Raw genomic sequence first — 56524 nt, forward strand, 5'->3', positions numbered from 1 at the left:
CCGAGACCCGGCAGGCCTCCAGCACCCCTCGGGCGCCGGAGGCGAAACGCAGCAGGCAGCCCACGTAGTCCTCGTTCTCGACCGGGCCACGCTCGCCGCCGGGGGCGAGGGCGTGACCGGCGGTGGCACCGGCCGGCCGCGCCCGCTCGGGGACGAAGACCGCGGTGTCGGCGGTGAGGGAGGCGATGTCGCCGAGCAGGAAGCGGGCCAGGTCGGCGCCGTGCGAGGCCAGGTCGCCGAGCACTCCGCTGCCCCCGCGCGCCCGCTCGTACCGCCAGGTCAGGGCGCCGTCCGGGTGGGCCGCGTAATCGCTGAACAGCCGGATGCGCACGTGGGTGACCGTGCCGATCCCGCCGGTGGCGATCAGGTCGCGGGCTGCTTCCACGGCGGGCGCGTTGCGGTAGTTGAAGCCGACCGCGCCCTGGACGCCCGCCTTCGCGACCGCGTCCGCGACGGCGCGGGCGTCCTCGGCGGTCAGCCCCACCGGTTTCTCGATCCAGATGTGCTTTCCGGCCTCGGCCATCGCCACGCCGATCTCCCGGTGCAGGAAGTTCGGCGCGGTGATGCTGACCGCCCGGACGCGCGGGTCGGCGGCCACCTCGCGCCAGTCGCGGGTGGCGGAGGCGAACCCGAACCGCTCGGCGGCCTCCTCGGCCCGCCCCGGTACCTCCTCGGCGACCGCGACCAGCCGCGGGCGCAGCGGAAGCCGCGGGTAGTGGTGCGGGAGCCGGGCGTAGGCCTGGGTGTGCACCCGGCCCATCCAGCCGAACCCGACGACGGCGACACCGAGCGCATCCACCATGACAGCCCCTCGTTGGACCGGTCCATCTCCTGTCCCGGTCACCATGTCCGGACATGGATCGGCTGTCAAGCAGGTCTCTCGCGTCCCCGGTGAGCCGCCCGGCGGCCTTTGACAGCCGGAACGGTCCATGGAACGGTCCATCCATGAGACCTCCGACGATCCGCGACGTGGCCGAGCGCGCGGGAGTGTCGAAGTCGCTGGTCTCCCTGGTGCTGCGCGGCTCCGGCCCGGTACGCGCCGAGAAGCGGGACGCCGTCCTGCGGGCCGTGGACGAGCTGGGCTACCGGCCCAACGCCGCCGCCCGCAGCCTGAGCGAGCAGCGCACCCGCACGGTCGGCGTCCTCCTGGACGACCTGCGCAACCCCTGGTTCGTGGACCTCCTGGACGGTCTGAACTCGCTGCTGCACACCGCCGGGCTGCACATGCTCCTCGCCGACGCCCGCCTGAACCGGCGGCTGGGTCACGACCTCGCCGAGCCCTTCCTGGACCTCGGCGTCGACGGGCTGGTGGTGGTCGGCACGGTCCCGGACGCGGGCGCGCTCGGCAGCCTGGCGCGGCGCGTGCCCGTCGTCGTGGCGGGCGCCCATGAGCACCGGGCGCCCGGCGTGGACGTCGTGGCCGGGGACGACGAACGGGGTGCCCGGCTCGCCACCGAGCATCTGCTCGGCCTCGGCCACCGCAGGATCGCGCACCTCGCGGGCCACGGCGCCGTCGGCGCGCTGCGCAGGCGGGGCTTCGAGGCGGCGATGCGGGCCCACGGCGCCGCGCCCTTCGTCGAGCCCGGCGACCTCACCGAGGAGGGCGGGTACCGGGGGACCGTCCGGCTGCTCGGCCGCGCCGACCGGCCGACGGCGCTCTTCTGCGTCAACGACATGGCCGCGATCGGCGCGCTCTCGGCGGCCGCGGAACTGGGCCTGCGGGTGCCGCGCGACCTGTCGGTGACCGGCTACGACAACACCGGCATCTCCCGGCTGCGCCACCTCTGGCTGACCACCGTGGACACCGCCCCGCACGAGATGGGCCGGCGTGCCGCACGCTGCCTGCTGGACCGCTTCGAGCGGCCGGACGGCGAGGGGCGCGTGCACCTCGCCGTACCGACGCTGGAGGTCCGGGGCACGACCGGGGAGCCGGCCGGCGGCCTCACAGATTGATCGCGTACGCCTTGCGCAGGGTCTCGTGCACGGTCCACGTCGTACGGTCGCCCGCGCGCAGCACCGCCATGTCGCCCGGGCCCACCGTCAGCGTGGGGCCGCCCTCGACCTCGATCGTCGCCGACCCGCTGATCACCACGAACAGCTCGTCCGCCTCGGTGTCCGTGACCACGCCGGGGGTGATCTGCCAGATCCCGCGGATCTGCCTGCCGTCCGGGGACTCCCAGACCACCTTGCCGGTCACCTCCGGGGTCCCGGAGACGATCTGCTCCGGGTCGAGGGGGTCGGGTTCGAGATCGGCGTCGGGGATGTGGAGCGCGAAGCTGTGCGTCATGGGCCGACCCTAGCGAGCGGCCGCACCCCGCCGCCGTGGACAGTGTGTGCGGCATCGGGCCTGGTCGGAGGACACTTCGTCGGGCGCCCGGACTGGCAGCCGGGCGGGGAGCGGGTGATCGTGGGGAGCATGTCCGACAGCACGGCGCCCGGCACGGCACCGCCCCGGCACCACGGCACGCGCGAGATCGTCCTGTTCGGCGGGGTGTACGGCGCCGTCCTCGCCAGCTCGATGGTCGCGGCGCTCACCCAGTACGGGCACACCTCCGCCGAGGTCCGCGGCTACGACGCCGCCTGGGTCCTGGTGACCGCCTGCGCCTCCGCCCTCGCCCACGGATACGCCCACTACATCGCCGAGCGGGGCCCTCACCGCCGCTGGGACGTCCTGCGCGCCCTGCGCGAGGAGTGGCCGCTCGTGGCGGCCGTGCTGCCGACGGTCCTGCTGCTCGCGGGCGCGTGGTGGAAGTGGTGGCCCGCCAACGGCGTCGAGTACGCGGCGTTCGTCCTCAACATCCTCATCCTTTTCGTGCTCGGCCTGGTCACGGCGCGCTGGGCGGCGCGCAGCTGGCCCGGCGCGGTACTCGTCGGCCTCGGGGACGCGCTGCTCGGGCTGATCGTGGTGGTGGCCAACGCGCTGATCAAGTAGGCCACCGACGGGCACGCCCGGCGTGAGCGGATCCGGGCCGCCCGGCTCAGCGGCCGGTGCGCACCCCGTCCAGGGCGATGGCGAGGACCCGGTCGCGCTGGGCGTCGTCGTCGAACGCCGTCGCCATGATCCCGGCGACCATCCGGAGCAGATCGCCGAAGTCCATGTCCGTCCGCGCCACGCCCGCCCGCTGCGCACGCTCCAGCAGCGGGCCGCCGGCGGCGTACATGGAGTCGCGGCAGGCCGTGAAGATGTCCGACTCGTTGTTCAGGGCCTCGCGCACCGCCCGCTTGGTGACCATGTAGCCGGCGAACCGGTCCAGCCAGGCGGTCAGCGCCTCCCAGGGGGCACCGCCGGCGAGTTCGACAGCGGCCCGGCACAGGGTGTTCACCTCGTCCGCGTAGACGCTCTCGAAGAGGTCCCGGCGGGTGGGGAAGTTCCGGTACAGGGTGCCGATGCCGACGCCCGCGCGGCGGGCGACGTCCTCCAGCGAGGCGTCCGAGCCGTGCTCGGCGAACGCCTCGCGGGCGGCGGCGAGCAGGGCGTCGTAGTTGCGTGCCGCGTCCTTGCGGTGCGGCCGGCGGGTCGCCACGATCTCGCCGACGGGGAACGGCGTGGCCGTCACTTCTGCCTCCCGGGGGTGGGCTCGAAACGGAGGTTGGCCTCCGTATCTTGAACCGGAGGAATACCTCCGTTACAGTGGAGGGGTACCTCCACTTTAGCAGTGCGGAGGTGGCTCCGCCGTGGACGGACGCGTCCCGGCGCCTGCCCGCCGCACCCCTTCCGTACGGGCCCGCGCGGCCCGCCGTCAGACCTTCGCACCCTCCGCGTCACGCATTCCGGAGAGGCTCCTTCATGCCCCGCACGTCCACCCGCCTCACCTTCGCGGTCCTCGCGACCGGTGCCGGCGTGTTCTCCATGCTCCAGTCGCTGATCGCGCCGGCCCTGCCGACCGTCCAGCACGCCCTGCACACCTCACAGTCCACCGCCACCTGGGTGATGACGGCCTACCTGCTGTCCGCCTCGGTCTTCACCCCGATCCTCGGCCGGGTCGGCGACCTCGCCGGCAAGAAGCGCACCCTCGTCGCGGTCCTGGTGACGGTCCTCGCGGGCTGTCTCGTCGCCGCGCTGGCCCCGAACATCGGCGTCCTCATCGTCGCCCGTATCGTCCAGGGCGTCGGCGGCGCCCTGTTCCCGCTCTCCTTCGGCATCATCCGGGACGAGTTCGCCGCCGCCGCGGTCCCCGGCAGCATCAGCAACCTCTCCGCGGTGATCGCCGCGGGCGGTGGCGTCGGCATCGTGGCCGCCGGCCCGATCGTCTCCGCGCTCGACTACCGGTGGCTGTTCTGGATACCCGTCGCGATCGTGGCCGCGACCGTCCTGATCGCCGCGCGCTACGTCCCCGAGTCCCCCAAGCGGGCCGAGGGGAAGGTCAGTTGGGCCGGTGCCGGACTGCTCTCCGGCTGGCTGGTGGCCCTGCTGCTGCCGCTGAGCCAGGCCACGCGGTGGGGCTGGGGCTCGCCCGAGGTGCTCGGCCTGTTCGCCGCCGCCGTCGTCCTGTTCGCCCTGTGGCTCACGGCCGAGGCCCGCTCCCGCAGTCCGCTGATCGACCTGCGCGTGATGCGGCTGCCCGCCGTGTGGACCACCAACACGGCCGCCCTGCTCTTCGGCGCGGGCATGTACGCGATCTGGTCCTTCCTGCCCGGCTTCGTCCAGACGCCCTCCGCGGCAGGCTACGGCTTCGGCGCGAGCGTCACCAAGTCCGGACTGCTCATGCTGCCGATGCTCGTCGCGATGTTCCTCTCCGGTGTCCTCTCCGGCCGCCTGGAGCCCCGCGTGGGCGCGAAGGCCCTGCTCACCGCGGGTGCCGCGCTCGGCGCGGTGGCCTGCGGCCTGCTCACCCTCCGGCACGACGAGCAGTGGCAGATCGCCGTCGTGGCGGGCCTGTTCGGGCTCGGTATCGGGCTGGCCTTCGCCTCGATGGCCAACCTGGTGGTGGGCAGCGTCCCGCCGGAGCAGACCGGCGCCGCGACCGGCATGAACGCCAACATCCGCACCATCGGCGGCTCCATCGGCGCCGCGCTCACCAGCGTCCTGGTGACCGGCCGGCTCCAGCCCTCCGGCCTGCCGTACGAGTCCGGCTACACCCACGCCTGGGCCCTGCTGTCCGTCCTGCTGCTGGCCGCGGCCGGCGCCGCCCTCCTCGTCCCGGTCCGCCGCCCCGGCCGCACCGTGCACACCGCCCCTGCCGAGTCGACACGCGCACCGGCCCAGGTGCGGTAGGGTTGACCTGCGTGATCACACGGGACACACCGTGTGGGACCGCGGCGGGACGTGGCGCAGCTTGGTAGCGCACTTGACTGGGGGTCAAGGGGTCGCAGGTTCAAATCCTGTCGTCCCGACCAGCTTCATCGCGGGTCGAAGGCCGTTTCCTCATGGACGAGGAGACGGCCTTCCGTCATTCCCCGGCCGTGACGGCCGTCGCCGTCTCGTGGCGACGGCGGCGGGCCGCCATCACCGCGTGGACGAGGATGCCGGCGAACAGGAACAGCGCGCCCTGGTAGACCGCCGCGTAACCGGCGCCCGCCATCAGCCAGATGGAGAAGACCGCGGCCACCGCGGTGATCGCGGAGTCCCGCAGCAGCCGGCCCCGGTCGACCGGGCGGTCGCCGGACACGAGGTGGAACAGCTGCGCGGCCGTCGCCAGCAGGTACGGCACGGTCGCCGTGAACGTGGTGACGAGCACCAGGACCTCGAAGACCTTCCCCGAGCCCGACAGGTAGTTGTACGCGGTGAGCAGGGAGGACAGGACGACCGTGACACCGACGCCCACCGTCGGCACGCCGCGCCGGCGCCGCGCGAAGGCGGCCGGGAACAGACCGTCCTTGGCGGCGGCGTAGGGGGTCTGGGCGCTCAGCAGCGTCCAGCCGTTCAGGCAGCCGGTCATGGAGACCAGCGCGGCCAGCGCGACCGCCGTACCGCCCCAGGTGCCGCCGACCATCGTGTTCACGGCGTCCGAGAACGGCGCCGTGGAGTTCACCAGACGGTCGTGCGCGACCGTGCCGAAGACGGAGAGCGTGCCCAGCAGGTAGACCAGCGCGGCACCCGCGGTGCCGATGACGGTGGCGCGCCCCACGTTCCGGCGGGCGTTCTCGACCTCGCCCGCGCTGACGGCGGCCGACTCCACACCGAGGTAGGAGAAGAGCAGCAGGGCCGCCGAGGCGGACACCGCGCCGATCGCGCCGTGCCCGCTGGAGTTGAACGGCCCGAGCCGGGAGGGGTCGAAGAAGAACAGCCCACCCACGGCGACGAGCAGCAGCGGCACGAACTTCAGCACCGTGGACGCCAGTTGCACGGCGCCGACGTAGCGGGTGCCGGCGAAGTTGGCGAGTGCGGGCAGCCACTGCAGCGCGAGGGCGGCCAGGCACGCGGTCCAGGCGTGGCCGCCCACCGGGATCAGCACGTCGAGGTAGCCGACGGCGGCGACGGCGAGGGCGGCGTTGGACACCCAGGTGGTGATCCAGTACGACCACGCGGCGAGGAAGCCGGCGAAGTCGCCGAAGGCCTCACGGGCGTACACGTACGGGCCGCCGGTGCGGGGGTCGCGCGCGGCGAGCCGGCCGAACACCAGGGCCAGCGCGACGGCGCCGACGGTGAGGACGCCGAAGGCGACCAGGCTGACCGTGCCGTAGGGGGCGATGGAGGCGGGGAGCAGGAAGATGCCGCCGCCGATGATGTTGCCCATCACCAGAGCGGTGGCGACGGGCAGGCCGAACCGGCGGGCGTGGCGGCCGGTGTCGCCGTGCGGGTCCCCGGCGGGGACCGCGGGGGTCTCCGTCGAGGCCGGAGCCGAGACGGTTCCGGTGCTGTGCATGGGTGGTGCGCCTCTCATGGAACTGACGTTCCCGGGATCGCCGGGACCGGCCCATGGTCGGGGATGCCCCGATCTGGCGCAAAATCGCCGTTCCTTGTCCCGTCGGGGCCGCCGGATCGCGCAAATAGCGTCGTACGGCGGCCTCGGCGCCGTGAGATGTCCGGCAGACGGAAAGGGCCGCGCCGGGGATCAGTCGGCCGACGCCCAGAGGCCGCGGACATGTCCCAGATGTCGGGTCATGACCTCGCGCACGGCCTCCCCGTCGTGCTCCAGCAGCGCGTCGAGGAGTTCCAGGTGCTCCTCGGCCGAGGCCAGCAGCCGGCCCGCCTCCACCAGGGCGGTGAGCCCGTACAGACGTGATCGTTTGCGCAGGTCGGCGACGACCTCCACGAGGTGGGCGTTGCCCGCGAGCGCCAGCAGACCGAGGTGGAAGCGGGTGTCCGCCTCGACGTAGGCGATCAGGTCGCCCGCCACGGCGGCGGCGACGATCTCCCGGGCCGCGGGCCGCAGGGCCTCCAGGGAGACGCGGTCCGCCGTGCGGGCGAGCTCGACCACGGTGGGGATCTCGATCAGCGCGCGGATGTGCGTGTACTCGTCGAGCTGCCTGTCGGAGACGGCGGTGACCCGGAAGCCCTTGTTGGGCACGGTGTCGACCAGGCCCTCCTTGGCCAGGTCCAGCATCGCCTCCCGCACCGGCGTCGCGGAGACGCCGAAGCGGGCGGCGAGCGACGGCGCCGAGTAGACCTCGCCGGGCCGCAGCTCGCCCGCGACCAGCGCGGCGCGCAGCGCGTCGGCCACCCGCTCGCGAAAGCTGCTCCGCCGACCGCCGAGCCGGGGGAGCGCGGGCAGGTCGGCGGCCGTCGCATCCTGTGCCATGTCACGCATCACCGGGGTGAGTCTAGAGGACGAACCCCTCGGGGAAGGGGTCGGTGGGATCCAGCAGGTACTGGGCGGTGCCGGTGATCCACGCGCGGCCGGTGAAGCTGGGCAGCACGGCCGGGATCCCGGCCACCTCCGTCGTGCCGAGCAGCCGCCCGGTGAAGTGCGTGCCGATGAACGACTCGTTCACGAACTCGGTGTGCAGGGGGAGTTCACCGCGCGCGTGCAGTTGCGCCATGCGCGCGCTGGTCCCCGTACCGCACGGGGAGCGGTCGAACCAGCCCGGATGGATGGCCATCGCGTGGCGGGAGCGCCGGGCGGTGGCGCCGGGTGCCAGGAGGTGGACGTGGTGGCAGCCGCGGATGGAGGGGTCCTCGGGGTGCACCGGTTCCGCCTCCGCGTTGACGGCACTCATCAGGGACAGGCCGGCGGCGAGGATGTCGTCCTTGCGGGAGCGGTCGAAGGGCAGCCCGAAGGCGTCGAGGGGGAGGATCGCGTAGAAGTTGCCGCCGTACGCGAGGTCGTAGGTGACCGTGCGGCCGTCGGGCAGGGTGATCTCGCGGTCCAGGGCGACGGCGTACGACGGCACGTTCCGCAGGGTCACGTCCCGCGCGGCGCCGTCCTGAACGGTCACCTCGGCCACCACCACCCCCGCCGGGGTGTCGAGCCGGATGGTGGTCACCGGCTCCACCACCTCCACCATGCCGGTCTCCACCAGCACGGTGGCCACCCCGATCGTGCCGTGCCCGCACATCGGCAGATAGCCGGAGACCTCGACGTAGATCACGCCCCAGTCGCAGTCGGGGCGGCTCGGCGGCTGGAGGATCGCGCCGCTCATCGCGGAGTGGCCGCGCGGCTCGTTCATCAGCAACCGCTTGACGTGGTCGCGGTGTTCACGGAAGTACAGCCGCCGCTCGTTCATCGTCGCACCGGGTACGGTGCCGATCCCGCCGGTGATCACGCGGGTCGGCATGCCCTCGGTGTGCGAGTCGACGGCGTGCAGGACGAGTGTGCTGCGCACTGACCGGTCTCCTTGTCAGACGAGCCCCGCGGCGACGGCCTTCTCGGTGGCCGCCCGGACCGCGGCCTGCTGCTCCGGCGCCAACGGTACGCGCGGCGGGCGCACCGGGCCGCCGTACCGCCCGACGACGTCCATGGACAGTTTGATCGCCTGCACGAACTCCACCCGCGAGTCCCAGCGCAGCAGCGGGTGCAGCTGCCGGTAGAGGGGGAGCGCGGTGGTCGGGTCACCGGACACCGCGGCACGGTACAGCTCCGCCGAGGCGTGGGGGAGCGCGTTGGGGTAGCCGGCCACCCAGCCCCTGGCGCCCGCCACGGCCAGCTCCAGCAGGACGTCGTCGGCGCCGACCAGCAGGTCGAGCTCCGGGGCGAGTTCGGCGATGCGGTAGGCCCGGCGGACGTCGCCCGAGAACTCCTTGACCGCGTGGACGTGCCCCTCGGCGTGCAGCCGGGCGAGGAGTTCGGGCACCAGGTCGACCTTGGTGTCGACCGGATTGTTGTACGCCACCACCGGCAGGCCCGTCCGGGCGACCTCCGCGTAGTGGGCGAGCACGGACCGCTCGTCGGCCCGGTAGGCGTTGGGCGGCAGCAGCATCAGCGACGCGCATCCGGCCTCGGCGGCCTGCTCGGCCCAGCGGCGGGCCTCGGCGGAGCCGTACGCGGCGACGCCCGGCATCACCCGGTCACCGCCGATCGCGGCCACGGCGGTCTCCACCACCCGGGCCCGTTCCTCCGGGGTGAGCACCTGGTACTCGCCGAGCGAGCCGTTCGGTACGACGCCGTCGCAGCCGTTGGCGACCAGCCAGGCGCAGTGCTCGGCGTAGCGGTCGTGGTCGACGGAGAGGTCGTCGCGCAGGGGGAGCGCGGTGGCCACGAGGATGCCGTGCCAGGGGCGGTGCCGGGTCTGCGTCATGCGTCGTCTCCCATTCGTAGGGTGTGACATACCACTGAGGGTCGGGGTCGTTCCTGCGACGGCCGGGGGTGTCAGTCCGGGTCGGGCAGCGCGGCCAGGACGCCGAGCGGTACCGGCCGCGCGAACGGCCGGCGTCCCGGCGTGAGCGGGCAGCCGGTCAGGGCGGCCACCGCGGGCGCGCACATCCGGCCCTGGCACCAGCCCATTCCGGCCCGGGTCAGCAGCTTCACGGTGCGCGGGTCCGAGGCGCCGAGGGTGTCCGCGGCCGTACGGACCTCCCGGGCGGTGACCTCCTCGCAGCGGCACACGACCGTGTCGTCCGGGACCTCCCCGGCCCAGCCCGCCGGCGGTGCGTACACGGCGTCGAGGGCGGCGGCGAACGACCGCAGCCGGCTCCTGGCCCGGGCGGCGGCCCAGCGGCGCGGGTCGGGGACCGTGCCGTGCAGCCGGGCCGCGACCGAGCGGCCGGCGACATGGCCCTCGGCGAGCGCGAGGGCCGCTCCGCCGACGCCGGTGGTCTCACCGGCGGCCCAGACTCCGGGCACGTCGGTGCGCTGCTCGTCGTCGACCCGTACGTCCGTGCCGGACAGGGTGCAGCCGAGGGTCTCCGCGAGGTCGGTGTGCGGCAGCAGGCCGTGACCGACGGCGAGGGTGTCGCAGGGGATGCGACGGGCACTGTCCGGCCTGGTCCGCCCGTCCCGGCCGAGCGCGGCCACGGTGACCGCCTCCAGCCGGCCGGTTCCGTGCGCCTCGACCACCGTGTGCCGGGGCAGCACCCGCACGCCGTGCAGCAGCAGCCGGGCCGCGTACCCGGCGCCCTCGGCGAGCTTCGCGGGCTGTGCGGCCAGGGCGGGCGCCCGGCGCAGCAGGGACCCGGGGGCGGCGGACTCGGCCAGCGCGGCCACGCGGGCGCCCGCCGCGGCGAGCCCGGTGGCCACGGGGAGCAGCAGCGGGCCGGTTCCGGCGACGACCGCCGTCCGGCCGGGCAGTACGAGGCCGCCCTTGAGCATGGCCTGCGCGCCGCCCGCCGTGACGACCCCGGGCAGTGTCCAGCCGGGGAACGGCAGCACGCGTTCACAGCTTCCGGTGGCGAGCAGGACGGCGTCGGCGCGGACGGTGATCCCCTCGTCCTGATCCGGGCCCAGCAGCGCGTGCACGGTGATCGGCGCCGGACCGGAGCCGCGCCGCACGCACCACACGTGATGATCCGTCAGGTGGGTGACGCGTCCCGCGGCCCGATGCCGGTCGAGACCGTCCCGCAGCCGCTCCCAGGTGCGCCACTGGTGGTGCAGGGCCTGCGGCCGGCGGGCGCCGAGAGCCGGGGCGGGCTGCCGGTAGAACTGGCCGCCCGCCTGGTCGGCCGCGTCCAGGAGGGTCACGCGGACGCCCCGGGCGGCCGCCGCCAGGGCCGCGGCGAGTCCGGCCGGGCCGGCGCCGATCACGGCGAGACGAGGGTGTTCAGTCATCGTCGTGGCCCGTCCCCTCCTGGCTGCGGATCAGCTGTCCCGGGCGCACGGGCACCAGACAGGCCCGCCTGTTCGGGCGGCCGTCCACGGTGACCAGGCAGTCGAAGCACACGCCGATCCCGCAGAACACGCCGCGCGGCGCTCCGGTGCCCCGCGTGCGGCGCCAGGCCGTCACACCCGCCGACCACAGCGCCGCCGCGATCGTCTGGCCCGGCAGCGCCGGCAGTGGCCGTCCGTCGAACGTCACGGTGAAGGCCTCGCCCGGCCGTGCCCGGGTCAGCTCCATCGGATTCACCGGGCCTCGCCTCCGTCGTCGCACTCGTCCTCGAACCCGTCGTCCTCGAACCGCTCCGGCCGGAACGGTGCGATGTCCTGTCCGGTCGCCCTGCCGGTGAGCGCGTGGGCGATCAACTGCCCGGTACCGGTGGCCAGTCCGATGCCGGCGCCCTCGTGCCCGCAGGCGTGGAACAGTCCGGGCGCCCGTGGATCCGGTCCGATCGCCGGGAGGTGGTCGGGCAGGTACGGCCGGAAGCCCGCGTAGGTCCGCTGGGCGTGCACCCGTTCCAGGAAGGGGAACAGTCCGATCGCCCCGGCCGCGAGCGCCCGCACGGCGGGGAGTGACAACGAGCGGTCGAAGCCGACCCGTTCGCGGGTGGCGCCGATCAGGACGGGTCCCGCGGCCGTGCCCTCCACCACCGGTGAGGCGCGCAGGGCGGCCGAGTCGCTGGCCACGTCGGCCACGTAGTCGGCGGCGTACACCTTGTGCCGCACCATCCGCGGCAGCGGCTCGGTGACCAGGACGAAGCCGCGCCGGGGGAGCACCGGAAGCCGGACGCCCGCGAGCGTGGCGAGGTCGCCGCCCCAGGTGCCGGCCGCGTTGACCACTGCCGACGCGTGGATGTCGCCCCGGTCGGTGCGGACGCCGTGCACCGGGCCGTCCGCCGCGCGGAGCACACCGGTCACCGTGTGGCCGGTGTGCACGGCGGCACCGGAGGCGCGCAGCAGGTGGGCGGCGGCCAGTGCGGGCATCACCTGGGCGTCCTGCGGGTAGCGCACTCCGCCCGCCAGACCGGGGGCCAAGTGGGGCTCCAGTGCCGGCAGTTCATCCGGCCCGACCGGCTCGGCCGTGACGCCGGCGGCACGCTGGCCCCCGGCGAAGCCGGCCAGCGCCGACAGGGCGTCCGGCGTCGAGGCGACCACCAGGCCGCCCTTCGGCTCGTACTCGATCGCCCGGCCCAGCTCCTCGGCCAGCTCGGTCCACAACCCGGCGGACAGCAGGGCCAGTTCGAGCTCCGGTCCCGGTTCCTTGTCGGAGACGAGCAGGTTGCCCTCGCCCGCGCCGGTGGTGCCGCCGGCCACCGGGCCCCGGTCCACCACCCGAACGTCGAGGCCGGCGCGCGCGGCGTACAGCGCACAGGCCGCGCCCACCATTCCGGCTCCGACGACCACGACATCGCAGGTCAGTCGCTTCGCCACATCAGTACTATGTCACATGTCTCTCTCCCTGAGGAGTCCCCGGGTCCCTTCCCGGCCGCCGTGTCGACCCGCCCGGAGTCCCAGGCGTGGACGCCCCCTTGACGTCGTACGGAGCCGGATCGACACTCCAGGGAGGGAATCCTAGTGAACAGGTAGGAAATCATGGCGCGCCTCGAGACGGTCACCGGCCGAGCAGGCCGCACGCCGTTCCGCGCCCCCCTGCTCACCTCCCGCCTGCACATCGATCTGCTGCGCGTCTGCAGCGCCATCAGCGGCCGGCGCTGAGCCGGGCCCCTCGCCCGCACCGCACGAACCGCCCGCCGGTGCGCCCTTCCGCACGCCCAACGACCAGGGGAGACGCATGTCCACCAGTCCGCTCGCCGCCGTCCCGGACGTCCACCGCAGCGCCCCCGCCTTCCGCGGCCGGATCGGCCGGGACGCCCGCAGCGGCCACTACGCCGTGCCGCACCGCTACCGGCTCCATCTCTCGACCGCCTGTCCCGACGGGCTGCGCCTCGCCGTCGGCCACAGCCTCCTGGCCCTGGACGGCAGTTGTCCCGTCACCCCGCTGCCCGCGGTGCCCGACCGTCCCGACGGCGGCCACGCGGCGCTGCTGCCGCTGTACGAGGCGAGCGCCCACCACTACACCGGCCCCGCCCTCGCGCCCGTGCTCAGCGACGACTGGTCCGGACGCATCGTCAGCACCCACGCCCGCGACATCCTGCGCGACCTCGACCGCTTCGCGTACGACGGCGGCACCTGTCTGTACCCGTGCGGAACGGAGTCCGTGATCGAGGCCGTCGAGCGGATGTGCACCGAGGGCATCGAGGGGGCCGCCCAGAGCGCCGGACGGGCCGGAACGGACCCGGCGGAACGGGCCGCCGCCCTGGAAATCCTGCTCGGCGCCCTCGGCCGGCTGGAGCGGCGGCTGCTCGACGCGGAGTACCTGGTCGGCGACCGGCTCACCGCGGCCGACGTCGAGCTGTGGGTGACCCTGGTCCAGCTCGACACCGTGCACCGCTGCCACCTCGACGCCTCCGCGGTCCACCGGATCACCGGCCACCACGCCCTGTGGGCCTACGCCCGCCGCCTGACCGCCCGTCACGCCTTCGGCCGGCACGTCGACCTCGACGGCATCTCCCGCCGCCACCACGGCCGTTGCCGGGGCCTGGAGTCGGCCGGGGCGGCCGTCCAGATCCTGGACTGGGCCGGTCACGCGGCCGACGCTCCGGACGCTTCCCGCAGGTGAGAACGGGCGCCCGGCGTCCACTTCGCGGACGGCCGTTGACATTCCCGCAGCCGACTGCCTTACTTTCCGCTCAGAACGGTCATGAGCGTCAGCGCCAAGCCCTGGCTCGCTGACCGGCAACCCTCGCACCGCGGTGGGGTGCCCCAGGTGACGACCGGACCGGACGACGTTCTCGGTAAGCGCGAGGCCCACGGGCCCGGACAGTGACAGGTGACGCCATGTACGCAAACCCCAGGACGGCCCCGAGCCGCCCCCGGGGCTGCGTACCGTCCGCCCAGCTCCTGGTCGCCGACCGCGCCGTCGATCTGCTCCGCGTCAGCAGCGCACTGTGTACCGCACCGGGCTCTGCCCGCTGTCGGGGCTGACCTCCCGCTTCTCGGCCCCCGCGTTCCATGGGCACACCGTCCGTCCGGTGTGCCGTCGCCCGCCCGGTTCCCGGTCCCGCGCGTACCCGTGTGCCCTCCCGTGCCCCAGTGCCGTAGTGCCGCACACCCGCCCGCCGCCGTCCGGGGCCGTCCGACACCCAGCCGGAGCCCGCCATGAGCGAACCCCCAGGCGCCGCCCTCTCTCTCGCCGAGGCGCCATCGTCCGACATACCGTCAGAACAACGCACCGCACAGCACGTTCAGCCGCTGCGCCGCCCCGGCCGCTGGATCCTCACCGCGATCGTCCTCGTGCTGGTCGCGCAGATCCTGCACGGACTGGTGACGAACCCCTTCTACCAGTGGGACCGCTTCCGCTACTGGTTCCTGCGCCCGACCGTGCTGGACGGCCTCGGTGTCACCCTCGAAGTCGCCGCGCTCAGCGCCGTACTGGGACTGGCCGGCGGCATCCTGCTGGCACTCGCCAGAGTGTCCGCAAGCCCGGTGCTGCGCGCCGTCAGCTGGACGTACACCTGGCTGTTCCGCTCGATCCCGCTGATCGTGGTGCTGATCTTCCTGTACAACTTCGGCGCCCTGTACCGCACGTTGAGCCTCGGCGTGCCGTTCGGCCCCGCCTTCGTCACCTTCGACGAGTCGAAGCTGGCCACCGACCTGGCGATCGCCGTCGTGGGGCTCAGTCTCAACGAGGCGGCGTACGCGGCCGAGGTGGTGCGCGGCGGCCTGCTCTCCGTCGACCAGGGACAGCACGAGGCGGCCGCCGCGCTCGGACTGCCCAAGGGCTACCGGTTCCGCAGGATCGTCTTCCCGCAGGCCCTCAGGTCCATCACCCCGAACTACGTCAACCAGCTCATCGGCCTCGTCAAGAGCACGTCCCTGGTGTTCTACGTGTCCCTGCTCGACCTGTTCGGGTCCGTGCAGTCGATGGGCAACACCTACCCCGGCGACATCGTGCCGCTGCTGCTGGTCGCCACCGTCTGGTACCTGATCCTGACCAGCGTCGTGTCCGTCGTCCAGTTCTACGTCGAGCGGTACTACGCCCGCGGTGCCACGCGCACCCTGCCGCCGACCCCGTTCCAGAAGGCCCGGGCCGGACTCACCGACCTGCGGGCCCGGCTGCGCAGGGAGGCCGCCGTATGACGAGCGCACCCGCCTTCGAGAAGGCCGCCCCCGTCGCGCTGGAGGTGCACGACGTCCACAAGTGGTACGGCACCCACCGCGTCCTCGACGGCATCGACCTGACCATCCGCCCCGGCGAGGTCACCGTGATCCTCGGCCCGTCCGGCTCCGGCAAGTCGACCCTGCTCAGGGTCATGAACCACCTGGAGAAGCCCGAGATCGGCCACGTCAGCGTCGGCGGCGAGCCGATCGGCGTGAAGCGTCAGGGGCAGCACCTGAAGGAGCTCGGCGAACGCGCCATCCTGGCGCAGCGCAGCCGGATCGGTTTCGTCTTCCAGAACTTCAACCTCTTCCCGCACCTGACGGTCCTCGACAACGTCGCCGCGGCCCCCGCCGCCACCGGCAGGCTGACCAGGCCGGCAGCCCGGGAGCTCGCCCGGGAACTCCTCGAACGGGTGGGGCTCGGCGACCGGACCGGCGCCTACCCGCGCCGGCTGTCCGGCGGGCAGCAGCAGCGCGTCGCCATCGCCCGCGCCCTCGCCCTGCGCCCCGGGGTCATCCTCTTCGACGAACCGACCTCGGCGCTCGACCCCGAACTCGTCGGCGAGGTACTGGCCGTCATCAAGGACCTGGCGACCAGCGGCACCACGCTCGTCATCGTCACCCACGAGATCGGCTTCGCCCGCGAGATCGCCGACCGGGTCGTCTTCATCGACGGCGGCCGGATCGTCGAACAGGGCCCGCCCGGGCAGGTGCTGGACCGGCCACGGCACGAACGGACCCGGAACTTCCTCGCCAAGGTGCTCTGACCCGCCCCCCGGCGGCGTACCCACGCCCCCCACGGCACCACCGCACCACCAAACCTCCCTCGACAGCGAGACAAGGACAGCCACGCCATGCCCAGCCACATCTCCCTACGCAGCCTGATACGCGGCATCACCGCGGCGACCGCCGTCGCCACCCTCGCCACCGGGCTCACCGCCTGCGGGGGCGACAGCGAGGCGGCCGCCCGGACCGAGACCACCGGAACGGTCACCGTGGGGCAGCTGTCCAACGGAGCCGCCGAGGAGACCGAACTGAAGGTCTCCGAGGTGAAGTCGATCAGCGCCGAACTTCCCGCCGCCGTCCGCAGGCGCGGCAGGCTCGTCATCGGCGTCGGGGCCCTGCCGTCGGGGTCCGCGCCCCTGAACTTCGTGGGCAGCGACCAGAAGACGCTCACCGGCTCCGAGCCCGACTTCGGCCGCCTGGTGGCCGCCGTCCTCGGCCTCAGGCCCGAGATCAGGAACTCCACCTGGGAGAACCTCTTCGTCGGCGTCGACAGCGGCAAGGTCGACGTGGCCTTCTCCAACGTGACCGACACCGAGGAGCGCAAGAAGAAGTACGAGTTCGCCTCCTACCGTCAGGACAACCTGGCCTTCGAGGTACTGAAGAAGAACACCTGGAAGTTCGACGGCGGCTACGAGAGCCTCGCGGACAAGACGGTCTCCGTGGGCTCCGGCACCAATCAGGAGAAGATCCTCCTGGAGTGGAAGGCCAAGCTGGCCAAGGAGGGCAAGAAGCTCACCGTCAAGTACTTCCCCGACCAGAACTCCATCAACCTGGCGCTCGGCAGCGGCAGGATCGACGCCTTCTTCGGCCCGAACCCCAGCGTCGCCTACCGGGCCCGGCAGACCGCCGACACACCCAACCCCACCCGCAACGCGGGCACATTCTCCGGGGCCGGCGAGACGCTCCAGGGACTGATCGCCGCGACCGCCAAGAAGGACAGCGGTCTCGCCGAGCCGCTCGCCGACGCCATCAACTACCTCATCGAGCACGGGCAGTACGCCAAGTGGCTGGCCGCCTACAACCTCTCCAACGAGGCCGTGGCCAAGTCGGAGGTCAACCCGCCCGGCCTGCCCCTGGACAACTCCTGACGGTCCAGCCGCCCCGACCAGTGACACCGAGCCGAGAAGGGACTCCGCCTCCGTGGCCCCAACGCCCGACCTCCGCGCAGGCGGAGCCCCCGCCCCGGCCGTCCTCGACAACGCGGTCTGGGCCGCTCTCGACGGCCCGCACGCCCACCTCGCCGAACGCGTGGGCCGCGCCGCCCGCTACCTGCCCGGGACCTACGACTTCGCCGCCCTCGCCGACCCGGCCGCCGCGGACGTCCCCGAGATCCTCGACCTGGTCGCCCGGAGCCGCCCCGGCCCGTTCCTGAACCGGACCGTCGACATGGGGACCTACCTCGGCATCCGGAACGAGGGCCGGCTGATCGCCCTCGCGGGGGAGCGGCTGCGGCTCCCCGGCCGGACGGAGATCAGCGCCGTCCGCACCGACCCCGGGCACCGCGGCCGGGGCCTGGCCACCCGGCTGGTGCGCGCGGTCGCCGCGGGCATCCGGGACCGCGGGGACACCCCGTTCCTGCACGCGGCCGCGGACAACCGCCGGGCGATCCGGCTCTACGAGTCGATCGGGTTCACGTTCCGCCGCCGCTCACGGATCGTCCAGGTCCGCACACCGGGAACACCCGGCGCCGGCCGGGCGTTGTGCGTCGTGAGGGGATCCGCCCGGCGGTCGCCGACCAGGCCCGCCGCGCCCGACGGACGGAGGTGACGGCCGTGACCCGCGTACTCCCGCCGTGCGTTGCGCACCCGTACCGCTCCGTGCGTCTGCACTCCCGGCCGCACATAGACCTCCAGCGCGTGTCCGCCGCGCTCTGTCGCCGCTGACCTCCTCTCCCTCTCCTCCCTTCTCTCCCCGGCACCGCGCCCGGGTCTCCTGCCGCCGCGCTCGCCGTCGCCGACGCCCGCCCGGTGAGCCGGCCCTGTCGTACGGACATCAAGGAAGGCACCGACGTGTCCTCAACTCCCGCTTTCCCGCTGCATCTCGCCGTCGCCCTGGACGGCACCGGCTGGCATCCGGCGTCCTGGCGCGAACCGGTCGCCCGCCCCCGGGACCTGTTCACCGCCGGCTACTGGGCCGACCTGGTCGCCGAGGCCGAACGCGGCCTGCTCGACTTCGTCACCATCGAGGACGGCCTCGGCCCGCAGTCCTCGCGCTTCCTCCAGCCGGACGACCGCACCGACCAGGTGCGAGGCCGGCTCGACGCGGTCCTCGTCGCCTCCCGCGTCGCCCCGCTCACCCGGCACATAGGTCTCGTCCCGACCGTCGTGGCCACGCACACCGAGCCGTTCCACATCTCCAAGGCGATCGCCACCCTGGACTACGTCAGCACCGGACGCGCCGGCCTGCGGGTACAGATCACCGCCCGCCCCGACGAGGCCGCCCACTTCGGCCGCCGCACGATCGAGCCCGTCGACGCCTACGACAGCCCGGCCGCCCGGGACCAGGTCGCCGCGCTGTTCGAGGAGGCCACCGACCACGTGGAGGCCGTGCGCCGGCTCTGGGACAGCTGGGAGGACGACGCCGAGATCCGCGACGCCGCCACCGGCCGGTTCATCGATCGCGACAAGCTGCACTACATCGACTTCCAGGGCCGCTTCTTCAGCGTGAAGGGCCCCTCCATCACACCCCGGCCACCGCAGGGCCAGCCGCTGGTCACCGCCCTCGCCCACCGGACCGTCCCGTACCGGCTGGTGGCCCGGCAGGCCGACGTCGGCTACGTCACCCCGCACGACACGGACCAGGCCCGTGCGATCGTCACGGAGATCCGTGCCGAGCAGGAGGCCGCGGGCCGCGCCGGGGAGACCCTGCACGTCTTCGGTGACCTCGTGGTGTTCCTCGACGACACCCGGGCGGAGGCGCAGGCCCGCCGGGAGCGCCTCGACACCCTCGCGGGCGAGCCGTACACCAGCGACGCCCGGATCTTCACCGGCACCGCCGCCCAACTGGCCGACCTGCTGGAGGAGCTGGCGTCGGCGGGGCTGACCGGCTTCCGCCTGCGGCCCGCCGTCGCGGGCCACGACCTGCCCCGGATCAGCCGGGACCTGGTGCCCGAACTCCAGCGCCGCGACCGCTTCCGCAAGGCCTACGAGGCCGGCACCCTGCGCGGCCTCCTCGGCCTCGCCCGCCCCGCCAACCGCTACGCAGCCGCATCGGCCTGAGCGGCCGGAGAGGACCACCCCACCCCATGAGCAAGCCGCTGAAGCAGATACACCTGGCCGCGCACTTCCCGGGCGTCAACAACACCACCGTGTGGAGCGACCCGGCCGCCGGCAGCCACATCGAGTTCGACTCCTTCGTGCGCTTCGCCCGCACCGCCGAACGCGCCAAGTTCGACTTCCTGTTCCTCGCCGAGGGCCTGCGCCTGCGCGAACAGGGGGGCAGCATCTACGACCTGGACGTCGTCGGCCGCCCCGACACCTTCACCGTGCTGGCCGCGCTGGCCGCCGTCACCGACCGGCTCGGCCTGACCGGCACCATCAACTCCACGTTCAACGAGCCGTACGAGGTGGCCCGCCAGTTCGCGAGCCTCGACCACCTCTCCGACGGCCGCTCCGCGTGGAACGTCGTCACGTCCTGGGACGCCTTCACCGGCGAGAACTTCCGCCGCGGCGGATTCCTGCCGCAGGACGAGCGCTACTCCCGCGCCAAGGAGTTCCTCACCACCGCCCAGGAGCTCTTCGACTCCTGGCACGGCGACGAGATCCTCGCGGACCGGGCCACCGGCACCTTCCTGCGGGACGCCAAGGCCGGCGCGTTCGTGCACCAGGGGCAGCACTTCGACATCCACGGCCGGTTCAACGTCCCGCGCTCCCCGCAGGGCCGTCCGGTGATCTTCCAGGCCGGGGACTCCGACGAGGGCCGCGAGTTCGCCGCCTCCGACGCGGACGCGATCTTCAGCCGGTACGCCACGCTGAAGGAGGGCCAGGCCTTCTACGCGGACGTCAAGTCCCGCCTCGCCAGGTACGGGCGCCGCCCCGACCAGCTGCTGATCCTGCCCGCAGCGACCTTCGTCCTCGGCGACACCGACCAGGAGGCCGCCGAACTCGCCCGCGAGGTGCGCCGGCAGCAGGTCAGCGGGGCCACCGCCATCAAGCACCTGGAGTTCGTCTGGAACCGGGACCTGTCGTCGTACGACCCGGAGGGCCCGCTGCCCGACGTCGATCCGGTGGTGGGCGAGGAGCACATCTCCCGGGGCCGCGCCCAGGTGCGGATGTACCGCGACCCGATCGCCGTCGCCCGCGAGTGGCGGCAGCTCGCCGAGGCCAACAAGTGGTCGATCCGCGATCTGGTCATCAACACGGGCAACCGGCAGACGTTCGTCGGCGCACCGGCGACCGTCGCGCGGAGCATCAACGACTTCGTGCAGGCCGACGCCTCCGACGGTTTCATCCTCGTCCCGCACATCACCCCGGGCGGCCTCGACCCGTTCGCCGACAAGGTGGTTCCGCTCCTCCAGGAGCAGGGTGTCTTCCGCACCGACTACGCGGGCACGACCCTCCGCGACCACCTGGGCCTGGACCACCCGGACACGGGCTCCCCGGCCGGCCGGCTCGCGTCCTGACCCACGCCCCGCACGACGGCGTGGCCGCGGACGTCACCTCCCCCGTGGGTGACGTCCGCGACCGCTCCCCGGCGCCGGACCCTGGTTCCCCCCTCGGCCCGCCCCCCTCACCAGCACATGACCGCGGTCTCTCCCGCACCCCAGCCGGAGTACAGGCGGACCCGGACGAAGTAGCGGCGGCCCCTGACGAGCCGTACCCCGACAACGGCGTTGTCCGGGCCGCCGCCGTCGTCGTGCCCCGCGAGATAGCGCGCTTCCCCGTCACGCTCCTCGAAGACCACGAGCACGGTGTCGGCGTCGCCGAAGGTGCCCACGGTGTAGTCGCGGGTCTCCGGCGGTTCGACGACGAAGTCGGCCTGCTCCGCCGGGCCGAGACCCAGCGGCACCGACCGGAACGGCACCAGCGGGGCCGGGCCGGCCGGCTCCGCGGGCGGGTACCAGCGCAGCACCAGCTCCTTGTCGGCCGGCGACGGTGTGCCGGACGGACGCAGCCCCCCTCGGTACTGCTCCGGCTCCAGCACGAGCCCCGGCCCGAAGGGCAGCGCCATCACCGACTGCGGGTCCCACACCGAGCCGCTCGCCTCGCCGGCGTCCAGCGTCCGCAGCACGTTCGCGTACGTCGTCCGCCGGCTCCAGAAGTTCGGCGGACCCGCCAGCTCGGCGTACACGGCCTCGTCGTCCCAGTGGAGTTCGGCGAACGGGCTCTGGTGCTCGTGCACCAGACCGAGCGCGTGCCCGATCTGGTGCAGGACGGTCCCGTGTTCCCCCGGCGCGGTCACGTCCCAGCCGAGGTTCATGGTGCGCTCGCCACGGCCGACCGACAGGGCCCCCCGCCCCACCGCCGACCAGGAACCCGCACCGGCCTGGAAGCCGATCCGCAGTTCCGCCTCCCGCCGGTCGCCGACCTCGGCGAAGGTCACGCCGATACCGAGGCCCTGCCACTCGCGGAAGCACTCGCGCACCACGTCCCGCTGCCCCGCGCCGCCGTCCCACGGCACCCGGCGCAGTTCGGCGGTCCCGGGAACCGGGATCACCGAGGCGTCGGCAGCGGTGTCGAGGAAGCAGTAGTGCAGGACCGTGCCGTTGACCCACATCCGCCGCCCGGCGAGCAGCGCGCCCAGCCGCTCGGCCGTCAGCCCCGCCGCGAAGGACGGGGCCGGCTGCCGCGGTAGCGAGCAGAGGCGTCGGGTCATGCGGCAAGACTGCCCGCCCACCGGTACCGGGCGCCTGAGTCGGGGGCTACTCAAGTCCCCCTGTATCAGAACCGAGTACGGGCGCTCCTGATGAGGTGAGGACTTTCGAGCAGGACGCGCGGACGCCCGAGACGCCCTGGCCGTTCACCGGCCGCGAGGACGAACTGGAGCTGGTGCGCGGGGCGTCGGCGGGTGGACGGCACGGGATCGTGGTGACCGGGCCGCCGGGCCACGGCAAGACCCGGCTGATCGAGGAAGCGCTGCGGGGCACGGACCACCTCCGGGTGACCGGCACGCCCGAGGCAGGGGAACTGCCCTTCGCCGCGTTCGCGCACCTGCTGCCCGACACCGTCTCCCCGCACCGCGCGGTCCAGCTCCTGTCCGGCGTACGGCTGCTCGTCGTGGACGACGCCCACCTGCTCGACGAGGCCTCCGCCGCCGTCGTCCACCAGCTCGCCGTGCACGGGCGCACCCGGCTGGTCGTGGCCGCCGTCGACGACACGGCCGCACCGGCCGCGGTGTCCCGGCTGTGGACCGGGGAGCTGCTGCCCCGGCTGGCCCTCGCCCCGCTGCCCCGCGAGGACACCGCCAGGCTGCTCGCCGGAACCGGACTGGAACCCCTCACGGTGGGCCGGCTGCACCGCGTGTGCCGGGGCGATCTGCGCCTGCTGCGCGACCTGGTGGCCGCGCTCGACACCGCCGGACGGCTGGTCCCCGTGCCGGGCACCGGTGAGCGGGCCTGGCGGGGCGCGCTGCCGGTCACCCAGGCCGTGCGCGAGCGCCTGGCACCGATCCTGGAGCGCCCCGGACCCGGCGACCTCGACACCCTGGAACGCCTCGCCTTCGCCGAACCCCTGCCGCTGCCCCTGGACGACCTCGACCTGGACGTCCTCGAACGACTGGAGGCGGACGCACTGATCGAGGCCGGCGACGACGGCGCCGTCACGCTCGCCCACCCCCTGCACGGCCCGGCCCTGCGTGCCTCGGCCGGCCGGCTCCGGGCCCGCCGGCTGTCCCGCGGTGCGGAGGGGTACGGCAGCGCCCTCGACGCCGAACAGCGCACGCTCGTACGGCGGATCCGGGAGCTGGACGTCCGGCCGGTGCCCGCGCCGGTGGGGGAGTGGCTGGTGGCGGAGGGTGCCCGGCTCCCGGCCGGGTACGCCGCCGTACGGGCCCGGTACGCGCGTCTGGGCGGGGCGGTGCGGGAGGCGGCGGCCTGGGCCCGCGAGGGGCTGCGCCGGACGTCGGACGATGCCGGCTGTCTTGAGGAACTGCGCCTCGCCGAACAGGATTTGACGGACGCGGCGGTCGAGGGCGCGGGCCGGAGCGGAACCTGCGACCCGGACGAGAGCGACGTGTACGCGCCGTACGAGGCCGTACGCCTCGGTGAACCCGGGCCGGCCGCCGGACGGTTGCCGGACGGCAGTGTCCTCGCCCGGCACGCCGAAGCACTCGCCCGCGGGGACGGGCCCGCGCTGGACCGGGCCGCCGGGGCGCTGCGGGAGCGCGGGTTCCTGCTGTTCGCGGCGGAGGCGTACGCGCAGGCCGTGCGGGCGCATCGCGATCCGAGCGCCGCGCGGCTCTCACGCACGCGGGCGGTCGGGCTCGCCCGCCGCTGCGAGGGCGCCCGCACGCCGGCGCTGTCCGGACTCGTCCTCGGTGAACTCACCGTGCGGCAGCGCCAGATCGTCACCCTCGCCGCCGCGGGGCTGAGCAACCGGGAGATCGCGGAGCGGCTGACCCTGTCCGTGCGGACCGTGGGGAACCATCTGTACGGCGCGTACACGCGGCTCGGTTCGGGGGATCGGGGGGCGCTGCCCTGGCTGGTGGACGCGCCGGCCGCCAAGTCGGCGTAGGCGTCGGTGATCCCGCACGCCGCACCGGAGAACCCTCACGCCGCGCCGAACGCGGCGAAGGCCCAGCCCGTCGCCTGGTGGACCGCGTCGCCGGGGAGGGCGGCGCGGGCGTCACGCAGGGCCTCGGCCAGGGACAGGCCCGCTCCGAGGCCCTTGTGCAGGGCGAGCATCAGCGGCACCACCGCCGCGTCGTTGACCGGCGCGCTGCTCGCCACCACCCCGGCCGTGCCGAGCGGCAGCAACGCGGTGACCAGGCCGAGGAGTTCGTCCGCGCCGACCGAGGCCAGACGGGCCGTGTCGCAGCTGGAGAGGATGATCCGGTAGGGGCTGCGCGCGAGGCGCTCGAAGTCGTGCACGATCAGCGGACCGTCGGCCATGCGCAGCGCGGAGAACAGGGGACTGTCCGCGCGGAAGGTGCCGTGCGCCGCCAGGTGCGCGAGACCCGCGCCGTCGAGTTCCGCCAGCACCCGTGGCACCTGCGCCGCGTCGCCCTCCAGCACCGTCGCCCCGCCGTACCGGTCCGCCAGCTCCACCACCTCGGCGCCACCGGTCGCGAGACCCGGGCCGCGCACCAGCACCGCCCGGCCGTCCGGCGGCGGCTCCGTCTCCCGGGCGCGCAGCCAGCTGCCGGCCGACGGGGACACGCTGAGCACCCGGTCCCGCAGTGCGGGCAGCAGCGCCCACGGCACGCGGTGCAGAGCCCCCGGCGGCACGATCACCACGGGACCCGGCCCGAGGTGCGCCGCGGCCCCGCCCAGCAGCAGTTCCTGGAGGCGCGTTCCCGCCGCCTCCACGAGAGGGAGCCGCGCGTCCGCCCCGGGGTGCGCGAGCCGCCGCAGCCCGGCCTGCACGTACTCGGCCTCGGCGACCGCCTCCGCCAGCGGACCGCCGTCGAACCGCCGTACCCTGCCCTGCCCGCACAGCAGGACGTGCACCCGGCCGTCCACCACGGCCAGTTCCACCAGCCGGGCGTCATCGAGCCGGTCCAGCAGCCGGGCCACGTCGAAACGGTCCCCGCTGCCCGGCGCGGCCCCGCGCATGTGACGGGTGCGGGAGCGGATCTCCCGCTCCAGGCGCCGTTGTTCACGCTCCAGCGCGGGCACCGGACGGCCGTCCATCCGGGCGCCCTCCGCGCGGGCGGCGATCTCCCGGTACGCCGTCAGACCGCTCAGCAGCGCCGGATCCGCGGGCGGCCGGGTCGGCGGCGCCGACAGCACGGTCGCCCGCCAGCGCTCGCTCCACACCAGCAGCCGCCGCGGATCGCCCTGAGAGAGCCCCATCTCCTGGGCGAGCGCGGCGAGTTCGGCTCCCTGCGCGGTCGCGTGGGCCCGCAGCTCCGAGGCGCCCAGCGTCATCCGGTGGTCGTCGAGCACGTCCAGGCCGCGCCGGCAGGCCTCCAGCACCCCCCGCCGGGAACCGGCCGCCCGCGCCCTGAGCGCCTGCGCCGCCCAGCCGGTCACCCGGGCCGTCGGCGGGCCGCCGTGCCGGCTGCGCGCGGCCACCGACAGGTGCCGTTCCGCGTCCTCCGTCCAGCCGAGCGCCAGCGCGATCCGGCCCGCCAGCAGGGACGCCTCGGGCGCGGCGGGCGAGCCGTAGGAGGCCAGCCGCTCGGCGACCGCCGCCGCGTCCGCGACCATGCGCCCCGACCGGCGCCCGGCCGCCACCCGCGCCTCGATCAGCACCAGCCGCGCATGGGTCTCCCACCACATCCGCCGCTGTGCCGCGAACAGCCGCACGGCGACGGCGGCGCGCGCTATCGCGGTGTGCGCGTCCCCGGCCGATCGGGCGGCCCGGGCCGCGGCGAGCAGCAGCTCGGCCTTGCGGGTGGACTGGCCGCCGATCCGGTCCAGCAACGCCGTCGCCGCGTCCGCCTCGGCCAGCGCCTCCGGCGCGAGCCCCGCCGCCATCAGCACCTCGCAGCGCCGCTCGGACAGCATGTAGGTGGGCGTGCCGAGTTTCGCGTACCGCTCCTCGGCCTCGTCCAGCAGCCGCAGCGCCGCCGGGATGTCCCCGGACCGGAACGCGGCGAGCCCCCGGCTCTCCACGGCGTCCGCCTTGTCGTGCTCCTGACCGGTGGTGTCCCACAGCCGCTCCGCCGCCGTGAAGTCCGCGACCGCCCGGTCCACCGCGCCGAGCGCCAGATGCACGGTCGCCCGCAGGGTCAGCGCCCGCGCGGTCCAGATGTCGTCGCCGAGCTGGCGCAGCACGGGCAGGGCCCGCCGTACGTCCTCCAGCGCCTCCCGGTGGTGCCCCAGCACCCACCACACGTACGCCCGCCGGAACAGCACCCGGGCCCGGGTGTGCCCGGTGCCCCGTGCGACCCCCCGCTCGAAGGACGCGAGCCCCTGTCGCGTGCGCCCCGCGTGCACCAGTGCGACCCCCAGCGTCGCGAGCACATCGGCCTCCCGGTCGGCCGACTCCGCGCGCGCGGCCAGGTCCCGGGCCCGCCGCAGATGTCGCAGCGCGATGCGCAGGTCGCCGAAGTCCCGCTGCCAGATGCCCAGTACCTGATGGGCGACGCTGGCGTGCAGCGGTGGCGCGGCGGTGTCCAGCACCCGCTCGGCGCGCGCCCTGGCCTCGCCCGGGTCGGCGAACACCAGGGGCAGCAGTTCGAGGACCGACTCGCTTCCCGCCGTCACGCCTCGCATGGTAGTGGCCTGCTGTATCAATCGGCGGCCCCGCGACTCTCACTGTCGGACACCGCCTCGAGGGGGAGGACACGGCATGGCACCACAGCGATTCCACGAGCAGTTCGACCACATCCAGCGCTCGATGCCCGGCGTACGGCTGGCCCTGGGCCCGGACGAGGACGCCCACTACCTCTACGAGAAGGGTGTCGTCCTCACCCGGGACGGCGAGGAGGCCCGGATCGTCGAGGACATCGTGCGCGCCCACTTCACCGAGACCCGGGGGCTGTTGCCCGAGCACGTGCGCCGTACCGGCCCGGAGACCAACCGCACCGGAGTCACCCGCATCCGGGTGGGCGACCCGGCCGAGGGCGACGACCCCGTGCCGCATGCCCTGCGCGCCCTGCGCGAGGCGGAGGACCGCGGGGGCCGCCGGCTGGTCAGCCGCAACCACGTGGTGCACATCGCGGTCAACGCCTGCCCCGGCGACGAACCCGTGCCCGTCCCGCGCTCCGATCCCGCCAACCCCGGTGCCGCGGACGGCGTCCACGACCCGGAGACCGCCGTACGCGTCCTGGTGATCGACACCGGCCTCGTGCACGACCACCGCGCCTACCCGCTCCTCGCCCACACCACGGGCGACCCCCAGCTGACCGAGACCGACGGCGACGGCGTGCTCCACCAGTACGTCGGCCACGGCACGTTCATCGCCGGCGTCCTCGCGGCGGTCGCGCCCAACACCGACATCACCGTCCTGGGCACCCTGAACGACGCGGGTGCCGTCCTGGAGTCCGAGTTCGGGCACAAGCTCTTCGAGGCGGTGGACCGGGACGGCTGGCCCGATGTCATCAGCCTCTCCGCGGGCACGCCCACCGAGGGCACCGACGGACTGATCGGACTGGACGCCTTCATGCGGGAACTGCGCGAGCGGCACACGCTGCTGGTCGCCGCCGCCGGCAACAACGGCAGCGCCACCCCGTTCTGGCCCGCCGCCTACGCCTCCCTGCCCGAGTACGCGGACAGTGTGCTGTCGGTCGGGGCCCTGCGCGCGGACGGCACGGCCGAGGCGTGCTTCAGCAACCACGGGCCCTGGGTGCGCGCCTACGCCCCCGGGGAGCGCCTGACCAGCGCCCTCACCGGCTTCGACACCCCCGTCCCGTACCTCTACCAGCACTCGACCTACGACACCTGCCGCTACGGCCACGGCTACGCCTGCACCTGCCAGTTCCCGCGCCACACCGGCGTGTTGAGCGAAGGACGGGAGAACACCGGGGGCAAGCCGGACCAGGTGATGTTCGAGGGCCTCGCGCAGTGGAGCGGCACCTCCTTCGCGACCCCCGTCGTCGCCGGCCTGGTCGCGGCCCTCATGACGGCGCGCGGGCAGCGAGACCCGCGCACCGCGGGCGCCCGGCTGCTCGCGGACACCACCGACCGGGTCGACGTGCGCGGGGCGCACGTCCCGGCCCTCCGCCCGTCCACCTGGCGCCCCCTCGCGTCCCCGGCCCCCGCCCTGCCCGCATGACGGCCGGAACCCTCCGTTCCACGGCGTACGATGACCTCCCGTACACGAGGGGTGGAGCCGTGGACCGAACAGAGGTCGGCGCGCTGGTCCGGTCCGCCGTCGACGGGGACGCCGCGGCCTGGAAGGCGCTGGTGGAAGGGCTGAGCCCGCTGGTGTGGTCGGTGGTGCGCGCGCACCGGCTCTCGGACGCCGACGGGCACGAGGTCTACCAGACCGTGTGGTTCCGTTTCGCCCAGCACCTGGGCCGGATCCGGGAGCCCGACAAGGCCGGTTCCTGGCTGGCCAGTACGGCCCGCCACGAGTGCCTGAAGGTGCTCAAGGGACTGGCCCGGCTGACCGTGACCGACGATCCGCTGGTCCTGGACCGGGCCGGCGAGGTCCGGACACCGGAGCAGACGCTGATCGACGCCGAGGAGGCGGCGGACCGGGCCGAACGGGTCCGCCGGCTGTGGCAGGAGCTGGACCAACTGGGCGACCGCTGCCGTCAGTTGCTGCGGGTGCTGGTGGCCTCCCCGCCGCCCAGCTACGTGGAGATCTCGGCCGCGCTCGGTATCGCGGTCGGCAGTATCGGACCGCTGCGCCAGCGCTGCCTGCGCCGGCTGCGGGCCCGGATGGACGCACGGGGTGCGGCATGACCGGACAGGACGGGCACGGGACGCCTCAAGAGGGCTCCGGGGAGAGGGAGTTCGAGGACGCGCTGCTGGAGGAGGAGCTGCGGCAGGCGGCCGTCGTCCTGGACCCGGTGCCCGACGCCCTGCGCCGGCTCGCCGTGGACGCCTACGCCCTGCACGACCTCGACGCCCGGATCGCCGAGCTGACCTTCGACTCGCTCATGGACGCGCTGCCGGTGCGGGGCGTCACGGACGTGCCGCGGATGCTGACGTTCCGCGCGGGGGAGGTGACCGTCGACGTGGAGGTCACCGACGACGGCCTGATCGGCCAGGTGCTGCCGCCGCGGCCGGCGGACATCGAGGTGCTCGGCGGCCCGCAGACCGCGACCCGGGTCACGGTCGACACCCTCGGCCGGTTCACCAGCGACACCCCGCCGTCCGGACCGTTCGCCCTGCGGCTGCGCACGGACGCGGAGGTGATCGTCACGGAGTGGCTGCGGGCCTGACCGGGCGCGTCCGGCCGGCCCATCCGCTCACCAGGTGACCGGCAGCGTCCGCGGTCCCCGGATCATCGTCTTCTGCCGCCACCGCACCTGTTCCGGCGGTACGGCGAGCCGCAGCCCGGGCAGCCGGTCCAGCAGCGTGTCCACCAGCAGCTCGGTCTGGAGCCGGGCGAGGACCGCGCCGGTGCAGTAGTGCGGGCCGTTGCCGAACGCCAGGTGCGGGTTCGGGTCCCGGTCCGGATCGATACGTTCCGGGTCGGGGAAGACGGCCGGGTCGCGGTTGGCGGCGAGGTAGGAGACGTAGACCGGTTCGCCCGCGGCGATCAGCCGGCCGGCGACCTCGACGTCCTCCCGTGCGATCCGGGCGAGTCCGACGCTGCTGCGGTGGGGGATGTGGCGCAGCAACTCGTCCAGCACGGGGCCGCGTGCCTCGGGGCGCGTCCGCATCCGCTCCATCAGCTCCGGCCGGGTGAGCATCAGGTACAGCATCTGCCCGCAGTTGTGGGTGACGGCCTCGCCGCCGATCTGCAACGGCCCGGCGAGTCCGACGGCCTCCTCCTCGGCGATCTCCCCGCGCAGCACGGCACGGCCGAGCAGGGCGTACACGTCCTCGTCGGTGCTGTGGGCCCGGGCCCGCACGGTGGCGGCGATCCAGCCGTACAGGCCGGTCTTGGCCTGACCCGCGGCCTCGGGCCCACCGGAGGTGGAGATGATCTGCCGGGTCCAGGCGTGCACCCGCTCCCGGTCGGCGGCGGGCACGCCCATCACCTCGCTGACGATCGTGAGCGGGAACGGCTCCAGCACCCGCTCGACCAGGTCGGCGGGCGGGCCGTCCGCGACCACGCCGTCCACGAGCTCGTCCAGGACGGCCTGCGCCCGGGGCCGCAGCCGCCTGGCGGCGCTCACCGTGAAGGCGCCGGCGACGGCCTTGCGCAGCCGGTTGTGGTCGGGCTGGTCGGCCCAGGCCAGGGAGCCCGGACGGGGCGCGAAGTTCGGCGCCATCCGGGTGACCTGACGGCGGGTGACCTCGGCCCGGCCGAACCGCGGATCGTTCGTGATCAGCCGGACGTCGTCGTAGCGGGTCGCCAGCCACGCCCAGCCCTCCCCGTGCGGCAGGCGGATCCGGGTCAGCGGGTCCTCGCGCATGAAACCGGCGAGGACCGGGTCGAACGCCGTCCCGTCCAGGTCGCACGCGGGCCAGTCCCGTACGGGCGGCGGCGCGGCCGGTACCGGCTCCCGGTCCGGTTCCGGGGGCGGTCCGGTGAGCGTGGTCTCCACGGTCGTCATGCCATCCACCCTGCGCCGGGCCCCGCCCGCAGTCCTGCCGGAGTACTCCAGCCGGTGGGCCCGTCCGGGAGGGGGGCTCGGGCCGGGGCGGCCGGGTGGCTCAGACGGCGTCGACGAGTGCCGCCAGTGCCGTGGCGAGCCGTTCGAGCCCCGGCCCGGCCGGCCCGCCCGGCTCCGCCAGGTAGGTGTCCCGCCGGATCTCCACCATGAGCGCGCCGACCCGCGCGTCCAGGCCGTAGAACTCCAGCGGTACGTACGTCCCGGCGAACGGGCTGTCCAGTCCCGTCTCCCCGCATCCGGCGAAGGCCTTGCGCGCGGCCTCGGTCAGCTCGCCGGGGGTGTGGAAGGCGTCCGTGCCCAGGCACACCGGCGGCCGCGGTCCGGCCGCGTGCAGCTCGTAGGGCAGCGGCTCCGCCGGATACGAGTGCACGTCGACGATCACCGCCCGGCCGGTCGCGGCCAGCCGGTCCGCGACCGCCTCGGTCATGGCGCGCGCGTACGGCCGGAAGTACCGTTCCAGCAGCGGCCCGGGATCGGCGGTCGCGCTCCGCAGCTCGGCGCGGTGCGTGGTCCGCGTGTACACGGCGCCCATGCCCACGGCGAGCATCTCCTCCCGCTCGTCCGGGAACCGCTCCGGATCCACCACCAGCCGCGACAGCCGGTTCACGAACCGCCAGGGAGTGACCCCGGCCAGGGCCGCCGCCCGCTCGGCGAGCTCGGCGGTGTGGGCGTCCGTGATGTGGTCCAGCTCCCGTTCCAGCCCGGCGTCGTCCAGCACGATCCCGGCGCGGACGTCCGCCGGGACGGCCCGCGCCGAGTGCGGCACGTGCAGCAGCACCGGTGACTCGGCGGCGCCGGGAAGGAGTTCGAACGACGGGACGGTCCGGGTCACGGGCTGCTCCAGGGGGTGTCAGGGGCGTGGTGCACGATCAAGGTGACACATCGACGCCGGACGAGAGGGTGGCCCGCGAGAAAAGGGGCCGCTGATCGCGCCCGGAATCAGCGCGGCCGGTTCCCGCTGCCGGCCGAGGGGGCGGAGCCGGTCGGAGTCGACGCCGGCCACCGGGGTGGGCGCGGTCACCCGGGCGAGAGGGGCGCGTGTGCCGCCCCGGTCCCGGCCGACGTCGTGCTACGACATGCCGCCGCGATGCCCGCCACACACGACGCCGCCCCGGCCGGGAGTACCGGCCGGGGCGGCGGATCGTTCCACGCGAGCACGGCGGGAGCCACGAGGGCGGCCGCCGCAGGGCGCGGGGACTAGCTCAGCGACGCCAGCGTCTCGTTCCAGGTGGCCGACGGGCGCATGATCGCGTCCGCCTTGGCCTTGTCGACCTGGTAGTAGCCGCCGATGTCGGCCGGCCGGCCCTGGACCGCGTTCAGCTCCTCCACGATCGCCTGCTCGCCGGCCGCGAGGGCCTCGGCGAACGGCGCGAACGCCTTGGCCAGGTCGGCGTCGTCGGTCTGCTGGGCCAGCTCCTGCGCCCAGTACAGGGACAGGTAGAAGTGGCTTCCGCGGTTGTCGATGCCGCCGACGCGACGGGTCGGGGACTTGTCCTCGTTGAGGAAGGTCGCCGTGGCGCGGTCGAGGGTGTCGGCGAGGACCTTGGCGCGGGTGTTGCCCGTGGCCTCGGCGTACTGCTCGAAGGAGGGCACCAGGGCGAAGAACTCACCGAGGGAGTCCCAGCGCAGGTAGTTCTCCTTGACCAGCTGCTGGACGTGCTTCGGCGCGGAACCGCCGGCGCCCGTCTCGAACAGGCCGCCGCCCGCCATCAGCGGGACGACCGACAGCATCTTGGCGCTGGTGCCCAGCTCCAGGATCGGGAACAGGTCGGTCAGGTAGTCGCGCAGCACGTTGCCGGTGACCGAGATGGTGTTCTCGCCGCGGCGGATGCGCTCCACCGACAGCTTGGTGGCCTCGACGGGGGAGAGGATCCGGATGTCCAGGCCCTCGGTGTCGTGCTCCGCCAGGTACGCGCGGACCTTGGCGATCAGGTTGGCGTCGTGGGCGCGGCCCTCGTCCAGCCAGAACACCGCCGGGTCGCCGGTGGCGCGAGCGCGGGTGACGGCGAGCTTGACCCAGTCGCGGATCGGCGCGTCCTTGGTCTGGCAGGCGCGGAAGACGTCGCCCGCCGAGACGGCCTGCTCGATCAGGGCCTCGCCGGACGCGTCGACCACGCGGACGGTGCCGGTCACCGGGATCTCGAAGGTCTTGTCGTGGGAGCCGTACTCCTCGGCCTTCTGCGCCATCAGGCCGACGTTCGGCACGGTGCCCATGGTGGACGGGTCGAAGGCGCCGTTGGCCCGGCAGTCCTCGATCACGGCCTGGTAGACACCGGCGTAGGAGGAGTCCGGGATGACGGCGAGGGCGTCGTGCTCCTGGCCGTCCGGGCCCCACATGTGACCCGAGGTGCGGATCATCGCCGGCATGGAGGCGTCGATGATGACGTCCGACGGGACGTGCAGGTTGGTGATGCCCTTGTCGGAGTCGACCATGGCGAGCGCCGGGCCCTCGGCGATCTCGGCCTCGAAGGAGGACTTGATCTCGGCGCCCTCGGGCAGGCTCTCCAGGCCCTTGAGGATGCCGCCCAGACCGTCGTTGGGGGTGAGGCCGGCGGAGGCGAAGGTCTCGGCGTACTTCGCGAACGTCTTCGGGAAGAAGGCGCGCACCACGTGGCCGAAGATGATCGGGTCGGAGACCTTCATCATCGTGGCCTTCAGGTGCACGGAGAACAGGACGCCCTCCTCCTTGGCCCGGGCGACCTGCGCGGTCAGGAACTCGCGCAGCGCGGCGGTGCGCATCACGGAGGCGTCGACGACCTCGCCGGCGAGGACCGGTACCGACTCGCGCAGCACGGTGGTGGAGCCGTCGTCGCCGACCAGCTCGATGCGGAGCGCGCCGTCCTCGGCGATCACCACGGACTTCTCGGTTGAGCGGAAGTCGTCCACACCCATCGTCGCGACATCGGTCTTGGACTCGGAGGTCCAGGCGCCCATGCGGTGCGGGTGGGTCTTGGCGTAGTTCTTCACCGAGGCGGGGGCGCGGCGGTCGGAGTTGCCCTCACGCAGCACCGGGTTGACGGCGGAGCCCTTGACCTTGTCGTAGCGGGCGCGGATCTCGCGCTCCTCGTCGGTCTTCGGGTCGTCCGGGTAGTCCGGCAGCGCGTAGCCCTTGCCCTGGAGCTCGGCGACGGCGGCCTTCAGCTGCGGGATGGACGCCGAGATGTTCGGCAGCTTGATGATGTTGGCCGCGGGGGTCTTGGCCAGCTCGCCCAGCTCGCCCAGCGCGTCGGGGATGCGCTGGTCCTCGTTCAGGTACTCCGGGAAGACGGCGATGATGCGCCCGGCCAGCGAGATGTCCCGGGTGGTCACGGGCACACCGGCCTGCGAGGCGTACGCCTGGATCACCGGCAGGAACGAATGCGTCGCCAGGGCCGGGGCCTCGTCTGTGTAGGTGTAGATGATGGTCGAGTCAGTCACCGGGTGCTCCGCTCCACGTCTGCAACATTGCTCGACATCAAGATATCTCGTGACGGGTGCCGGCTCGACAGGGGTCCCGGCCGGAAAAATCGCGCCGCGCCGCCGCAACCGAATCCATGCTTCCGCGGTCATGACAAGCGATCACCCGCCGACCACGGGCGATCGACCACTCACCGGCGGCCGGACCTGACCCCCCGGCCGCCCGAGCGAAAGCGGACCATGAGATATCGCACCCGAGTGACGGCCCCCGCGGCCGCGCTGATGATCGGTACGGCGACCGCGCTGAGCCTGGACTCCCCGGCCCTGGCGGCCGGGCGCACGCGCACGGGGGAACCGGGCCCGGAGACCCTCGGCGACCCCGTCTTCCCGGCCCTCGGCAACGACGGCTACCGCGTGTCGTCGTACCACCTCGACCTGGCCTACGACCCCACGACCAAGCTGGTCGAGGCCACCGCCACCCTGCGGATCCGCACCGCGCGGGCGCTGAGCCGCTTCTCCCTGGACGCCCTCGGCCTGGACATACGCTCCCTGCGCGTCGCCGGCTGCGACGCCACCTGGGAGCAGGCGGACGAGAAGCTGCGGATCACCCCCGCCGGGCCGCTGCCCGCCGAGGCGTCCGTGACCGTCCGCGTCGGCTACTCCGCCGACCCGCGCCGCGCCCTCGCGCACACGGCGTGGGTGCCCACCCCGGACGGCTTCGCGATCTGCCCCCAGCCGAACTCCGCGCACACCGTCTTCCCGTGCAACGACCACCCTTCGGACAAGGCCGCCTTCTCCTTCCGCCTGACCGTCCCGAAGGGACTGCGCGCGGTCGCGAACGGCCTGCTCACCTGCACCGAGGACCTGGCGGACGACCGCACCGCGTACACGTACCGCTCGGCCTCCCCGATCGCCACCGAACTCGTCCAGATCACCGTCGGCGACTACGTCGTCAAGGACCGGGAGGGACCGCACGGTCTGCCCCTGCGCGACGTCGTCCCCACCGCCCGCGCCGCCGCCCTGGAGCCGGCTCTCGCCCTCACGCCCGGCCTGGTGGGCTGGCTGGAGGACCGCCTCGGCGCCTTCCCGTTCGAGACGTACGGCCTGCTGCCGTGCAACTCCGACGACCCGAAGGCCTTCGACTTCACCGGCCTGGAGACCCAGACCCTCACCCTGTACAAGCCGAACTTCCTGCTCCAGCCGGAGAAGAACATCGGCTCGCACATGATGCACGAGCTGGTCCACTCCTGGTTCGGGAACCTCGTCAGCCCCGCCACCTGGGCCGACCTCTGGCTGAACGAGGGCCACGCCGACTTCTACGGGCTGCTCTACCGCTACGAGCGCGGCTGGGCGGACTCCCTGGGCCTCACCAGCATGGAGGCCCGGATGAAGGACACCTACGCCCGCGGCGACCAGTGGCGTCACGACTCCGGCCCGGTGGCCGCCCCCGACGCGGTCAACCTCTTCGACAGCCAGCGCTACCTCGGCGGCGTCCTCGTCCTGTACGCCTTCCGGCAGCTCGTCGGCGACGACGTCTTCAGCGCCGTCGAGCGTGCCTTCCTGGAGCGCTTCCGCGGCTCGGCGGCGTCGACCGACGACTACATCGCCGTGGCCTCGGAGGTGTCCGGCCAGGACCAGTCCGGTTTCCTGCGGGACTGGCTGTTCGGGACGAAGACCCCGCGCATGCCCGGCCACCCCGACTGGACGGTGAACCCCGTCGCGCCGCCGTCGTCCTTCGCCGCACCGCACAGCAAGCGCGGCGGGCACTACCACGACAACTCGGCCACGCTCTGATCAGCCGTGGCGGGCGGGGCCGCCACCGGCCCCGCCCGCCATCTCGCGCTCGATCCACCGGCAGATGACGTCGACGACGTACACCAGCTCCGCCCGGGTCAGCTCCCGTCCCTTGGCGATGTGGTGCCAGCGCTCCAGACAGCCGCGGCAGCAGGTGGCGGTCGCGTGCTGGGCGACGAAGACCGGGTGCCCCCGGTACGGCGTCTGTTTGCCGTCGTTGCGCGGCTCGGCGGCCGCCAGCCGGGCGGTGACCAGGTCGTACGCGTGCCACCGGAGCGTCGCCGGCCCCTTCAGCCCGGCGGTCGCCCGTTCCGGTCCGCGCAGGTGGAAGCGGGCCCGGAACGGCTGCCGGGCCAGGGCGTCGAGCCGCCGGTCCAGGGCGTCCGGCGCACGGCGCCCGTCCTCGCCGGCCACCGGCCGCCCTCCCGGCTCACGCCAGCAGCCGGCGCTTCTGGTCCTCGAACTCCGCGTCCGTCAGGACACCCTGGGCCTTCAGATCGGCCAGCTGCTTGAGCTGCTCGATCTTGCCGGTCATCTCGTCGGCGGGGGCGGTCTGGGACGCGGGCGGCGGGGGCGGCGCCTGCGGCTGGGCGTACTGCTGCTGCGCGTACTGCTGTTGCTCCTGCTCGTAGTCCTGCTGCGCCCACCGGCCGGCCTGACGCCGCGAGACGCGGTTCGAGACGGCGGTGGCGGTTCCGGCGACCACGGCCGTGCGGGCGACACCCCGAAGCAGTCCGGGCATGTCGGTCACCTCCCAGGTGTCGGTGCGCCGTGCCGCCGCGACGGGCGGCCCGGCGGTCGGGATCGTTGTCAGGTCGCCGTGGAGCCGCCGGGCGGCACCGTCTCCTCCGTGGCGTCCAGCGCCGCCAGCAGGGCCTGCACCGGAATGCGGCCGCTCGCGACGAGCTGGGCCCCGCTGCGCCTGAGCGCCGCGGCCAGGGGAGCGGCCCACAGGTTCTCGTAGACGAGCACCGCGGCCGCGTTGCCGGGGTCGAGGGCGCCGGCGGCCTCCGCGAGGTCGGTCTCGTCCAGCACACCGGACGAGGCCCCCTCGAAGACGGAGAGGTCGATCTCGCCGCCGAGCTCCTTCCACTCCAGACCGACCACGGAGCCGTCGGTCTCCTTGCGGACGAAGGCGAGGTCGATGATCCGGACGATGCCACGCTCGGCGAGATCGACCAGCAGCGGGAACGCCTCGCCCGTCATCCGGTTGCCGGGGAACTCGATGACCAAGTAGTCGACGGGCCCCATGTCTTCGACGCTGTCCATGACCACTCCTTCGGAGCCGGATGCGGCCGGGACCGCCGCTCGGCTGCCCCCACGGGCAGTGTCCGCGGCCGACGGTCGCCATCCCCCCTGTTGCCCTACCAGTCCAGCATGCGGCGCAGGGCCCCGCACTCCGTGTCCGCGTCCGTCACGCGGTGAGCTGGAAGATGCTCTTGCCCACCAGCCAGAACCCGAGCACGAGGCAGATGGTCACCAGCGCCTGCTCCTTGTGCCCGTCCAGCCACGCGCGCAGGCGCAGCAGACGCGCCTTCGCCTTCGTCGGGCTGAACACCACGTAGAGCTCGACGGCGAGCAGGCTCGCGGTGGCGAGCAGACAGAACCCGAACAGGGCGAGCCAGGTCGCCGGGTGCGAGGCGTCGGCCTCCACCACGGTCGTCGCCCCCGCCGCCACCATGCCCCAGGGCTGCAGCAGCACGGCGAGTCCGGCGGCGGACCACACCGTGCTGCGGTCCATCCGGGAGCTCATGTCCGAGGCCCGCTCCCGTGCCGTGGACGGCGTGGCCACTGCGGAGGCCGGGTCCGGGCCGGCCCCGGGCGCGGATCCGTTCCCGCCGGCCCGGGTACGAGCGGCGGCGAGCCGGCGCCGGCGCCTGCGCTCGCCGTAGACGACGAGCGACACCCCGATGAGCAGCTTGGCCGCGAGGGCGGCCGTCGAGGGCGGGGACCTGGGCGGAGGCGGCTGCCCGCCGGTCAGGCCCAGGACGAGCGCGATGACCACGACGAAGCACGCCAGCCAGCCGAGGATGAACACCAGCCCTTTCCACACGCCGTTCGCCGACGCCACCACCAGCACGAACGCCATGAGGGGCAGCGGGTCGAGCGTGATGGCCAGGGAGATGAGCAGCAGGTCGAGCACCATGGCGACCCCATCGTGTCGGGACACCACGAGCGTAGGCGCGAGCCCCGGGGCCGACATCTCGTGACCGGCGCCGCCCCGTACCGGCCGGGGGAGGTCTCCGGGGTGCCGTCGGCCGCCTCGCCCCGCACTCTGGACGCAGCGAAGGGAGCGATGCCATGCCGAGCACGGGGCGGGTGCCGTCAGCGGACGGGCGCCCGGCGCACGGCCGCGCCGCGGCGCCGGAACCCCGATGACGGAGGGCGGCCGCACCCAGCGGCTCGTCGCCCGGGCGAAGGCGGCGCACCGGCGGGCGGAGACCCGGTTCCCGGTCGTCACGCACCTCGCCGACCGCATGGTGACGGTGAACATCTTCGACTCCGCCACCCGCATCGCCGCACAGTGCTTCCTGACCGCCGTCCCGCTGCTCTTCGTCGTGGCGGCCTACGCCCCCGAGGCGGTGCGCCGGCAGATGCTCGACTCCGTGAAGGCGGTGTTCGGGCTGACGGGCGCGGCGAGCAAGGAACTCGACCAGGTCTTCCAGCCGGCGGCGTCCGATCTCCAGCAGGCCACCGGGGTGGTGGGCGGGCTGATGGTGCTGCTGTCGGCCACCGCCGTCAGCCGGGCGATGCAACGCCTGTGCAAACGCGCGTGGGAGATCCCCCGGGCCGGGACGAGGATCGCCCCGTGGCGGTGGCTGGCCTGGCTGCTGCTGTGGATCTGCGTGCTGGTCCTCCAGGGACCGGTCCGTGACGGCTTCGGGGTGGGCGCCTGGCTGGGCACCCCGCTCGCGTTCGTGACCCAGGTGGGCCTGTGGTGGTGGACCCAGCACCTGCTGCTCGGCGGCCTGGTCGGCTGGAAGCCCCTGCTGCCCGGCTCCGCCCTCGCGGCCGCCGCCCTCACCGCCCTGGCGATCTCCGCGCACCTGTACATGCCGAAGGCTCTGAACCGGGCACTCGCCGAGTACGGTCCGGTCGGTTCCGTGTTCGTGCTGCTGTCCTGGCTGATCGTGGTCTGCGTCGCCGCCACCGTCAGTGTCAGCGTGGGCGCGGTCCTCGCGCAGGAACCCTTCCTCGCCCGGCGTCTGGACAGCCCGCCGCCGCAGCGGGACCGCGAGCCGCCGGGAACGTGAGCCCGCCCTCGCGGAGGGGCCGGATCGCCCGTCCGGGTCTTCCCAGCGCGCGGAACGCGGACAGGGCTGACGGAATGGGAGTGTTCCAGGCAGCCACCGCGCCGGGAGGCCCCCGTGACCGAACCGCCCGAGCCCTCCGCACCGGACCCCGAGCCGTCGGGATCCGAGCCGCCGACGCCGAAGCAGGGGCCTTCGCGGTCGCAGCGGGAGTCTTCGGCGTCAGGGCCGGGGTCCGGGCCGTCGTCGGGGCCCGAGCCGCCCGGCTCGGGGTCTGGGCCGTCGGAGCCCGGGCCGTCGGTGTCGGAGCCGGGGTCGTCGGCGGCCGGGACGGAGTCCTCCGGGGCGACGTCGGGATCCGGGGCGTCTGCGTCGGGGCCCGAGCGGGCCGAGGCGGTCTCCGGGGCGTCGGGGCGGGGGCCGTCCGGGGCGGCACCGGAGCCGGGGTCGTCGGCGGCCGGGCCGGGCCCGTCCGGGGCGACGTCAGGGTCCGGGGCGGGTTCCGGCCCGCCCACGGCGGTCCGGACCGGGCCACCGGCGGGCGACGGCCCCGGCCGGATCGCGCGCAGCACCGCGTCGGCCGTGCTCATCGTGCTGACCTGCATTCTCGTACCGGTCGCGCTGCTCGCCGTCTGGGTGGAGAACATCGCCCTCGACACCGACCGCTACGTGGCCACCGTCGCGCCCCTGGCCACGGACCCCGCCGTGCAGGACGCGGCGGTCCACCGGATCACCGAGGCCGTGGGGACCAAGGTGAACGGACAGCAGGCCGCCGGTGACATCGCCGACTGGCTGCAGAAGCAGGGTCTGCCGCCGCGCGCCGCCGACGCGGTCAGAGGACTGGGACCGCAGCTCGACTCCGCGGTGAACCAGGCCGTGACCAAGGTCGCCACCCGCGTCGTCGACAGCGACGCCTTCGCCACCGTGTGGACGACCGCCAACCGGGCCGCCCACAACGCCGTCGTGCACGCCCTGACCGGCGAGGGACGCGGAGCGGTCGGGATCAACGGCGGCACGGTCACCCTGGACGTGGGCACCGCCGTCGACAAGGTCAAGCAGGAGCTGGTCGACGCCGGGCTGAAACCCGCCGAAAAGATCCCGCAGGTCGACAAGCAACTCGTGCTCTTCCAGTCCGACCAGCTCGGCAAGTTCCGCAAGGGCGCCCACCTCCTCGACGTCATCGGCAACTGGTTCCCGGTGATCGTCGTCCTCCTCGGCGTCGCCGGGGTGCTGCTCGCCCACCGGCGGCGCCGCGCGCTGGCCCGCACCGCCCTGGGCGCCGCGTTCGCCTGCCTGGTGGTGGCCGTCGCCCTGATCGTGGTCCGCGACTACTACCTCGACCACCTGCCGCCCCAGGTGCAGTCCAAGGCCGCCGCCAGTGCCGTCTTCGACACCCTGCTCCGCTTCCTGCGGGTCAGCCTGCGCACCGCGATCGTGCTGGGCGTCGTCATCGCGCTGGGCGCCTACTTCGTCGGGCCGGGGCGGCTGCCCGTGGCCGTCCGCGGGGCGTCCGACCGTACGGCGGACTCCGCGGCACGCTGGGCGGACGCCCGGCACGTCGGCACCGGCCGGGTCGGCGCGTGGACGCTGGCCCACCGCCGCGCGCTCACCCTGGCCGCCCTGCTGATCGTCGCGCTCGTGTTCGCGCTCTGGAACCACCCGACGGTCCTCACCGTCGTCGTGCTGGTCCTCGTGCTGCTGGCCGTCCTGGCGGTGCTCGCCCTGCTGGCCGCGGGCGGCCGGGTCCAGCTCGAGGCGGCACGCGGGAAGCCCGCGGACAGGCACTGAGCCAGGCGCACCCGCCGCACACGGTCCCGCTCCCCGCGCGAACTGCGCCCTGGCGCGAAGGCTGAGATGCTGATCGTGTGGAGCGCTCTCCATGGCAGAAGGACAGGGACGGTGACCCCGTGACTGCGCGGCACGAGACCTCACGGGGGCCGGCCGTCGTGTACGTCGACCCTCTGGGCGAGCCGTTCCTGCAGACGCGGTTCGCCCCGCCGGCCAGGCCGGCCACCTTCCTGCGCCGCCCACGGCTCGCCGAGCATCTGGACCTGGCCCTCGGAACACCGCTGACGATGGTCAACGGTTCGGCGGGCGCCGGCAAGACCCTGCTGGTCGCCGACTGGGCCGACCGGCTCGGCCGACCGGTCGCCTGGTTCACCAACGAGGAAGGCGACCAGGGCTGCGGCGTGTTCTGGGCCTACGTGCTGCAGGCCCTGCGCGCCGCTGACGTGCCGCTGCCGGACGACCTCGGCTGCCCGGCGGACGCGAGCCGCGTCGACCGCAAGCTGCTGGCCCGCCTCGCCGACGAACTGAGCGGGCTCCCGGAGCCGGTCCTGCTCGTGCTCGACGAGTTCGACCGGGTGCCCTCCGCGCGCATCGCCGAGCAGCTCGAATTCGTCCTGCATCACGCCGGGCAGGGACTGCGCCTGATCCTCGTCACCCGCACCGAGCCGCTGCTGCCGCTGCACCGCTACCGGGCCGCCGGCACCATGACGGAGATACGCGACGCCGAGCTGGCCCTCACCCCCGAGGAGGCCGCCGCGCTCCTGGAACTGCACGGACTGCGGCTCCCCGAGGAAGCCATGGGCGCCCTCGTGGAGCGCACCCGGGGCTGGGCCGCCGGGCTCCGCCTGTGCGCCCTGGCCGCCCAGCAGAGCCCGGACCCGGAGGCGTACCTGAAGGACTTCGAGGCGGGCCGCAGCACCATCGCCGACTTCCTCCTCGCCGAGGTGCTGAAGCGCCAGACGGCCCGCTCGCAGGACGTCCTCCTGCGGGTCAGCGTCGTGGAGCGGTTCTGCCCCGAGCTGGTGGCGGAGCTGACCGGCCGCGACGACGGCGAACCCGTCCTCGCCGCGCTGCACGGCCAGAACGCGTTCGTGGAGGACCTCGGGCACACCTGGTACCGCCTGCACCCGCTGTTCGGCGAGATCCTCCGGGCCCATCTGCGGGTCCGCTCGCCGGGGCTGGAGACCGAACTCCACCGGCGGGCCGCGCGGTGGCTGCGTGCCTCCGGCTCGCTGCCCCAGGCACTGGCCCACGGCGCCGCCGCGGGCGACTGGGACTTCACCGCCCGTGCCCTCGTCGACGACCTGGCGATCGGGCAGCTGTTCACCGGCCTGCGGGCGAGCGACCTCGCCGAGCTGTTCTCCCGGATGGGACCCGAGGCCACGAGCGCCGCGGCGGACCTGGTGCGCGCCGCACGCGACCTGTCCGACCGTGACATGGAGCGCGGCCTGCTCCATCTGCGCCGGGCCGAGGACCTGCTCGCCTCCGATCCGTCCAACGCGGCGGGCCGGCTGAGCTGCGTACTGCTGGAGACGCTCGCGGCCCGGCTGACCGGCTCCCCCGGCATGGCGGAGCAGGCCGTGACGACGGTGGAGCGGCTCCGCGGCGAGGTCTCCGCCGAGTTGCTGGAGAGGCACCCCGAGGTCGTCGCCCTGCTGCTGACCCACCTGGGCTCGGCCCGGCTGTGGGCGGGGCGCTTCGACGAGGCGCGCACCGTCCTGTCCGAGGTCGGCGGCTGCCCGAGCGGTGCGTCGACGGCGCTGCCCCGGGAGGACGCCCTCGGCCAGCTGGCCCTGATCGACCACCTCAACGGCTGGCTCGGCCGGGCCGAACGCAAGGCGCTGGCCGCCCTGCACGAAGGGGAGAAGTTCGGCCTGCGCCGCCCGAGCCCGTCCGGCCCCGGCCTCGCGCAGCTGGTTCTCGCCGCCCTCTGCATCGACCGCGGCGAACTCGACCAGGCCCGGGCCTATCTGGAGGAGGCGGCCGAGCCGGGGGCCCCGCCGGACCCGGTGACGGCCGCCGCCCGGTCCCTGGCGACGGCACGGCTGCTGCTGGCGCGGGGTGAGCCCCGGGCCGCCGCGGCGGCGGCCGAACCCGCGACACCGGCAGCCGTGGTGTCGCCCTGGGCGGAGGCCCGGACGGCGGTCATCGTCTCCGCCGCCCATCTGGCCGAGGGGCGCCCGGACAGCGCGGGCAAGGTGCTCGACGACCTCGCCCGCGACGGCGACCCCGCGTACACGGCGGAGATCGCCTGGGCCCGCTGCGCCGCCGGGAACCCCGACGAGGCGGTCGAACTGCTCGACCGCACCCAGCTGCCGGGCCGCGCCGGCCCCGGCGTGACCGTCCGGGCCGCGCTCGTGCGGGCCGCGGCCGCCCAGCGGGCGGGGGACGACACCACCGCGCGCAAGCTGCTCGCCCGGGCGCTGGTGGAGGCCCGGCGGGAGCGGCTGCGGCGACCCTTCCTCGAAGCCGGGCCGGACCTACGCCGTCTGCTCGACGCGCCGTCTCTGCAGGGCCTGACCGCGGGCTGGCTGGTCCCGGCCGCTCCCGCGCCGCACGGCGGGGCCGCCCGGCCCGCGGAGCCCGGGTCCGTGGTGGTCGAGCAACTCAGCGGACGCGAGCGCGAGGTCGTGGGCAGGCTGGCCGAGATGATGTCCACGGAGGAGATAGCCGCCGACCTGTACGTCTCCGTCAACACGGTGAAGACGCACCTCAAGAGCGTCTACCGCAAACTCGGGGTGAACGGGCGCGCCGAAGCGGTGCGGCGGGCCCGGGACCACGGCCTGATCTGAATGTCGCCTGCCGAGCGCACCACGAGGCGGGACCCGTCTTCGCAGGACCACGCCCACGCCGACTACACGGGCGCCGTGTACGGCTCCATGCTCGCCGCCTCGGTGGTGATCGGCGCCGGCGGCCTGGGGCAGTTCCCCCGGCTGCAACTGGTGCTCCTGCTGCTGCTCACCGGCCTCGTCTTCTGGGTCGGCCACGTGCACGCCCAGCTGTTCGGTGCCCGTCTCGCCCAACGGCCGCTGGACCGGCCGACGATCCTGCGGGTGTGCCGCGAGGAGTGGCCGATCGTCGAGGCGGCCGTACCCCCGGCCGTCGCGGTGGCCGTCAGCCCGCTGCTCGGCCTGGACACCGAGGGGGCCGGCTGGCTGGCGCTCGCCGTGGCCGTGGCGGGTCAGGTGGGCTGGTCCGCGGTCGGCGCACGGAAGGCGGGGGCGTCCTGGCCGCTGGTGACGGGAACCGCCGCGGTCAATCTGCTGCTCGGCCTGGCGATCATCGCCTTCAAGCTGGCGCTGACGCACTGATCGCGGGCGCCGGGTCACCTGTGCCGGGTGAGGCCGGCGGCGGACGGATGGAGCAGCATCACTGGGGAGACCGCAGCCGGCCCGTGGCGGGAGAGCGGCAGATGCGCTACGAGATCCGTGTCGATGGGCACATGTCGAAGACGCTCACCGAGGCGTTCCCGGAACTGGATCACGTGATGATGTCCGGTCAGACAGTGCTGTTCGGCCGCATCATCGACGAGGCGCACCTGTACGGGCTGCTGACCCGCTGCCAGTCACTGGGACTGCGGGTCGTGGAGATGCGGCAACTGCCGGAGTGATCACGGCCGGTGCCCGTACGGGGCGATCACCCGCGAGGGGTGATCCGCCGGCGTGGCGCCCCTGCGATGCTCAGTGGGTGAGGGGCCGTGAGCCGTCCCGCCGGAGTTCCGGAGGCGGCCTGGCCGGACCGCGCGAGGAGGAGCCATGACCGAGTCGCGTGGACAGGCGCCGCGGACCGGAGAGCCGTACCTTTCCGGCGAGACGGCCGCGGGCCCCGCCGAGGCCGTGACGGCCGTCGCCCGCTCCTGGACCTGGATCCTCGCCTCGGCGATCGCGACCCTGGTCCCGGGCGTGCTGATCCTCGTCTGGCCGGACGAGACGCTGCACGTCCTGGCCGTCATCATCGGCCTCTACCTGCTCGTCACCGGCGCGATCCGGTTCGTGACGGCGTTCGCGCGGGAGGACGAGCGGGTGACCGGACTGCTGCTCGCCGTGGTGTTCGTCCTCGCGGGCGTGCTGTGCCTGCGCAACCCCCTGCAGACCATCACCGCGCTGTCGCTGGTGGTCGGGCTCGCCTGGCTCGCGTCCGGCATCCTCACCCTCTACACGGCGATCGCCGCCAAGGACCTGCCGCACCGCGGTGTCGTCCTCGGCGCCGCCCTGCTCGGCATCCTCGCCGGGATCGTCGTGCTGGTCCTGCCCTCCGAGTCGGCACGGGCGCTGACCCGGCTGCTCGGACTGTGGCTCGTCCTGCTGGGCCTGGTCGAGCTGGTGGCCGCCTTCGCGTGGCGGGCCGCGCTGCGCCGGAGCGGCACGCGGCCGGGCGCCACCGGCCCGACGACCGGCCCGACCGACTGATCCCCGCGAGCCGGACGCTCACCCGCATCGGGTGAGGCGCACCCCTGCTCGCCGTGTGCACGCTGAAAACGGTGGTGACCGGTTCGGCGAAGCCGATGCGCCGGCGCCCCGGACGGAGGAGAGACATGAGCGCGCAGACCTACCTCGCGTACGACTATCCGCTGCTGAGCGCCTTCTGGACGATGTTGGTGTTCTTCCTGTGGATCCTGTGGTTCGTCCTGCTGTTCCGGATCATCGTCGACATCTTCCGCGACGACGGACTGAACGGCTGGGCCAAGGCCGGCTGGACGATCTTCGTCTGCGTACTGCCCTTCCTCGGCGTCTTCATCTACCTCATCGCCCGCGGCAAGGGCATGGGGAAGCGTGAGGTGGAGCAGGCACGGGCCCAGCAGGAGGCCTTCGACTCCTACATCAAGGAGACCGCGCAGGGCGGCACGGCCCGGACGAGCAGCGCCGACGAGCTCGCCAAGCTCTCCGAGATGCGCTCGCGCGGTGACATCAGCGAGGACGAGTTCCGCCGGGCGAAGGCGCTGGTCCTCAGCGACACCGGAGCGGCCCGGAGCTCCGACTCGGTTCCCACCACCTCCGGGCACTGAGCACGTTCCACGCACACGAAGGAGAGCACCACATGACCACGACACCTCGCGCACACACGGAGACGCGCACGGCGAAGCAGCAGTGGGCCGGCGGCCTCACGGCCTTCGCGGGCGTCATGCTCATGATCGCCGGGCTGCTCAGTGTCTTCCGGGGCATCATGGCGATCGCACAGGACAACGTCTTCGTCACGACCCCCAACTACGTCTTCAAGTTCGACCTCACCAGCTGGGGCTGGATCCACCTGGTCCTGGGCGTGATCGCGGTGGCCGTCAGCGTCGGGCTGTTCGGGCCGGCGACGTGGGCACGCGTGGCCGGCGTGGCCATCGCCGGACTGGTCATCATCGCCAACTTCCTCTCGCTGCCGTACTACCCGGTGTGGTCGGTCGTGATGATCGCGATGTCCGGCTTCATCATCTGGGCCCTTTGCGTGGTCAAGAGGGACGACTCGATCACCGGTCCGTAGGGCCGGGGCAGGAGAGCGACCGATGGACCGGTACCCGCCCATCGCGGAACACGGAATGGTGGGCGACCTCCAGACGGCGGCCCTGGTGTCGTCCGGCGGAACCGTCGACTGGTGGTGCGCCCCCCGTTTCGACTCGCCCAGCGTCTTCGCCTCACTGCTGGACAGCGAGCGAGGGGGCCACTGCCACTTGGCGGCCGAGCACCCGGACGGCGACGGGATGACGGTCCGGCAGCTGTACCTGTCCGACACGGCGATCCTGATCACCCGGTTCATGGGGCCCGGGGGCGTCGGAGAGGTGGCGGACTTCATGCCACCCATCGACGCCCCGACACCCACCGACCGGCACACCCTGATCAGGATCGCCCGGGTCGTACGGGGCAGACTGCCGTTCGTCTTCAGCTGCCGGCCCCGCTTCGACTACGGGCGGGCCCCGCACGCACTCGAGCTCGCCGACGCCCACGCGGCCGTGCTGCACGGCCCGGGCACGGACCTGCACGTGCAGTCCAGCACAGGGATCCGTCTGCACGCCGACGGCGACGACGTCACCGCCCGTTTCACCCTCACCGCGGGGCAGGCCGCCGTCGTCGTTCTGACCACCTCCGACGCGGGGGGCCCGCCCCCGCCGGCGCCCTCCCTGGCCGCCATCGCCGAGGACGTCGAGAAGTGCCGCGAATTCTGGCTGTCGTGGCTGCGCGCCTGCACCTACCGCGGTCGCTGGCAGGAGGTGGTGAACCGCTCGGCGATCACCCTCAAACTGCTCACGTACGCGCCGTCCGGCGCGCTCGTCGCGGCGGCCACCATGGGCCTGCCCGAGCAGGTCGGCGGCGAGCGCAACTGGGACTACCGCTACACCTGGATCCGGGACGCCTCGCTGTCCGTGGGCGCCCTGATCGACCTGGGCTTCGAGGCGGAGGCCTTCGCGTTCCGGCGCTGGCTGCGCGAGCGGGTCGAGGCCGGCGGCACCGCCTCCGGGGACCCCTTGCAGATCATGTACCGGGTCGACGGCGACCCCCACCTGACCGAGGAGAACCTCGACCACCTGGAGGGCTACCGGGGTTCGCGCCCGGTGCGCAACGGCAACGCGGCCGCCGACCAGATCCAGCTGGACATCTACGGCGAGGCCTCCGACGCCCTGGCGGTCGGCGGGGACATCGGCGCCCTACGGGGCTGGCGGGCGCTGGCCGGTGTCCTCGACTGGCTGACCGACCACTGGGACCGGCCCGACGAGGGCATCTGGGAGACGCGGGGAGGCCGGCAGAACTTCACCTACAGCCGGCTGATGACCTGGGTGGCCTTCGACCGGGGCATCCGGGCGGCCACCGCCTCCTCCCGGCCGGGCGACGTGGCCCGCTGGACGGCCACCCGGGACGCCGTGTTCGAGCAGATCGTCGAGCAGGGCTTCGACCCCAAACGGAAGGCGTTCGTCCAGCACTTCGACACCGACGTCCTGGACGCCTCGCTGCTGCTGATGCCGCGGGTCGGGTTCCTCTCCGCACGGGACCCCGACTGGATCAGCACCCTCGACGCGATGGACGAGGAACTGGTCAGCGACAGCCTGGTCTACCGCTACAACCCCGCCGCCTCACCCGACGGACTGCGGGGCAGCGAGGGCACGTTCAACCTGTGCAGCTTCCTCTACGTGGAGGCACTCGCCCGCACCGGGCGCATCCACCAGGCACGGCACGCCTTCGACAAGATGCTCACGTACGCCAACCACGTCGGGCTGTTCGCCGAGGAGATCGGGCCGTCGGGGGAGCAACTCGGCAACTTCCCACAGGCGTTCACCCATCTCTCGCTGATCACCGCCGCCATGGCGCTCGACGAGGAGCTGGGCCGGGAGGGAACGGTGCCCGACACCGGAGGAACCCGTCACCCGTTGATCCACGGCCTGACGGTTCCCCCCGAGGACACCGAGGAAGGCAGCTGACCGTGGCCGGCGGGGCAGGGTCCGCGCAGGTGCCGCCGGGGCAGCGGCGGGTCCTCGCCGCGCTGGCCCTGGCCCAGTTCATCTGCAGCTTCGCCGGCTCCAACATGAACGTGATGATCAACGACATCAGCCGGGACCTCGACACCACGGTCCAGGGCGTCCAGGTCGCCATCACGGTCTTCCTGCTGGTCATGGCCGCGCTGATGATCCCCGGCGGCAAGCTCACCGACCGCTACGGCCGCAAGCGCTGCTTCGTCACCGGCCTTGTCGTCTACGCCGTCGGCGCGCTGCTGAGCGCCGCCGCCCCGGGGCTGGGCGTCCTGATCCTGGGCAACTCGATCCTCGAAGGCATCGGCACGGCCCTGCTCATCCCGCCCGTCTACATCCTCACCACGCTGCTGTACCCGGACCTGACCTCGCGCGCCCGGGCGTTCGGGATCATCATGGCGCTGGGCGGCGTCGGGGCCGCCGCGGGACCGCTGATCGGCGGACTCATCACCACCGGGATCAGCTGGCGTGCGGCCTTCGTGTTCCAGGCACTCGTGATCGCCGTGATCGTGTGGCTGAGCCGCCGCATCGAGGACCCCCTGCCCCCGGACCCGGCCCGGTCCTTCGACACCGCCGGAGCCGTGCTGTCCGCGGTGGGCCTGGTCCTGGTGGTCATGGGCATCCTGGCGGCGGACAACAACATCTGGCTGACGATCGTCCTGATCGGGCTCGGCGTGTTCGTCCTCGCCTGGTTCCTGCGCTCGATGGGCGCCAAGGAGCGGGCCGGTCAGGAACCGCTGCTGTCGCTGGGGCTGTTCCGCAACCGCACGTCCAACCTCGGGCTGGTCACCCAGAACGTCCAGTGGCTCATCCTGATGGGCACGTCCTTCACGGTGGCCGCCTACCTCCAGGTGGTGCGCGGCTACGACGCCATCCGGACCGGAGTGATCTTCACGGCGGCGACCCTGGGACTGCTCCTGACGTCACTGTCCGCCGAGCGGCTGGCCCGGCGGTACCCCCAGCGGACGCTGATCATGACGGGCTTCGTGGCCGCCGTCGCCGGCGTGGCCGTGCTGGTCGCCCTGGCGGGGGCCTTCTCGACCGCCTGGGCCTTCGTCCCGGGTCTCGTCCTCATCGGGCTCGGCCTGGGCGTCATGCTGACCCCGTCGGTGAACGTCGTGCAGTCCAGCTTCCCGGAGGAGCAACAGGGCGAGATCTCGGGCCTGTCCCGCAGCGTGTCCAACCTCGGATCGTCCTTCGGCACGGCCATCGCCGGCACGATCCTCGTCTCCGGACTCTCGAAGGGCGCCTACGCCGCCGCGATGATCACCCTCGGGGTGATCGGCCTCGGCGGCCTCGCCGCGGGCGCCCTGCTGCCGCGCACACCGGACGCCACGGCACCGGCCGGCGACACGCCCGCCCGCACGCCGAGAAGGCGGACCTAGGGCAGGCGCGTCCCGCCGACGGCGGCCGCGCGGACCGGATCAGTCGTCAGGGTGCCGTCGGCGTACCGCCGTTGCTGCCCTGCTCGGACCATGCGGTGCCCGGCACCACGTCGGCCCCGGCGCGCTGCTGCGGGATGACCACCGAGCCCTGCTGCAGGGCCACCGTGCGGGTGGGGGACGGGATGCGGATGCCCTCCTCGCGGTAGCGACGATGCAGACGCTTGATGAACTCGTGCTTGATCCGGTACTGGTCGCTGAACTCGCCGACGCCGAGGATGACCGTGAATCCGATGCGGGAGTCGCCGAAGGTGTGGAAGCGGACGGCGGGTTCGTGGTCCGGGAGGGCGCCCGAGACGTCCTTCATGACGTCGGCGACCACCTCCGTCGTCACCCGCTCGACGTGCTCGAGGTCGGAGTCGTAGCTCACCCCGACCTGCACCAGCACGGTCAGATGCTGCTCGGGCCGGGTGAAGTTGGTCATGTTCTCCTTCGCCAGCTGGCCGTTGGGGATGACCACCAGGTTGTTGGAGAGCTGGCGGACCGTCGTCTGGCGCCAGTTGATGTCGATGACGTAGCCCTCCTCGCCGCTGCTCAGCCGGATGTAGTCGCCGGGCTGGACGGTCTTGGAGGCGAGGATGTGGATGCCCGCGAAGAGGTTGGCGAGCGTGTCCTGCAGGGCGAGGGCCACGGCCAGACCGCCGACGCCCAGGGCGGTCAGCAGGGGCGCTATCGAGATGCCCAGCGTCTGGAGCACCACGAGGAAGCCGATCGCCAGCACCAGGACGCGCGTGATGTTGACGAAGATGGTCGCCGAGCCCGCCACACCCGAACGGGACTGGGTGACCGTACGGACCAGTCCGGCGACCACCCGGGCCGCGGACACGGTCACCACGAAGATCAGCCACACCTGGAGCACCTGGTCGGTGTGGTGCTGGACGGTCCTGGTCAGCGGCAGCACCGCGGCTGCCGCCGCCAGGCCGCCCGCGACGAGCGCCCAGGGCACCACCGAGCGCAGGGTGTCCACGATGACGTCGTCGCCGCTCCACCGGGTGCGCTTGGCGTGCTTGGCGAGCCAGCGCAGCAGCGTGCGCGACAGGAAGGCGAGCAGCAGGCCCGCCGCCAGGGCGATGCCGGCGAGGACGAGGTCGTCCAGGGTCAGTGCGCGGTTCACCGGTCACCTCCGGGTCGCGATGCGGCTGCGGAGAGCCCGTTGTGAAGCTTCGTCACGTTGTCACCTGCTCGATGTCCGGGATGTGCGATCGCGGGGGCCCACCGTCCACCGGCGGCCCACGCGCTCGCTCATCCTGCCGTATCCGGCACGCCGGTTCGCACCCGGACCGGCACCGCGGACGGGCCGTTAGACGATGCCCTCCGCGAGTTCGGCCTGGTCACGGTCGCTGCCGTAGGCGGCGGTGGTGGGCGTGCCGTACGACCGGCGTGCGACGTACCACCAGACGCTGGCCAGGACCAGGACGACCGCGAGCGCCACCGACGCGTAGTTCATCGTGTCGACCGTCACCGGCGACGCCTGCGGCAGGCAGAACAGGACCGTCACACACGCCACCCACACGACCGCGATCCAGCCGATCGGCCTGCTCCACCGGCCCAGGTTCCAGGGCCCGGGCCGGAACCTGTCACCGGCGCGCAGCCGCAGCAGGACCGGGATGGCGTAGGCGGGGGTGATGCCGATGACGTTGATGGCGGTCACCGCGTTGTACGCGGTCGCCGAGTACAGGGACGGCAGGGCGAGGAGGCAGGCCACGACGACCGCCAGCCAGACGGCGGCCACCGGGGTCTGCGTGCGGCCGCTCACCCTGCGCCACAGGTGCGAGCCGGGCAGCGCGCCGTCCCGGCTGAACGCGAACACCATCCGGCTGGCCGCGGCGACCTCGGCGTTCCCGCAGAACAACTGGGCGACGATCACGACCAGGAGCAGCGCACTGGCCCCGTCGGCGCCCAGTCCGTCGAGCAGGATCTGCGCGGGTGGCACGCCGGTCCCCGTGGTGCGCGTGGCGTCGTAGTCCTGGATGGCGAAGGTCAGGCCGGCCAGCAGCACGAAGCCGGCGAGCCAGGAGACCCAGATGGACCGCACGATGCCGCGGGCCGCCGACACCGAGGCGTTGGACGTCTCCTCCGACAGATGGGCGGAGGCGTCGTAACCGGAGAAGGTGTACTGCGCGAGCAGCAGACCGATCGCCGCCACGTACAGCGGGTTGTCCCAGCCGGTCTCGTCGACGAACTTCGTGAACACGAAGGACGGCGACTGGTGGTGGTCCGGGACGATCGCGAGGGCGCCGACGATCAGTGCCACGCCCGCCAGGTGCCACCAGACGCTGACCGAGTTGAGCAGGCTGACCAGGCGCACGCCGAACAGGTTCAGCGTGGCGTGCAGCAGGAGGATCGCGCAGAAGATCAGCATCGTCTTCCCCGGCGTCGGCTCGAAGCCCCACTGGAGGTTGGCGAACGCCCCGGTGAACAGGGCGGCGCCGTAGTCGATGCCGGCGATCGCGCCGAGCAGGCCGAGCAGGTTCAGCCAGCCCGTGTACCAGCCCCAGCGGCGGCCGCCGAGCCGGTCGGCCATGTAGTAGAGGGCGCCGGAGGTCGGGTAGGCGCTCGTGACCTCGGCGAGGGACAGACCCACGCACAGCACGAACAGGCCCACGCCGGCCCAGCCCCACAGCATCACGGCGGGACCGCCGGTGTTCAGACCGAAGCCGTACAGGGTCATGCAGCCGGACAGGATCGAGATCACCGAGAAGCTGATCGCGAAGTTGCCGAAGCCGCCCATGCGGCGGGCCAGCACCGGCCGGTAGCCGAGTTCGCGCAGCCGCTGCTCCTCGTCCTGCTGCGGCAGGCCCGGCGAGGGCACTGGATCGGGGGTGCGGGACATGGGGAACCTCCGAAGATCAAGGGGGACTTGACGGGGTGGAGCGTTCGGTCGGATGGAGCGTCCGGTGGCGGGGCGAGCGTTCGGTGGCGCGGGGCGAGCGTTCAGTGGCGCGGGGCTGAGCCCTCGGCGGCCGCCCGGCAGCGGTCCCGGGCCTGCACGAAGACGTCCACGGCACGGTCGCGGCCGGACGTGCGGTGCACCCAGGGCGGGGGAGTGAAGTACGGGCCGATCTCCTCGAACACCCGCGCCGCGTCGAGGAACTGCAGGGAACCCCACAGGGCGTTGGCCAGGTGGTTGAGGTCCAGCGGCGAGCGTTCGGCGGCCCGGGTGTGCGCGAACCAGGACTCCAGGGCGCGCCGTGACTCGCGGGCCGCCTCCTCCGCCACCCAGTGCAGGTCCAGCGCCGCGTCGTGCCCGCCCTCCCGGCGGTAGCGCTCCACGCGCACGTACAGGGGCAGCAGATGCAGCGCGGAGCCGGGCGGCGCCTGCCCGGCCGCCCACTGCGCGAAGGCGGCGGCCTCCGCGAGCCGGCCCGTGCCGCCACGCGCGTAGAGGAACTGCAGCATCCGGTGGTACGCCTCGCGGTTGTACGGGTCGCGCTTGCCGGCCTCGGCCAGCAGCCCCCAGGGCCCCGGGGGCAGCATCGGCTCGGGTGCGGCGGCCCGGTGTTCCTCCCAGCGCTGCTCCGGGTCGAGCTGGGCCAGCGCCAGCAGGCACACCCAGGGCACCGGGTCCTGCGGGGCGGTGCGGGAGGCGGACTGGGCCGCGTCCCACGCCTCGATCCACAACTCGTGGGTACGGCGATGCCGTTCGCGCTGGGCCCGCAGGGCCCGCTCCACGGAGACCCGGCCGTGCATCACCGCCGCGTGGACGCTGCCCGGCTCCTCGGTGAGCCAGGCCCGCACCACGTCGGTACCGGCGGCGGCCGCCGCGAGGACCTGGGTGCGCTGGGTCCACTGCCATCCCCGCGCGGTGTCCGCGAGCAGGGTCCGCATGGCCATCCAGCGTCCGGTGCGCAAGTCCTGGAGTGCGCCGCGCAGGGCGTTGTCGGGGCCGGCAGGGTCGTAGGAGGGGCGGACTCCTTCTCTGGCCATCAGCCGTCGGCCCCTTGCCACAGGCGCACGGGCGAGGTGGCGGGGTGACGTAGCAACAGCCCTCCCCTGGGCGGTGATCGAAGTGTCGCGGTGTGGTCGGCGGTCACTATAGAGGCGGAGGTTCCGCAGGGGCCATTGTTGCCAACTCAACTTTCAAACAAGCCAGTTGACCCGCGTTCGGCCTCCCTTGACGCGGGCTGCGACGAGGCGGCAGGCTGACACGGTGATCTTCGGGACCGGCGTACGGGAGAGGGAGCGATGACGGGTCCGGTGCTCGCCGTCGACCAGGGCACCTCCGGCACCAAGGCCCTGGTGGTCTGCCCGGAACGCGGCGTCCTCGGCACCGGCTTCGCGGAGGTGCGCCCCCGCCACCTGCCCGGTGGCCTGGTCGAGGTGGACCCGGTGCGGCTGTACGACTCGGTGGTCGACGCGGGCCGCCGCGCGCTGGCCGAGGCCGGGGAGGACGTCGTCGCGCTGGGCCTGGCCAACCAGGGCGAGACCGTCCTCGCCTGGGACCCGGCGACCGGACGCCCACTGACCGACGCCCTGGTGTGGCAGGACCGTCGTGCCGAGAGCGTCTGCGACGAACTCCGGGATCATGCAGACGAGTTGCGGCACCTGACCGGCCTGCCCCTCGACCCGTACTTCGCCGCGCCGAAGATGGCCTGGATCCGCCGCCACCTCACCCGCGAGGGAGTCGTCACCACCTCCGACGCCTGGCTCGTCCACCGTCTCACCGGCGCCTGGGCCACCGACGCCGCCACCGCGGGCCGCACCCAGCTCCTCGACCTGGACCGCGCCGAGTGGTCACCGCGCGCCCTCGACCTCTACGGCCTGGCCGGTGAACGGCTCCCCGAGGTGACCGACGCCGCCGGACCGGCCGGCACCACCACGGCGTTCGGCCCAAAGATCCCGCTCACCGGTCTGATCGTCGACCAGCAGGCCGCCCTGCTGGCCCAGCGCGTCACCGGCCCCGGCACCGCCAAGTGCACCTACGGCACCGGCGCGTTCCTGCTCGCCCACACCGGCGAGGCTCCCCGGCGCGGCAGCTCCGGACTGGTCAGCTGCGTCGCCTGGCGGCTCGCCGGACGCACCAGCTACTGCCTCGACGGCCAGGTGTACACCGCCGCGTCCGCCGTCCGCTGGCTCACCGACCTCGGCGTGCTCTCCTCGGCCGCCGACCTCGACCCGGTCGGCGGCACCGTCCCGGACAGCGGCGGCGTCACCTTCGTCCCCGCGCTCGCCGGTCTCGCCGCGCCCTGGTGGCGGGGCGACCTGCGCGGCTCCCTCACCGGACTGGGCCTCGACACCACCCCGGGACACCTGGTGCGCGCCCTGTGCGAGGGCATCGCCGCCCAGGTCGCCGAACTCGCCGAGGCCGCCGCCACCGACCTCGGCGTACCCCTGGACCTGCTCCGCGTCGACGGCGGCCTGACCCGCTCGGCCCTGCTCATGCAGACCCAGGCCGACCTGCTGCAACGCCCCGTCGAGGTGTCCGCGCTGCCCGACGCCACCGCGCTCGGCGCCGCCGCCCTCGCCCGCCTCGGGGCGGACCCCGCCCTCGCCGTCGAGGACGCCCTGCCCGACCCGAAGCCCGCCGCCGTGTACGAGCCCCGCATCCCGGCGGACCTGGCGGCCGAACGCCGGGCCGGATTCCGCACGGCCGTGGCCGCCCTGCTCGGCTCGTGACGGTGAGGCACTCGTGACGGTCACCGCGGAAGGGCCGCTGCCCGCGCACACCTACGACGTCGCGATCGTCGGCGCCGGAGTCGTCGGCTGCGCCGTCGCCCGCCGGCTCGCCCACCACCCGCGGCTGCGCGTCGCCCTCGTGGAGGCGCAGGACGACGTCGGCCAGGGCACCTCCAAGGCCAACACCGCCATCCTGCACACCGGGTTCGACGCGACCCCCGGCACCCTGGAGGCCCGGCTCGTCCGTGAGGGGCACCGGCTGCTCGGTGCCTACGCGGCCGAGTCCGGCATCCCCGTCGAGCAGACCGGCGCCCTGCTGGTCGCGTGGGACGAGGAGCAACTGGCCGCCCTGCCCCGGCTGGCCGGGAAGGCCGAGCGCAACGACTGCGCCGACACCCGCCTGCTGACCTCCGCCGAGGTGTACGCCCGCGAACCGCAACTCGGTCCCGGTGCGCTCGGCGCGCTGCTCGTCCCCCGGGAGAGCGTCATCTGCCCGTGGACGACGACCCTGGCGTACGCGACCCAGGCGGTCCGGGCCGGAACCGACCTGCACCTCGGCACCGCCGTGCGGGAGGTGGAACGGACGGCCGACGGCCACCGCCTGACCACCACCCGGGGCATCGTGCGCACCCGGTACCTGGTCAATGCGGCCGGCCTGCACGCCGACACCCTGGACCGCCTCCTCGGCCACGAGGACTTCACCGTCACCCCGCGCCGCGGCCAGCTCCTCGTCTACGACAGGTTCGCCCGCCCGCTCGTCCGGCACATCCTCCTGCCGGTGCCGACCGCGCTCGGCAAGGGCGTCCTCGTCGCCCCCACCGTCCACGGCAACGTCCTGCTCGGCCCCACCGCCGAGGACCTGTCCGACAGACGGGCCACCGAGTCGACCGCCGAAGGGCTCGCCCGGCTCCGGGAGATGGGCCGCCGCATTCTGCCCGCCCTGCTCGACGAGGAGGTCACCGCCGTCTACGCCGGGCTGCGCGCGGCCACCGAGCACGAGGACTACCGGATCACCGCGCATCCCGGGCAGGCGTACGTCACCGTCGGCGGCATCCGCTCCACCGGCCTGAGCGCCTCCCTGGCGATCGCCGACCACGTCGCCGGTCTGCTGGCCGACCTCGGCCTCGACCCCGGACCGGTCCGGGAACCGGACCCGGTCAGCATGCCCCACCTCGGCCGGGCCGCCCCACGCCCCTGCCGGCAGCCTGAACTCGTCGCCTCCGACCCGGAGTACGGCATCCTCGTCTGCCACTGCGAACACGTCTCCCGCGGCGAGATCCGCGACGCCCTCGCCGCCACGATCCCGCCCCGCACCCTGGAGGGCCTGCGCCGCCGCACCCGCGCCCGGGCGGGCCACTGCCAAGGCCACTACTGCGG

51 protein-coding genes, 1 tRNA gene, 1 pseudogene and 1 riboswitch (2 of these 54 only partly in view) are annotated in these 56524 nt (G+C 73.6%); of the genes and pseudogenes, 30 read left to right on the top strand and 23 right to left on the bottom strand.

Translation table 11 applies throughout. The features are described from left to right. Positions 1-802: the 5' portion of a Gfo/Idh/MocA family protein gene (locus tag ACF08B_RS01565; protein ID WP_392315510.1), read on the bottom strand. 359 nt of this gene lie to the left of the window's left edge; 802 of the gene's 1161 nt are visible here — the first part of the coding sequence; it begins with the start codon at positions 800-802; its stop codon lies beyond the left edge, outside the window. A gap of 143 nt (positions 803-945) precedes the next feature. Between ACF08B_RS01565 and ACF08B_RS01570 the strand changes: the two genes are divergently transcribed. Continuing rightward, positions 946-1953 (top strand): LacI family DNA-binding transcriptional regulator, encoded by a 1008-nt coding sequence (locus ACF08B_RS01570; RefSeq protein ID WP_392315511.1) that lies wholly within the window; start codon positions 946-948, stop codon positions 1951-1953. Here the strand turns inward: ACF08B_RS01570 and ACF08B_RS01575 are convergent. Further along, positions 1943-2287: a cupin domain-containing protein gene (locus tag ACF08B_RS01575; RefSeq protein WP_392315512.1), complete on the bottom strand. Its 345-nt coding sequence runs from the start codon at positions 2285-2287 to the stop codon at positions 1943-1945. The genes ACF08B_RS01570 and ACF08B_RS01575 overlap by 11 nt on opposite strands. 129 nt (positions 2288-2416) lie before the next feature. Between ACF08B_RS01575 and ACF08B_RS01580 the strand changes: the two genes are divergently transcribed. Continuing rightward, the gene (locus tag ACF08B_RS01580; RefSeq protein ID WP_392315513.1) at positions 2417-2932 is read left to right on the top strand and encodes a hypothetical protein; all 516 of its coding nucleotides are present in this window, start codon (positions 2417-2419) and stop codon (positions 2930-2932) included. Between the two features lie 46 nt (positions 2933-2978). Here ACF08B_RS01580 and ACF08B_RS01585 read toward each other — a convergent pair whose 3' ends face one another. Beyond that, complete coding sequence (locus ACF08B_RS01585) at positions 2979-3557, bottom strand: TetR/AcrR family transcriptional regulator (protein ID WP_392315514.1); 579 nt, start codon at positions 3555-3557, stop codon at positions 2979-2981. 230 nt (positions 3558-3787) lie between these two features. Between ACF08B_RS01585 and ACF08B_RS01590 the strand changes: the two genes are divergently transcribed. Next, entirely contained in the window at positions 3788-5215 is a 1428-nt protein-coding gene (locus ACF08B_RS01590) for an MFS transporter (RefSeq protein ID WP_392315515.1), read from the top strand. Positions 5216-5260: 45 nt separating this feature from the next. Beyond that, positions 5261-5337 (top strand) — tRNA-Pro (locus ACF08B_RS01595). Positions 5338-5390: 53 nt separating this feature from the next. Here the strand turns inward: ACF08B_RS01595 and ACF08B_RS01600 are convergent. From ACF08B_RS01600 to ACF08B_RS01630, 7 genes are all read right to left on the bottom strand, one after another. Then, complete coding sequence (locus ACF08B_RS01600) at positions 5391-6806, bottom strand: amino acid permease (RefSeq protein ID WP_392315516.1); 1416 nt, start codon at positions 6804-6806, stop codon at positions 5391-5393. 189 nt (positions 6807-6995) lie between these two features. Continuing rightward, positions 6996-7691 (bottom strand): GntR family transcriptional regulator, encoded by a 696-nt coding sequence (locus ACF08B_RS01605; RefSeq protein ID WP_392315517.1) that lies wholly within the window; start codon positions 7689-7691, stop codon positions 6996-6998. A gap of 13 nt (positions 7692-7704) precedes the next feature. Next, positions 7705-8706: a proline racemase family protein gene (locus ACF08B_RS01610; protein WP_392315518.1), complete on the bottom strand. Its 1002-nt coding sequence runs from the start codon at positions 8704-8706 to the stop codon at positions 7705-7707. A 15-nt stretch (positions 8707-8721) separates the two neighbouring features. Further along, positions 8722-9618, bottom strand: coding sequence for a dihydrodipicolinate synthase family protein (locus tag ACF08B_RS01615; RefSeq protein WP_392315519.1), 897 nt, complete (start codon positions 9616-9618; stop codon positions 8722-8724). A 71-nt stretch (positions 9619-9689) separates the two neighbouring features. Then, positions 9690-11084 carry an NAD(P)/FAD-dependent oxidoreductase gene (locus tag ACF08B_RS01620; protein ID WP_392315520.1) on the bottom strand — a complete coding sequence of 465 codons (1395 nt, stop codon included), beginning with the start codon at positions 11082-11084 and terminating at the stop codon, positions 9690-9692. Then, the gene (locus tag ACF08B_RS01625) at positions 11077-11379 is read right to left on the bottom strand and encodes a (2Fe-2S)-binding protein (protein ID WP_392315521.1); all 303 of its coding nucleotides are present in this window, start codon (positions 11377-11379) and stop codon (positions 11077-11079) included. The genes ACF08B_RS01620 and ACF08B_RS01625 overlap by 8 nt, the downstream gene beginning before the upstream one ends. Then, complete coding sequence (locus tag ACF08B_RS01630) at positions 11376-12560, bottom strand: NAD(P)/FAD-dependent oxidoreductase (RefSeq protein WP_392315522.1); 1185 nt, start codon at positions 12558-12560, stop codon at positions 11376-11378. Before ACF08B_RS01630 ends, ACF08B_RS01625 begins: the two co-directional genes overlap by 4 nt. A gap of 162 nt (positions 12561-12722) precedes the next feature. Here ACF08B_RS01630 and ACF08B_RS01635 point away from each other — a divergent pair, with 162 nt between their 5' ends. The 9 genes from ACF08B_RS01635 (at position 12723) to ACF08B_RS01675 (ending at position 20757) form a co-directional block, all read left to right on the top strand. Then, the gene (locus ACF08B_RS01635; protein WP_392315523.1) at positions 12723-12845 is read left to right on the top strand and encodes a putative leader peptide; all 123 of its coding nucleotides are present in this window, start codon (positions 12723-12725) and stop codon (positions 12843-12845) included. Positions 12846-12921: 76 nt separating this feature from the next. Next, positions 12922-13809, top strand: a complete 888-nt coding sequence (locus tag ACF08B_RS01640) for a glutathione S-transferase C-terminal domain-containing protein (protein WP_392315524.1) — start codon at positions 12922-12924, stop codon at positions 13807-13809. Between the two features lie 77 nt (positions 13810-13886). After that, positions 13887-13997, top strand: a riboswitch (SAM riboswitch). A 351-nt stretch (positions 13998-14348) separates the two neighbouring features. Then, on the top strand, positions 14349-15329 hold the full coding sequence (locus tag ACF08B_RS01645; protein WP_392315525.1) for an amino acid ABC transporter permease: 981 nt from the start codon (positions 14349-14351) through the stop codon (positions 15327-15329). Then, positions 15326-16117 carry an amino acid ABC transporter ATP-binding protein gene (locus tag ACF08B_RS01650; RefSeq protein ID WP_392315526.1) on the top strand — a complete coding sequence of 264 codons (792 nt, stop codon included), beginning with the start codon at positions 15326-15328 and terminating at the stop codon, positions 16115-16117. Before ACF08B_RS01645 ends, ACF08B_RS01650 begins: the two co-directional genes overlap by 4 nt. Positions 16118-16204: 87 nt before the next feature. Continuing rightward, positions 16205-17224 (top strand): transporter substrate-binding domain-containing protein, encoded by a 1020-nt coding sequence (locus ACF08B_RS01655; protein ID WP_392315527.1) that lies wholly within the window; start codon positions 16205-16207, stop codon positions 17222-17224. A gap of 52 nt (positions 17225-17276) precedes the next feature. After that, the gene (locus tag ACF08B_RS01660; protein ID WP_392315528.1) at positions 17277-17903 is read left to right on the top strand and encodes a GNAT family N-acetyltransferase; all 627 of its coding nucleotides are present in this window, start codon (positions 17277-17279) and stop codon (positions 17901-17903) included. 50 nt (positions 17904-17953) lie between these two features. Beyond that, positions 17954-18019 carry a putative leader peptide gene (locus ACF08B_RS01665; protein ID WP_371129948.1) on the top strand — a complete coding sequence of 22 codons (66 nt, stop codon included), beginning with the start codon at positions 17954-17956 and terminating at the stop codon, positions 18017-18019. A 126-nt stretch (positions 18020-18145) separates the two neighbouring features. Further along, positions 18146-19354, top strand: coding sequence for an LLM class flavin-dependent oxidoreductase (locus tag ACF08B_RS01670; RefSeq protein WP_392315529.1), 1209 nt, complete (start codon positions 18146-18148; stop codon positions 19352-19354). A 26-nt stretch (positions 19355-19380) separates the two neighbouring features. Continuing rightward, positions 19381-20757: an NtaA/DmoA family FMN-dependent monooxygenase gene (locus ACF08B_RS01675; protein ID WP_392315530.1), complete on the top strand. Its 1377-nt coding sequence runs from the start codon at positions 19381-19383 to the stop codon at positions 20755-20757. Positions 20758-20864: 107 nt separating this feature from the next. Here the strand turns inward: ACF08B_RS01675 and ACF08B_RS01680 are convergent, their stop codons facing one another. Beyond that, on the bottom strand, positions 20865-21950 hold the full coding sequence (locus ACF08B_RS01680; RefSeq protein WP_392315531.1) for a M12 family metallopeptidase: 1086 nt from the start codon (positions 21948-21950) through the stop codon (positions 20865-20867). 95 nt (positions 21951-22045) lie between these two features. Here ACF08B_RS01680 and ACF08B_RS01685 point away from each other — a divergent pair, with 95 nt between their 5' ends. Further along, positions 22046-23806 carry a LuxR C-terminal-related transcriptional regulator gene (locus ACF08B_RS01685; RefSeq protein ID WP_392315532.1) on the top strand — a complete coding sequence of 587 codons (1761 nt, stop codon included), beginning with the start codon at positions 22046-22048 and terminating at the stop codon, positions 23804-23806. A gap of 35 nt (positions 23807-23841) precedes the next feature. Here ACF08B_RS01685 and ACF08B_RS01690 read toward each other — a convergent pair whose 3' ends face one another. Then, complete coding sequence (locus ACF08B_RS01690) at positions 23842-26454, bottom strand: CHAT domain-containing protein (protein WP_392315533.1); 2613 nt, start codon at positions 26452-26454, stop codon at positions 23842-23844. A gap of 76 nt (positions 26455-26530) precedes the next feature. Here ACF08B_RS01690 and ACF08B_RS01695 point away from each other — a divergent pair, with 76 nt between their 5' ends. The 3 genes from ACF08B_RS01695 to ACF08B_RS01705 are packed head-to-tail and all read left to right on the top strand — an operon-like array spanning position 26531 to position 29072. Further along, on the top strand, positions 26531-27955 hold the full coding sequence (locus ACF08B_RS01695; protein ID WP_392315534.1) for a S8/S53 family peptidase: 1425 nt from the start codon (positions 26531-26533) through the stop codon (positions 27953-27955). Further along, positions 27952-28590: an RNA polymerase sigma factor gene (locus ACF08B_RS01700; protein WP_392315535.1), complete on the top strand. Its 639-nt coding sequence runs from the start codon at positions 27952-27954 to the stop codon at positions 28588-28590. The genes ACF08B_RS01695 and ACF08B_RS01700 overlap by 4 nt, the downstream gene beginning before the upstream one ends. Beyond that, positions 28587-29072, top strand: a complete 486-nt coding sequence (locus ACF08B_RS01705; protein WP_392315536.1) for a hypothetical protein — start codon at positions 28587-28589, stop codon at positions 29070-29072. The genes ACF08B_RS01700 and ACF08B_RS01705 overlap by 4 nt, the downstream gene beginning before the upstream one ends. Positions 29073-29099: 27 nt before the next feature. On the opposite strand, the gene ACF08B_RS01710 is transcribed toward ACF08B_RS01705, so the two are convergent. From ACF08B_RS01710 to ACF08B_RS01725, 4 genes and pseudogenes are all read right to left on the bottom strand, one after another. Further along, positions 29100-30356 (bottom strand): cytochrome P450, encoded by a 1257-nt coding sequence (locus ACF08B_RS01710; protein ID WP_392315537.1) that lies wholly within the window; start codon positions 30354-30356, stop codon positions 29100-29102. Between the two features lie 100 nt (positions 30357-30456). After that, positions 30457-31248, bottom strand: coding sequence for an N-formylglutamate amidohydrolase (locus ACF08B_RS01715; protein ID WP_392315538.1), 792 nt, complete (start codon positions 31246-31248; stop codon positions 30457-30459). 96 nt (positions 31249-31344) lie between these two features. Next, positions 31345-31485 (bottom strand): annotated as a pseudogene (locus ACF08B_RS01720) (homoserine O-acetyltransferase); the annotation flags it as partial. 128 nt (positions 31486-31613) lie between these two features. Further along, entirely contained in the window at positions 31614-33833 is a 2220-nt protein-coding gene (locus ACF08B_RS01725; RefSeq protein WP_392315539.1) for an NADP-dependent isocitrate dehydrogenase, read from the bottom strand. Between the two features lie 219 nt (positions 33834-34052). On the opposite strand from ACF08B_RS01725, the gene ACF08B_RS01730 reads away from it, so the two are divergent. Next, the gene (locus ACF08B_RS01730; protein ID WP_392315540.1) at positions 34053-35606 is read left to right on the top strand and encodes a M1 family metallopeptidase; all 1554 of its coding nucleotides are present in this window, start codon (positions 34053-34055) and stop codon (positions 35604-35606) included. Here the strand turns inward: ACF08B_RS01730 and ACF08B_RS01735 are convergent, their stop codons facing one another. The 4 genes from ACF08B_RS01735 to ACF08B_RS01750 all read right to left on the bottom strand — a co-directional run bounded on the left by ACF08B_RS01735 (position 35607) and on the right by ACF08B_RS01750 (position 37752). Beyond that, positions 35607-36020 (bottom strand): DUF4186 domain-containing protein, encoded by a 414-nt coding sequence (locus ACF08B_RS01735; protein ID WP_392315541.1) that lies wholly within the window; start codon positions 36018-36020, stop codon positions 35607-35609. 16 nt (positions 36021-36036) lie between these two features. Continuing rightward, on the bottom strand, positions 36037-36348 hold the full coding sequence (locus tag ACF08B_RS01740; protein ID WP_392315542.1) for an SHOCT domain-containing protein: 312 nt from the start codon (positions 36346-36348) through the stop codon (positions 36037-36039). A gap of 68 nt (positions 36349-36416) precedes the next feature. Then, complete coding sequence (locus tag ACF08B_RS01745) at positions 36417-36875, bottom strand: DUF6325 family protein (RefSeq protein WP_392315543.1); 459 nt, start codon at positions 36873-36875, stop codon at positions 36417-36419. A gap of 145 nt (positions 36876-37020) precedes the next feature. Continuing rightward, complete coding sequence (locus ACF08B_RS01750; protein ID WP_392316017.1) at positions 37021-37752, bottom strand: GAP family protein; 732 nt, start codon at positions 37750-37752, stop codon at positions 37021-37023. Positions 37753-37981: 229 nt separating this feature from the next. Between ACF08B_RS01750 and ACF08B_RS01755 the strand changes: the two genes are divergently transcribed. From ACF08B_RS01755 to ACF08B_RS01800, 10 genes are all read left to right on the top strand, one after another. Then, positions 37982-38860, top strand: coding sequence for a YhjD/YihY/BrkB family envelope integrity protein (locus ACF08B_RS01755; protein ID WP_392315544.1), 879 nt, complete (start codon positions 37982-37984; stop codon positions 38858-38860). A 579-nt stretch (positions 38861-39439) separates the two neighbouring features. Further along, on the top strand, positions 39440-40645 hold the full coding sequence (locus ACF08B_RS01760) for a hypothetical protein (RefSeq protein WP_392315545.1): 1206 nt from the start codon (positions 39440-39442) through the stop codon (positions 40643-40645). 119 nt (positions 40646-40764) lie between these two features. Then, positions 40765-43437, top strand: coding sequence for a LuxR C-terminal-related transcriptional regulator (locus ACF08B_RS01765; protein WP_392315546.1), 2673 nt, complete (start codon positions 40765-40767; stop codon positions 43435-43437). Beyond that, positions 43438-43956: a hypothetical protein gene (locus tag ACF08B_RS01770; RefSeq protein WP_392315547.1), complete on the top strand. Its 519-nt coding sequence runs from the start codon at positions 43438-43440 to the stop codon at positions 43954-43956. A gap of 101 nt (positions 43957-44057) precedes the next feature. Beyond that, positions 44058-44255 (top strand): hypothetical protein, encoded by a 198-nt coding sequence (locus tag ACF08B_RS01775; protein WP_392167917.1) that lies wholly within the window; start codon positions 44058-44060, stop codon positions 44253-44255. A 145-nt stretch (positions 44256-44400) separates the two neighbouring features. Beyond that, positions 44401-45054, top strand: a complete 654-nt coding sequence (locus tag ACF08B_RS01780; protein WP_392315548.1) for an HdeD family acid-resistance protein — start codon at positions 44401-44403, stop codon at positions 45052-45054. 125 nt (positions 45055-45179) lie between these two features. Then, a complete protein-coding gene (locus tag ACF08B_RS01785; protein WP_392315549.1) occupies positions 45180-45650 on the top strand; it encodes an SHOCT domain-containing protein in 471 nt (156 codons plus the stop codon). A gap of 32 nt (positions 45651-45682) precedes the next feature. Next, positions 45683-46114, top strand: a complete 432-nt coding sequence (locus tag ACF08B_RS01790; protein ID WP_392315550.1) for a hypothetical protein — start codon at positions 45683-45685, stop codon at positions 46112-46114. 22 nt (positions 46115-46136) lie between these two features. After that, positions 46137-48041, top strand: a complete 1905-nt coding sequence (locus ACF08B_RS01795; RefSeq protein ID WP_392315551.1) for a glycoside hydrolase family 15 protein — start codon at positions 46137-46139, stop codon at positions 48039-48041. 2 nt (positions 48042-48043) lie between these two features. After that, complete coding sequence (locus tag ACF08B_RS01800) at positions 48044-49474, top strand: MFS transporter (RefSeq protein WP_392315552.1); 1431 nt, start codon at positions 48044-48046, stop codon at positions 49472-49474. 46 nt (positions 49475-49520) lie between these two features. On the opposite strand, the gene ACF08B_RS01805 is transcribed toward ACF08B_RS01800, so the two are convergent. From ACF08B_RS01805 to ACF08B_RS01815, 3 genes are all read right to left on the bottom strand, one after another. Next, positions 49521-50645, bottom strand: coding sequence for a mechanosensitive ion channel family protein (locus tag ACF08B_RS01805; RefSeq protein ID WP_392315553.1), 1125 nt, complete (start codon positions 50643-50645; stop codon positions 49521-49523). Between the two features lie 186 nt (positions 50646-50831). After that, positions 50832-52364 (bottom strand): amino acid permease, encoded by a 1533-nt coding sequence (locus ACF08B_RS01810; protein WP_392315554.1) that lies wholly within the window; start codon positions 52362-52364, stop codon positions 50832-50834. Between the two features lie 101 nt (positions 52365-52465). Continuing rightward, complete coding sequence (locus ACF08B_RS01815; protein ID WP_392315555.1) at positions 52466-53458, bottom strand: hypothetical protein; 993 nt, start codon at positions 53456-53458, stop codon at positions 52466-52468. Positions 53459-53716: 258 nt separating this feature from the next. On the opposite strand from ACF08B_RS01815, the gene ACF08B_RS01820 reads away from it, so the two are divergent. Together ACF08B_RS01820 and ACF08B_RS01825 are read left to right on the top strand one after the other, a co-directional pair. Further along, a complete protein-coding gene (locus ACF08B_RS01820; protein ID WP_392315556.1) occupies positions 53717-55147 on the top strand; it encodes an FGGY family carbohydrate kinase in 1431 nt (476 codons plus the stop codon). Positions 55148-55160: 13 nt separating this feature from the next. Beyond that, positions 55161-56524 carry the 5' portion of an NAD(P)/FAD-dependent oxidoreductase gene (locus ACF08B_RS01825; RefSeq protein WP_392315557.1) on the top strand. Its footprint extends 58 nt past the window's final position, so 1364 of the gene's 1422 nt are visible here — the first part of the coding sequence; the start codon lies at positions 55161-55163; its stop codon lies beyond the right edge, outside the window.

Source organism: Streptomyces sp. NPDC015139, assembly GCF_043079785.1.
Lineage (GTDB): Bacteria > Actinomycetota > Actinomycetes > Streptomycetales > Streptomycetaceae > Streptomyces > Streptomyces albidocamelliae.

What these genes read in the sequence shown, in the direction of transcription:
- ACF08B_RS01570 (WP_392315511.1), top strand. Translation starts at nt 946, where the DNA reads ATGAGACCTCCGACGATCCGCGACGTGGCCGAGCGCGCGGGAGTGTCG.
- ACF08B_RS01575 (WP_392315512.1), bottom strand. Translation starts at nt 2,287, where the DNA reads ATGACGCACAGCTTCGCGCTCCACATCCCCGACGCCGATCTCGAACCC.
- ACF08B_RS01580 (WP_392315513.1), top strand. Translation starts at nt 2,417, where the DNA reads ATGTCCGACAGCACGGCGCCCGGCACGGCACCGCCCCGGCACCACGGC.
- ACF08B_RS01590 (WP_392315515.1), top strand. Translation starts at nt 3,788, where the DNA reads ATGCCCCGCACGTCCACCCGCCTCACCTTCGCGGTCCTCGCGACCGGT.
- ACF08B_RS01600 (WP_392315516.1), bottom strand. Translation starts at nt 6,806, where the DNA reads ATGCACAGCACCGGAACCGTCTCGGCTCCGGCCTCGACGGAGACCCCC.
- ACF08B_RS01605 (WP_392315517.1), bottom strand. Translation starts at nt 7,691, where the DNA reads ATGCGTGACATGGCACAGGATGCGACGGCCGCCGACCTGCCCGCGCTC.
- ACF08B_RS01615 (WP_392315519.1), bottom strand. Translation starts at nt 9,618, where the DNA reads ATGACGCAGACCCGGCACCGCCCCTGGCACGGCATCCTCGTGGCCACC.
- ACF08B_RS01620 (WP_392315520.1), bottom strand. Translation starts at nt 11,084, where the DNA reads ATGACTGAACACCCTCGTCTCGCCGTGATCGGCGCCGGCCCGGCCGGA.
- ACF08B_RS01635 (WP_392315523.1), top strand. Translation starts at nt 12,723, where the DNA reads ATGGCGCGCCTCGAGACGGTCACCGGCCGAGCAGGCCGCACGCCGTTC.
- ACF08B_RS01640 (WP_392315524.1), top strand. Translation starts at nt 12,922, where the DNA reads ATGTCCACCAGTCCGCTCGCCGCCGTCCCGGACGTCCACCGCAGCGCC.
- ACF08B_RS01645 (WP_392315525.1), top strand. Translation starts at nt 14,349, where the DNA reads ATGAGCGAACCCCCAGGCGCCGCCCTCTCTCTCGCCGAGGCGCCATCG.
- ACF08B_RS01650 (WP_392315526.1), top strand. Translation starts at nt 15,326, where the DNA reads ATGACGAGCGCACCCGCCTTCGAGAAGGCCGCCCCCGTCGCGCTGGAG.
- ACF08B_RS01655 (WP_392315527.1), top strand. Translation starts at nt 16,205, where the DNA reads ATGCCCAGCCACATCTCCCTACGCAGCCTGATACGCGGCATCACCGCG.
- ACF08B_RS01675 (WP_392315530.1), top strand. Translation starts at nt 19,381, where the DNA reads ATGAGCAAGCCGCTGAAGCAGATACACCTGGCCGCGCACTTCCCGGGC.
- ACF08B_RS01680 (WP_392315531.1), bottom strand. Translation starts at nt 21,950, where the DNA reads ATGACCCGACGCCTCTGCTCGCTACCGCGGCAGCCGGCCCCGTCCTTC.
- ACF08B_RS01690 (WP_392315533.1), bottom strand. Translation starts at nt 26,454, where the DNA reads ATGCGAGGCGTGACGGCGGGAAGCGAGTCGGTCCTCGAACTGCTGCCC.
- ACF08B_RS01695 (WP_392315534.1), top strand. Translation starts at nt 26,531, where the DNA reads ATGGCACCACAGCGATTCCACGAGCAGTTCGACCACATCCAGCGCTCG.
- ACF08B_RS01700 (WP_392315535.1), top strand. Translation starts at nt 27,952, where the DNA reads ATGACGGCCGGAACCCTCCGTTCCACGGCGTACGATGACCTCCCGTAC.
- ACF08B_RS01705 (WP_392315536.1), top strand. Translation starts at nt 28,587, where the DNA reads ATGACCGGACAGGACGGGCACGGGACGCCTCAAGAGGGCTCCGGGGAG.
- ACF08B_RS01710 (WP_392315537.1), bottom strand. Translation starts at nt 30,356, where the DNA reads ATGACGACCGTGGAGACCACGCTCACCGGACCGCCCCCGGAACCGGAC.
- ACF08B_RS01730 (WP_392315540.1), top strand. Translation starts at nt 34,053, where the DNA reads ATGAGATATCGCACCCGAGTGACGGCCCCCGCGGCCGCGCTGATGATC.
- ACF08B_RS01740 (WP_392315542.1), bottom strand. Translation starts at nt 36,348, where the DNA reads ATGCCCGGACTGCTTCGGGGTGTCGCCCGCACGGCCGTGGTCGCCGGA.
- ACF08B_RS01745 (WP_392315543.1), bottom strand. Translation starts at nt 36,875, where the DNA reads ATGGACAGCGTCGAAGACATGGGGCCCGTCGACTACTTGGTCATCGAG.
- ACF08B_RS01750 (WP_392316017.1), bottom strand. Translation starts at nt 37,752, where the DNA reads ATGGTGCTCGACCTGCTGCTCATCTCCCTGGCCATCACGCTCGACCCG.
- ACF08B_RS01755 (WP_392315544.1), top strand. Translation starts at nt 37,982, where the DNA reads ATGACGGAGGGCGGCCGCACCCAGCGGCTCGTCGCCCGGGCGAAGGCG.
- ACF08B_RS01770 (WP_392315547.1), top strand. Translation starts at nt 43,438, where the DNA reads ATGTCGCCTGCCGAGCGCACCACGAGGCGGGACCCGTCTTCGCAGGAC.
- ACF08B_RS01775 (WP_392167917.1), top strand. Translation starts at nt 44,058, where the DNA reads ATGCGCTACGAGATCCGTGTCGATGGGCACATGTCGAAGACGCTCACC.
- ACF08B_RS01780 (WP_392315548.1), top strand. Translation starts at nt 44,401, where the DNA reads ATGACCGAGTCGCGTGGACAGGCGCCGCGGACCGGAGAGCCGTACCTT.
- ACF08B_RS01785 (WP_392315549.1), top strand. Translation starts at nt 45,180, where the DNA reads ATGAGCGCGCAGACCTACCTCGCGTACGACTATCCGCTGCTGAGCGCC.
- ACF08B_RS01790 (WP_392315550.1), top strand. Translation starts at nt 45,683, where the DNA reads ATGACCACGACACCTCGCGCACACACGGAGACGCGCACGGCGAAGCAG.
- ACF08B_RS01795 (WP_392315551.1), top strand. Translation starts at nt 46,137, where the DNA reads ATGGACCGGTACCCGCCCATCGCGGAACACGGAATGGTGGGCGACCTC.
- ACF08B_RS01810 (WP_392315554.1), bottom strand. Translation starts at nt 52,364, where the DNA reads ATGTCCCGCACCCCCGATCCAGTGCCCTCGCCGGGCCTGCCGCAGCAG.
- ACF08B_RS01815 (WP_392315555.1), bottom strand. Translation starts at nt 53,458, where the DNA reads ATGGCCAGAGAAGGAGTCCGCCCCTCCTACGACCCTGCCGGCCCCGAC.
- ACF08B_RS01820 (WP_392315556.1), top strand. Translation starts at nt 53,717, where the DNA reads ATGACGGGTCCGGTGCTCGCCGTCGACCAGGGCACCTCCGGCACCAAG.